This window comes from Rouxiella chamberiensis, from assembly GCF_026967475.1.
Classification (GTDB): Bacteria; Pseudomonadota; Gammaproteobacteria; order Enterobacterales; family Enterobacteriaceae; genus Rouxiella; species Rouxiella chamberiensis.
Genome location: NZ_CP114058.1, coordinates 574334 through 632004, shown reverse-complemented (window position 1 = coordinate 632004; position 57671 = coordinate 574334). Strand labels below are relative to the sequence as shown.

47 protein-coding genes and 10 pseudogenes (2 of these 57 running past the window's edge) are annotated in these 57671 nt (G+C 54.0%); 31 read left to right on the top strand and 26 right to left on the bottom strand.

Annotation, left to right across the window (positions count from 1 at the left end; genetic code table 11):
* On the bottom strand, nt 1-62 hold the start of the coding sequence (locus O1V66_RS03045; protein WP_045047221.1) for a LamB/YcsF family protein. It extends 709 nt beyond the left edge of the window; only the first 62 of its 771 coding nucleotides appear in the window; its start codon is at nt 60-62; the stop codon falls past the left edge of the window.
* 190 nt (nt 63-252) lie between these two features.
* Between O1V66_RS03045 and pxpB the strand changes: the two genes are divergently transcribed.
* Nucleotides 253-912, top strand: a complete 660-nt coding sequence (pxpB, locus tag O1V66_RS03040; protein ID WP_269128074.1) for a 5-oxoprolinase subunit PxpB — start codon at nt 253-255, stop codon at nt 910-912.
* Nucleotides 913-1004: 92 nt separating this feature from the next.
* Nucleotides 1005-1943, top strand: coding sequence for a 5-oxoprolinase subunit C family protein (locus tag O1V66_RS03035; protein ID WP_269128073.1), 939 nt, complete (start codon nt 1005-1007; stop codon nt 1941-1943).
* Nucleotides 1944-2020: 77 nt separating this feature from the next.
* On the opposite strand, the gene tmaR is transcribed toward O1V66_RS03035, so the two are convergent.
* Entirely contained in the window at nt 2021-2353 is a 333-nt protein-coding gene (gene tmaR / locus O1V66_RS03030; RefSeq protein WP_045047224.1) for a PTS system regulator TmaR, read from the bottom strand.
* A 64-nt stretch (nt 2354-2417) separates the two neighbouring features.
* Nucleotides 2418-3509 carry an FUSC family protein gene (locus tag O1V66_RS03025; RefSeq protein ID WP_045047225.1) on the bottom strand — a complete coding sequence of 364 codons (1092 nt, stop codon included), beginning with the start codon at nt 3507-3509 and terminating at the stop codon, nt 2418-2420.
* A gap of 424 nt (nt 3510-3933) precedes the next feature.
* Between O1V66_RS03025 and O1V66_RS03020 the strand changes: the two genes are divergently transcribed.
* On the top strand, nt 3934-4122 hold the full coding sequence (locus tag O1V66_RS03020; protein WP_045047226.1) for a hypothetical protein: 189 nt from the start codon (nt 3934-3936) through the stop codon (nt 4120-4122).
* A gap of 197 nt (nt 4123-4319) precedes the next feature.
* On the opposite strand, the gene O1V66_RS03015 is transcribed toward O1V66_RS03020, so the two are convergent.
* On the bottom strand, nt 4320-4574 hold the full coding sequence (locus tag O1V66_RS03015) for a hypothetical protein (RefSeq protein WP_269128072.1): 255 nt from the start codon (nt 4572-4574) through the stop codon (nt 4320-4322).
* Between the two features lie 399 nt (nt 4575-4973).
* On the opposite strand from O1V66_RS03015, the gene O1V66_RS03010 reads away from it, so the two are divergent.
* Nucleotides 4974-5717: a MerR family transcriptional regulator gene (locus O1V66_RS03010; RefSeq protein WP_072045060.1), complete on the top strand. Its 744-nt coding sequence runs from the start codon at nt 4974-4976 to the stop codon at nt 5715-5717.
* Nucleotides 5718-6049: 332 nt separating this feature from the next.
* On the opposite strand, the gene O1V66_RS03005 is transcribed toward O1V66_RS03010, so the two are convergent.
* From O1V66_RS03005 to O1V66_RS02995, 3 genes and pseudogenes are all read right to left on the bottom strand, one after another.
* Nucleotides 6050-6805, bottom strand: coding sequence for an alpha/beta hydrolase (locus tag O1V66_RS03005; protein WP_045047589.1), 756 nt, complete (start codon nt 6803-6805; stop codon nt 6050-6052).
* 76 nt (nt 6806-6881) lie between these two features.
* A pseudogene (locus O1V66_RS03000) lies at nt 6882-7560 on the bottom strand (type 1 glutamine amidotransferase domain-containing protein).
* 134 nt (nt 7561-7694) lie between these two features.
* Nucleotides 7695-8300, bottom strand: a complete 606-nt coding sequence (locus tag O1V66_RS02995) for a TetR/AcrR family transcriptional regulator (protein ID WP_045047230.1) — start codon at nt 8298-8300, stop codon at nt 7695-7697.
* A 172-nt stretch (nt 8301-8472) separates the two neighbouring features.
* Between O1V66_RS02995 and O1V66_RS02990 the strand changes: the two genes are divergently transcribed.
* Nucleotides 8473-8748, top strand: coding sequence for a TetR/AcrR family transcriptional regulator (locus O1V66_RS02990; RefSeq protein ID WP_269128324.1), 276 nt, complete (start codon nt 8473-8475; stop codon nt 8746-8748).
* A gap of 149 nt (nt 8749-8897) precedes the next feature.
* Here the strand turns inward: O1V66_RS02990 and O1V66_RS02985 are convergent, their stop codons facing one another.
* Nucleotides 8898-9608, bottom strand: a complete 711-nt coding sequence (locus O1V66_RS02985; protein ID WP_045047232.1) for an SDR family oxidoreductase — start codon at nt 9606-9608, stop codon at nt 8898-8900.
* A gap of 111 nt (nt 9609-9719) precedes the next feature.
* Here O1V66_RS02985 and O1V66_RS02980 point away from each other — a divergent pair, with 111 nt between their 5' ends.
* Nucleotides 9720-10361: a TetR/AcrR family transcriptional regulator gene (locus tag O1V66_RS02980; RefSeq protein WP_045047233.1), complete on the top strand. Its 642-nt coding sequence runs from the start codon at nt 9720-9722 to the stop codon at nt 10359-10361.
* A gap of 122 nt (nt 10362-10483) precedes the next feature.
* On the opposite strand, the gene O1V66_RS02975 is transcribed toward O1V66_RS02980, so the two are convergent.
* Both O1V66_RS02975 and O1V66_RS02970 read right to left on the bottom strand, forming a co-directional pair.
* Nucleotides 10484-11545, bottom strand: coding sequence for a peroxidase family protein (locus O1V66_RS02975; RefSeq protein WP_269128071.1), 1062 nt, complete (start codon nt 11543-11545; stop codon nt 10484-10486).
* Nucleotides 11536-12663, bottom strand: a complete 1128-nt coding sequence (locus tag O1V66_RS02970) for a peroxidase family protein (protein WP_269128070.1) — start codon at nt 12661-12663, stop codon at nt 11536-11538. Before O1V66_RS02970 ends, O1V66_RS02975 begins: the two co-directional genes overlap by 10 nt.
* 419 nt (nt 12664-13082) lie before the next feature.
* Between O1V66_RS02970 and fhuE the strand changes: the two genes are divergently transcribed.
* From fhuE to shiA, 4 genes and pseudogenes are all read left to right on the top strand, one after another.
* On the top strand, nt 13083-15290 hold the full coding sequence (gene fhuE, locus O1V66_RS02965; RefSeq protein ID WP_045047234.1) for a ferric-rhodotorulic acid/ferric-coprogen receptor FhuE: 2208 nt from the start codon (nt 13083-13085) through the stop codon (nt 15288-15290).
* A 256-nt stretch (nt 15291-15546) separates the two neighbouring features.
* Entirely contained in the window at nt 15547-16035 is a 489-nt protein-coding gene (locus O1V66_RS02960) for a DUF4174 domain-containing protein (RefSeq protein WP_052673391.1), read from the top strand.
* A 95-nt stretch (nt 16036-16130) separates the two neighbouring features.
* Complete coding sequence (locus tag O1V66_RS02955; RefSeq protein WP_045047235.1) at nt 16131-16829, top strand: RluA family pseudouridine synthase; 699 nt, start codon at nt 16131-16133, stop codon at nt 16827-16829.
* A gap of 266 nt (nt 16830-17095) precedes the next feature.
* Nucleotides 17096-18413 (top strand): annotated as a pseudogene (gene shiA, locus O1V66_RS02950) (shikimate transporter).
* A gap of 351 nt (nt 18414-18764) precedes the next feature.
* Here the strand turns inward: shiA and O1V66_RS02945 are convergent.
* The 3 genes from O1V66_RS02945 to O1V66_RS21840 are packed head-to-tail and all read right to left on the bottom strand — an operon-like array spanning nt 18765 to nt 19540.
* Nucleotides 18765-18950, bottom strand: coding sequence for a hypothetical protein (locus O1V66_RS02945; protein WP_045047237.1), 186 nt, complete (start codon nt 18948-18950; stop codon nt 18765-18767).
* On the bottom strand, nt 18934-19392 hold the full coding sequence (locus tag O1V66_RS02940; RefSeq protein WP_045047238.1) for a hypothetical protein: 459 nt from the start codon (nt 19390-19392) through the stop codon (nt 18934-18936). The genes O1V66_RS02945 and O1V66_RS02940 overlap by 17 nt, the downstream gene beginning before the upstream one ends.
* Nucleotides 19334-19540 carry a phage holin family protein gene (locus O1V66_RS21840; RefSeq protein WP_414058467.1) on the bottom strand — a complete coding sequence of 69 codons (207 nt, stop codon included), beginning with the start codon at nt 19538-19540 and terminating at the stop codon, nt 19334-19336. The genes O1V66_RS02940 and O1V66_RS21840 overlap by 59 nt, the downstream gene beginning before the upstream one ends.
* A gap of 669 nt (nt 19541-20209) precedes the next feature.
* On the opposite strand from O1V66_RS21840, the gene O1V66_RS02935 reads away from it, so the two are divergent.
* Complete coding sequence (locus tag O1V66_RS02935) at nt 20210-20512, top strand: hypothetical protein (RefSeq protein WP_045047240.1); 303 nt, start codon at nt 20210-20212, stop codon at nt 20510-20512.
* Nucleotides 20513-20721: 209 nt separating this feature from the next.
* On the opposite strand, the gene O1V66_RS21835 is transcribed toward O1V66_RS02935, so the two are convergent.
* Nucleotides 20722-20961 (bottom strand): Arm DNA-binding domain-containing protein, encoded by a 240-nt coding sequence (locus tag O1V66_RS21835; RefSeq protein ID WP_414058466.1) that lies wholly within the window; start codon nt 20959-20961, stop codon nt 20722-20724.
* 206 nt (nt 20962-21167) lie between these two features.
* Between O1V66_RS21835 and sbcB the strand changes: the two genes are divergently transcribed.
* Nucleotides 21168-22598 (top strand): exodeoxyribonuclease I, encoded by a 1431-nt coding sequence (gene sbcB, locus O1V66_RS02930; RefSeq protein ID WP_045047242.1) that lies wholly within the window; start codon nt 21168-21170, stop codon nt 22596-22598.
* 78 nt (nt 22599-22676) lie between these two features.
* Here the strand turns inward: sbcB and O1V66_RS02925 are convergent, their stop codons facing one another.
* Complete coding sequence (locus O1V66_RS02925) at nt 22677-24050, bottom strand: APC family permease (RefSeq protein ID WP_045047243.1); 1374 nt, start codon at nt 24048-24050, stop codon at nt 22677-22679.
* A gap of 499 nt (nt 24051-24549) precedes the next feature.
* Nucleotides 24550-25983 (bottom strand): glutamine synthetase family protein, encoded by a 1434-nt coding sequence (locus tag O1V66_RS02920; RefSeq protein ID WP_045047244.1) that lies wholly within the window; start codon nt 25981-25983, stop codon nt 24550-24552.
* A gap of 388 nt (nt 25984-26371) precedes the next feature.
* Here O1V66_RS02920 and puuD point away from each other — a divergent pair, with 388 nt between their 5' ends.
* The 5 genes and pseudogenes from puuD to O1V66_RS02895 all read left to right on the top strand — a co-directional run bounded on the left by puuD (nt 26372) and on the right by O1V66_RS02895 (nt 31910).
* Complete coding sequence (gene puuD / locus O1V66_RS02915; protein WP_082050978.1) at nt 26372-27211, top strand: gamma-glutamyl-gamma-aminobutyrate hydrolase; 840 nt, start codon at nt 26372-26374, stop codon at nt 27209-27211.
* Nucleotides 27211-27766: pseudogene (gene puuR / locus O1V66_RS02910) on the top strand (HTH-type transcriptional regulator PuuR). Before puuD ends, puuR begins: the two are co-directional and overlap by 1 nt.
* Nucleotides 27767-27824: 58 nt before the next feature.
* Nucleotides 27825-29141: an NAD(P)/FAD-dependent oxidoreductase gene (locus tag O1V66_RS02905; protein WP_045047246.1), complete on the top strand. Its 1317-nt coding sequence runs from the start codon at nt 27825-27827 to the stop codon at nt 29139-29141.
* Between the two features lie 296 nt (nt 29142-29437).
* Nucleotides 29438-30919 (top strand): sugar ABC transporter ATP-binding protein, encoded by a 1482-nt coding sequence (locus O1V66_RS02900; RefSeq protein WP_045047247.1) that lies wholly within the window; start codon nt 29438-29440, stop codon nt 30917-30919.
* 7 nt (nt 30920-30926) lie between these two features.
* Nucleotides 30927-31910: an ABC transporter permease gene (locus O1V66_RS02895; RefSeq protein WP_152623592.1), complete on the top strand. Its 984-nt coding sequence runs from the start codon at nt 30927-30929 to the stop codon at nt 31908-31910.
* A gap of 81 nt (nt 31911-31991) precedes the next feature.
* Here the strand turns inward: O1V66_RS02895 and O1V66_RS02890 are convergent, their stop codons facing one another.
* The 4 genes and pseudogenes from O1V66_RS02890 to yieE form a co-directional block, all read right to left on the bottom strand.
* Nucleotides 31992-32816 (bottom strand): ABC transporter ATP-binding protein, encoded by an 825-nt coding sequence (locus O1V66_RS02890; RefSeq protein WP_045047249.1) that lies wholly within the window; start codon nt 32814-32816, stop codon nt 31992-31994.
* On the bottom strand, nt 32813-33910 hold the full coding sequence (locus O1V66_RS02885; RefSeq protein WP_045047250.1) for a FecCD family ABC transporter permease: 1098 nt from the start codon (nt 33908-33910) through the stop codon (nt 32813-32815). Before O1V66_RS02885 ends, O1V66_RS02890 begins: the two co-directional genes overlap by 4 nt.
* A 246-nt stretch (nt 33911-34156) precedes the next feature.
* A complete protein-coding gene (locus O1V66_RS02880) occupies nt 34157-35629 on the bottom strand; it encodes an amino acid permease (RefSeq protein ID WP_045047251.1) in 1473 nt (490 codons plus the stop codon).
* Nucleotides 35630-35864: 235 nt separating this feature from the next.
* A pseudogene (gene yieE, locus O1V66_RS02875) lies at nt 35865-36738 on the bottom strand (DNA-binding transcriptional regulator YeiE).
* 337 nt (nt 36739-37075) lie between these two features.
* On the opposite strand from yieE, the gene O1V66_RS02870 reads away from it, so the two are divergent.
* Both O1V66_RS02870 and nfo read left to right on the top strand, forming a co-directional pair.
* Entirely contained in the window at nt 37076-38122 is a 1047-nt protein-coding gene (locus O1V66_RS02870; protein ID WP_045047593.1) for a YeiH family protein, read from the top strand.
* A gap of 122 nt (nt 38123-38244) precedes the next feature.
* Nucleotides 38245-39108, top strand: a complete 864-nt coding sequence (gene nfo, locus O1V66_RS02865; protein WP_045047253.1) for a deoxyribonuclease IV — start codon at nt 38245-38247, stop codon at nt 39106-39108.
* Nucleotides 39109-39173: 65 nt separating this feature from the next.
* Here nfo and fruA read toward each other — a convergent pair.
* The 4 genes and pseudogenes from fruA to O1V66_RS02845 all read right to left on the bottom strand — a co-directional run bounded on the left by fruA (nt 39174) and on the right by O1V66_RS02845 (nt 43590).
* Nucleotides 39174-40885, bottom strand: a pseudogene (gene fruA, locus O1V66_RS02860) (PTS fructose transporter subunit IIBC).
* Between the two features lie 16 nt (nt 40886-40901).
* On the bottom strand, nt 40902-41840 hold the full coding sequence (gene fruK / locus O1V66_RS02855; protein ID WP_045047255.1) for a 1-phosphofructokinase: 939 nt from the start codon (nt 41838-41840) through the stop codon (nt 40902-40904).
* Nucleotides 41841-41847: 7 nt separating this feature from the next.
* A pseudogene (gene fruB / locus O1V66_RS02850) lies at nt 41848-42966 on the bottom strand (fused PTS fructose transporter subunit IIA/HPr protein); the annotation flags it as partial.
* A 369-nt stretch (nt 42967-43335) separates the two neighbouring features.
* The gene (locus O1V66_RS02845; RefSeq protein ID WP_045047257.1) at nt 43336-43590 is read right to left on the bottom strand and encodes a YkgJ family cysteine cluster protein; all 255 of its coding nucleotides are present in this window, start codon (nt 43588-43590) and stop codon (nt 43336-43338) included.
* A 218-nt stretch (nt 43591-43808) separates the two neighbouring features.
* Between O1V66_RS02845 and yeiP the strand changes: the two genes are divergently transcribed.
* Both yeiP and O1V66_RS02835 read left to right on the top strand, forming a co-directional pair.
* The gene (gene yeiP / locus O1V66_RS02840) at nt 43809-44378 is read left to right on the top strand and encodes an elongation factor P-like protein YeiP (RefSeq protein ID WP_045047258.1); all 570 of its coding nucleotides are present in this window, start codon (nt 43809-43811) and stop codon (nt 44376-44378) included.
* 281 nt (nt 44379-44659) lie between these two features.
* A pseudogene (locus O1V66_RS02835) lies at nt 44660-46135 on the top strand (mannitol dehydrogenase family protein).
* Between the two features lie 12 nt (nt 46136-46147).
* Here the strand turns inward: O1V66_RS02835 and O1V66_RS02830 are convergent.
* Nucleotides 46148-46879 (bottom strand): GntR family transcriptional regulator, encoded by a 732-nt coding sequence (locus tag O1V66_RS02830; RefSeq protein ID WP_045047260.1) that lies wholly within the window; start codon nt 46877-46879, stop codon nt 46148-46150.
* Between the two features lie 40 nt (nt 46880-46919).
* On the opposite strand from O1V66_RS02830, the gene O1V66_RS02825 reads away from it, so the two are divergent.
* The 8 genes and pseudogenes from O1V66_RS02825 (at nt 46920) to yejF (ending at nt 55869) form a co-directional block, all read left to right on the top strand.
* Nucleotides 46920-47060, top strand: a complete 141-nt coding sequence (locus O1V66_RS02825; RefSeq protein WP_160292249.1) for a hypothetical protein — start codon at nt 46920-46922, stop codon at nt 47058-47060.
* A gap of 91 nt (nt 47061-47151) precedes the next feature.
* Nucleotides 47152-48126 carry a CobW family GTP-binding protein gene (locus tag O1V66_RS02820; RefSeq protein WP_045047261.1) on the top strand — a complete coding sequence of 325 codons (975 nt, stop codon included), beginning with the start codon at nt 47152-47154 and terminating at the stop codon, nt 48124-48126.
* Between the two features lie 59 nt (nt 48127-48185).
* On the top strand, nt 48186-48887 hold the full coding sequence (locus O1V66_RS02815) for a phosphatase PAP2 family protein (protein WP_045047262.1): 702 nt from the start codon (nt 48186-48188) through the stop codon (nt 48885-48887).
* 576 nt (nt 48888-49463) lie between these two features.
* A complete protein-coding gene (mepS, locus tag O1V66_RS02810) occupies nt 49464-50084 on the top strand; it encodes a bifunctional murein DD-endopeptidase/murein LD-carboxypeptidase (RefSeq protein ID WP_045047263.1) in 621 nt (206 codons plus the stop codon).
* Between the two features lie 234 nt (nt 50085-50318).
* Nucleotides 50319-52127 carry an extracellular solute-binding protein gene (locus tag O1V66_RS02805; protein WP_045047264.1) on the top strand — a complete coding sequence of 603 codons (1809 nt, stop codon included), beginning with the start codon at nt 50319-50321 and terminating at the stop codon, nt 52125-52127.
* Nucleotides 52128-52137: 10 nt separating this feature from the next.
* Nucleotides 52138-53231: pseudogene (locus O1V66_RS02800) on the top strand (microcin C ABC transporter permease YejB).
* Complete coding sequence (locus O1V66_RS02795; RefSeq protein WP_045047266.1) at nt 53231-54253, top strand: ABC transporter permease; 1023 nt, start codon at nt 53231-53233, stop codon at nt 54251-54253. The pseudogene O1V66_RS02800 and the gene O1V66_RS02795 overlap by 1 nt, the downstream one beginning before the upstream one ends.
* Before the next feature lie 11 nt (nt 54254-54264).
* A complete protein-coding gene (gene yejF, locus O1V66_RS02790) occupies nt 54265-55869 on the top strand; it encodes a microcin C ABC transporter ATP-binding protein YejF (protein ID WP_045047267.1) in 1605 nt (534 codons plus the stop codon).
* A 19-nt stretch (nt 55870-55888) separates the two neighbouring features.
* Here the strand turns inward: yejF and O1V66_RS02785 are convergent.
* A pseudogene (locus O1V66_RS02785) lies at nt 55889-56240 on the bottom strand (YejG family protein).
* Nucleotides 56241-56896: 656 nt separating this feature from the next.
* On the opposite strand from O1V66_RS02785, the gene O1V66_RS02780 reads away from it, so the two are divergent.
* Both O1V66_RS02780 and O1V66_RS02775 read left to right on the top strand, forming a co-directional pair.
* On the top strand, nt 56897-57514 hold the full coding sequence (locus O1V66_RS02780) for a sorbitol dehydrogenase family protein (RefSeq protein WP_045047269.1): 618 nt from the start codon (nt 56897-56899) through the stop codon (nt 57512-57514).
* Nucleotides 57514-57671 (top strand): annotated as a pseudogene (locus tag O1V66_RS02775) (GMC family oxidoreductase); it runs 1495 nt beyond the window's last position. Before O1V66_RS02780 ends, O1V66_RS02775 begins: the two are co-directional and overlap by 1 nt.

Below are 57671 nucleotides of genomic sequence, written 5' to 3'. Positions count from 1 at the left end.
TCTTCACCCATTTTCCAGGCACCAAAGCTTTCACCCATATCGCTGTTTAAATCTATAAGCATCCTCTCTCCCGTTGTGCGCGCAATTGGCACCTTTTTTGCGTTATCTCAAGCGGCTCTTACCGTTGTCTGCTTATAAGCCATGCAAGACTGCGGCCAGAATTGTTTGGTGTGTTGACAGCACACCTTTGGTATGCCAAAAGTATTCCATATTGAATCTGATTAAAATAGCGGCTGTAGAGAGGATCCTGTTTTGACTGAACACGTAATACCGTGGCGGATTTTGCCCATCGCCGATCAGGCGGTTTATGTCGATTTTGGCGAGGTGATTGATGAAGCAGTCAACGCCCGCGTCACGGCGCTGGCGGCCCGGGTGCGCCATGCGGGCGTAAAAGGCGTGACTTCGCTGGTGCCCACTTACCGCGCATTGACCGTAGGGTATGACTCTACGCAGACTCGCCAGCACGCGCTGATTGCAACGCTGCACTATCTTCTATCTCAACCCGACGGCGAAGCCGATCCCGTCCGTCTGTGGGAAATTCCCGTCAATTACGGCGGCGATAATGGCGTCGACCTTGACTGGCTCGCGCAGTTTCACCACCTCTCTACCGAAGAGGTGATCGCGCGACACAGTGCGGTGGCGTATCGCGTCTACATGATAGGTTTCATGCCGGGCTTCGCCTATCTCGGCGGGCTGGATCCGCTGCTGCACACCTCCCGCCGCGAATCGCCGCGCCTGAAGGTGCCCGCGGGCAGTATCAGCATCGGCGGCATGCAGACCGCCGTAGGTTCGGTCGAAGCGCCGAGCGGCTGGCATTTGATAGGACGAACCGCCGGTACGCAGTTTTGCCCCCGAACGCGACAGCCCTTTTTTGTTTCGCGCAGGCGATCGCGTGCGTTTCAGCGCGATTGACCTCGAAGCGTATCAGGATCTCTCCTCCCAGACTGACTATTTACCCACGTGGACATGGCAATGAACAACGGTTTCGAGGTGCTTTCCCCGGCTTGTACACGACCTTGCAGGATCTCGGCCGCTTTGGTTTTGAAGACTGCGGCGTGCCTCCTTCGGGCGCGATGGATGAGATGAGTTTTGCCCTGGCCAATGCGCTGGTCGGCAATGAAGCCAATACCGGTGCACTGGAATTTACGCTGACCGGGGCGAGGCTGCGCCTGACGGGCGCGCGTCCCTGCACGGTCGCCATTACCGGCGATATGGCGCTGACGGTCGATGACCAGGTTCAGATGCCCTTCCGTCGCTTTACCCTGTTTCCGGGCAGCATTATTAACATCACTCGCGCACTGAGCGGCGCGCGCGGTTATCTTGCCGTGGCCGGTGGGTTTGACGTGCAACCGGTCATGGGCAGTGTGTCGACGTTAATGCGTGCCAGACTCGGCGGTTTTGCCGGCCGACCGCTGCAAAAAGGCGATGTCTTGCCGCTTGCCGATCGATTGCCTGCGTCCCGGGGCGAACACGGCATGCCGGAACAGCGCCTGATGCCGCAACGTGAAAGGCGACCGATTCGCGTCATTGCAGGCCCGCAGGACGACCATTTTGATGCATCGGCGCTTCGCCAGTTTGTCGACAACGTTTATCGGGTGAGCGAGCAAAGCGACCGTATGGGGTATCGCCTCACCGGCAACCCGTTGGCTCACACCAAGGGTTTTAACATCGTGTCCGATGCCATCGCGCGCGGCAGTATTCAGATCCCCGGCAGCGGGCAGCCTATCGTGGCCATGAACGATCGCCAGACGACCGGCGGTTACCCGAAAATAGCCACTGTCATCCGCGCGGATCTCGCTCGTCTGGGTCAGGCCAAACCCGGTGATTTTTTACGTTTCGAAATCGTGGATGTGGAAAAGGCCGAAAGTCTGTGGGCGGGACGTCAGGCGTTACTTGATGACTGGTTGAATAAAGTCCGCAAGGCGGCGCAGGCGGAGGCCTAGAAAGGGAAGTGCGGAAAGAGTGTGATAAAGCAGAAAGCGGACAGTTCCCCCACGCAGAGGTGGGGGAAAGACAACAGTTACTTACTTTCGTTGGCTTTGATTTCGCCCATCGCTTTCAACGTTTTGGACATCTCGCGACGTTCTTTCGACAGGTCGGCGTTTTTGATGATGTAGTCATCAACGCGGTCTTCATAGTCGCCACGCATGTTGGCGATGATGGCCTGAACGTCATCGATGCTCATGCCGGGTTTGATGTAATCGCTCAGGTTGTCGAGCAGCAGAACACGTTTCTGGTTATCGCGGATTTTCTTTTCGTTATCGACAATTTCACGCTGAAGTTTGTTTTTACGACGAAAAATACGTACAAACTCCAGGACGTCCTGGAAACTCGGCTTAGTAATATTATCCATTTTTACACCTTCGATTAAGTTACACAGATTCATTTACTGACTGCCCGCAATAGCAGACAGACTATCAGGATTCAGCCTTCGCGACCACAACCGGCTCCTGCTTATCCATTGCCATTGTGAGCAAATCCCCCAATGACTTAAGCTGATCGGTAACCTGCATACTGAGCCAGACGTAGCCATAGATTTGTGCTTCATTATTCTTGCCACGGTTCATCGACTGCATCAGTTCCTGAAGCTCCAGCGCCGATTCATTCAATTGAATACTGATTTGCAGCTCATCGCCCATCGAGCCGTTACGCAACATAAAACTCAGCTTTTGCAGCGCTTCCAGAATCGAGCGTTGGGTGTGGCGCAAAGTGCGGGCATTGAGCATGATAAAATGGCTTTCGCGCGAGCTCCAGTAGGCATCGGCCAGCAGTTCGAGCGTACACAGCAGATTGCGGCACAGCGTTTGCGAGGCATCGAACACTTCACGCGGAATGTGCGATTCCTTACTCGATGCGGCATGAAGCGCACGCATCTTTATCATCTGCGCCATCGCCTGCTTGAGTTTCTTCTGTAATCGCGGACGCTCCAGCATATTCGGCGACAGCCAGGCACTGTGCAGTTTGTTCAGCGACATCAGGTAATCGGACATCTGCATGCGCCAGTGAATAAAGGCGCGCTGCGGATAGATACTCGAGAAAAGCAGGGCCAGCAACGAACCAATCAGCACATCACCGCTTCGCCACAGGGCGGTTTCCATATCGCCCGGACCGGCACCAATAATGACGGCCAGCGTCACACCAAGCAGCAGACCCGCGTAGGCGCGCTTTCCTAGAGCAAGATACCCGCTGGCGAAGACCACCAGCCCGCACCACATCAGCATCAGCGGTAAAGAATAGAGTTCCAGCCACAGCGCCGCCATGCCCGCGATGGACCCGCCGACAGTTCCGATAATCCTTTCCGAAACGCGTTGCACCACGTTTCCCCAAAAAGAGATAGGCCCCATGACGACCACCAGCGTAATCATCGGCCACGTGGCTTCCGGTAATTGCGTCATGCGGACTATCAGGAAGGTCAGCACAAAAGCCAACCCCATTCGCAACCCGTGGGTCACGCGATAATTGGAGTAAATGAGATTATCGAGCGAAGAAATTTTCTTGTCTAAGCGCACAACCGGTACCGCCTGGATGAACCCGGATAATAATATTCTTATATGTTATCCGAGTTGTATCGGGCAATCACTCGGCATTTACAGTAAAAATTCTCATTTGTCGGAATAATCCGTCTAAAAAGCGCTGCGTAATCAGATTATTGACGCGACTTTGCGGAAAAACGTGCCTATCCTGCCGCGATTTTATCGCTCGACAACAACATTTTAGCTGCCTCCTCTCACGATAGATGGTCTTTAGGAAAGTGTCGAAAAATGCCATTGTTAACAGAAATAAAGTCTGCTTGTTTCATATGTTAAGTTTTGTGTTACTTTTGCAGGTGTTTTTTGGAAACTCGAGTACTCTTTTTAGAGTTTCACTCTCGATCCCGGCCTGTCAGGTTGCACGGATCGCACATTGAATACTACATTCAGCCGAGGTGGACTTATGAAATTTGACAACGACGACGCTTTCAAACTGGCATCAAAGTATATGGATCACAACGTCGAGCACATGAGCGAAATCAACTATTTCGTAAAATTCCTGGAAGCCTATCTTAAATTCGACGAATGGCTCAGTTCCGAAGAGCCTATCGAGGCAGCAAAAGGCGCCAAGAAGACGGCTAAATTCGTTTAACCCAAACAGCGAGTCATGACGAAAAAAACCCGCCTGAGCGGGTTTTCTGCTTTCTATAAGGGTGCTGAATGCGGCACATGCCTGTCAGTTTTTGGACACCGGCTTGCAGTCGGTATAGATGTAACCTTCCTTGGAATTTCGCATGACATAGCTGTCCGAGAATTTCGCGAACATCATGCCGTCAAGCGCCTTGGCGGTCATGATTTGTCCACCGTCTGGCGTTTTAATCGCTTTAAGCGCAGGGCTGGTTTTTCCCCAAGACCGGCGGGATTGATAGTGAAAGTGTCGCCGTTATCGGTTAACGGTGAGCTGGCCGTGATACGTTCAGATTGCACCACGCCACTTTCGCTCTCGGTGCTGTGGGTCACGCTACAGGAGTAGATTTGCGCTGCGGACGCGGCTAGCGGCATCGAAAGTAGTATAGCGATTGATATTAATGATTTTTTTAACATGCCACCCCCTCATGAATTATTGGTTCAGAGAATACCATTGGCAATGCGCAACAGAAAACCCCTTCGCGAGTTTTTCACGTAACCTGTTATGTCGCGACGCTGCAACGCTGCTCATGCGCCGGCCGATGTGTTGGTTCCCCAGCCTTTGCTTCATCCCTTCGCGAGATAACGCTCCCGCCACCAGTCGCCGTCGTTCAGAGCCGGACCGCTGATTTATCTCCTGGTCCAGACGCATAAACGAAGTTTGAACCTTGTCACTTCTCTGCCTTTTTTATCGAATGACTGTACGAAATGCCGGTCTACGACTACCACTCCGGCGTCAAGTTTTGCTAACGTCCGTTTCGTCCCGTTCGCGCAGCAAACTCGTAACAATATAAAAAATATAAAAAAGGTGACTATTTGCACTCTCTAACACTTGATGTTGTCTGCGACATTCTTGGCGTTTTACCCAACACACTTCATCATTGGACCCGTGCAGGTCTACTTGCCCCACTTGATACGCAGACCGGCTACACCTATCCCCAATTGGCGCAGGCCTACCGAATACTGGATTTAACCAATAAAGGTCTGACGCTCGACGAGACAAAAAATTATCTCGACGACACGACTCTGCCTCAGATTAGTCGATGGCAGGAGCATACGGATGCCCTGTTTTATCTTCTGCAAAAAGGGACGGACGAACAGATAAACCAGCGAATCAAGCACCTGTCGGAAACCTTTTCGGGCGATGCCTTCGTCAACAGCTATTTGCGTCCGGTCTACGGCAAGGTTATCAATAATAAAGAGCCAAATGCTGCCTATACCTTGACGCGATTTCATCAGGCTATTGTTGATTATGCACAGCAGACTATGGCCGAAGCCTATGCGCGAGAAGCAACGCCCCTTTTTCTGGAAGCCGCCAGCACGCTGGACGCCACCGAAATCTGGCTGGAAGCCATACGCCTCTCGGGTCAGGGATTTTGTGTAGAGTTGTGCGATACCGCAACCGATATACCGGCCACCGCCATTCGCGCCTATGTTCATCATCTTATCTGGTGTGGCGATGGTATCAGCCCTCTGATGCACTGGTTTTACAGACACAGCCTGAATCTCGGCAATCCCATCCTGCTCTGCGGCCCTGACCAAAAAATTCGCTATATTTAACATCTAATCGATGCACTGGAACCCCACTCGAGCCGCAACCTGGTGCCGGAGCCAATCACCATTAGCGGGATAACTACGCGACAAGGCTTAGGCATTGGACATTCAGGCAAGGGAAAAATGTCTGGAGTTTCTGCCTGCCATACCAGGTCAGCGGTTGCCTGCCAACCTGCTACAAATAAGAAAAAAACTAATTGATTACAATCAGGATTTTCCTGCTCATCGTGGGGTGGGAAGTCCCGCAGATTAAAATCCGAAAGTGTTAACTCCCTTATTCAGCAGACAAAAAAAGCCCGTGGCGAAATACACACGGGCCGATGAATTTCAGACATCAGTTATTTGGACAAACTCTGGGCGGCGGTTTCAATCACTCTGGCTACTTTTTCGGGCTGGGAAATATAAATCGCATGACTGCCTTTAAGCTCGGTCACGGTGCTGCCGGCACGTTTGGCCATGAATCGTTCCAGTTGAGGATTGATGGCGCGGTCTTGCGTGGCGACCACTGCCCAGCTTGGTTTTGACTTCCACGCCGGTTCAACTGCGGCTGTGCCAAAAGCGGCGGCGGCAGGCATAACTTGAGATTGCGCCATCAAATCGGCCTGTTTTTTGGGAATATCGGCAGCGAAATCGGCGTGAAAGAAGTCGGGTTTTAGATAGAGGAAATGATCGGCTGTTTCAACAATGGATTGGCTGGCCGGCGGGTATTTTTTGGCCAGACTCAGCAACGAATCGCCCGCCTCCGGCTCCATCGCCGCGATGTAAACCAGTCCGGCTACGGAAGGCGAATTCCCGGCGTCGCTGATAATCATTCCGCCATAACTATGCCCAACCAGCAACGTTTTACCCTGTTGCAGGGCGATGATACGTCGAGTGGCGGCCACATCATCGGCCAGCGAGGTTTGAGGTTCCTGCACAATGGACACGCTGTAGCCCGCCTTTTCGAGGAGGAGCGCCACGGGGTTCCAACCCGAGCCATCGGCAAACGCGCCATGAACCAAAACAATATTTTTGACCGGTTCAGCCATCGAGGCCTGAGCATAAACGGACACAACCAGGCCTAACGCCATTGCAGTCAGTGTTTTCTTCAGCATCATCTTCTCTCCATTGCGCGAATCAGGATGGGCATGGATGACAGCATATGAACTGTCATCCCTGCCCGTTGGCCCGTTACTCGGCCAGTTGTTTAATCAGTTGCTGGGCAGTCGCCGCAGACGAAGTCGGATTCTGACCGGTAATCAGCAAGCCATCGGTGACGACATAAGAACTCCAGTCCACCCCTTGGAATACAGACCGCCTTTGGCAATCAACTCGTCTTCGACCAGGAAAGGCACGACGTGGGTCAGGCCGACCGCTTCTTCTTCCGTGTTGGTAAAGCCGGTCACTTTTTTCCTTCCACCAGCGGTTTGCCTGCTGGCGTTTTCACATGACGCAGAACGCCCGGCGCATGACAAACCAGCGCGACGGGCTTGTTGGCCGCCAGAAATGCTTCGATAAGTGCGATGGAGTGCGGGTCTTCCGCCAGATCCCACAGCGGCCCGTGCCCGCCCGGATAAAACACGGTGTCGTAATCGGCTTGTGACACGCTGTCCAGACGGACGGTCGAGGCCAGTTGCGCCATTGCCTCGACGTCGGCTTCGAAGCGGTGAGTCTGCTCGGTTTGGAAATCAGGTTCGTTGCTTTTTGGATCCAGCGGTGGGTTGCCGCCTTTTGGAGAGGCCAGCGTAATGTCCGCCCCGGCGTCTTTGAAGGCGTAGTAAGGGGCTGCCAGTTCTTCCAGCCAGAAACCTGTCTTGCGGCCTGTGTTACCCAGTTGATCGTGTGAGGTCAAAACCATAAGAATTTTCATTTTACTGTCCTTTATCGTGAGTAGGAAAACATTGATTAGACCAGTCGTCTATACCGTAGCTAAATCAAAATAGACCAGTCGTATAGTGCTTGGGTATAAAAAAAGCGCGTACGTGTCGAGCTTGCTATCTCCCGTTAACGGGAGATATGAATAATGTGTCTGGTCATCTGCATGGCAGAATCAAAGGGTTCCGTGTTGCGCACTATCTTGACCATCACGCTGGCACCGACCCAAAGCTGGTAAAGGCTTTCCGCGACTTTGCCGGGTTGGTCATCCAGCGTCAGTGAGCCTTCTTCGATACCGATTTCCAGCGCCTCTGCCAGTCTGGAGATAATACCCGACGTGCCGGACTTGAGCGCAAGGCGCATGCTGTCCGAGAGGTCGGCAACTTCCGCGCCCAGTTTCACCGCCAGACATTTGCCCTGACATTCGGAGAAAGACTGTGTCTCTCGCCACAACTGCCAGTAGTTCATCAGACGCTGCGCCATCGTGATGCCAGGCTGGGCCAATGTGCTATCAAGCTCAGCCAGATAATCGTCGAAGTAACGGGTGAGCAAATCCACACCGAAGGCTTCCTTCGAGGCAAAGTAGTGATAAAACGATCCTTTCGGTACGCCTGCGTCCTTGAGGATTTCGTTTAATCCGACAGCCGAGAACCCTTTACCCGCCATAATACGCTGGCCAGTTTCGAGAATATGTTCGCGGATATCGCTGTTATGAGTTTGGGTTGCAGTAGTCATGTGCTTACGTTATCACCAACTAGACCAGTCGTCTAGAAGTAATTTTAAATACTTTTAAACTTTTTGAGGACGTAAATTTCCCGATAAGTCTGCAATAGTAAAGCGATCGGTTTACTTTTATTGTATGAATAAACGTCAGGATATTTTACCGGCGGCATAAAAAGTTTTTTATATTCATGATCTTAACGCCACCAGCATGGACCCTCTCTGTGCCGAAGCGCGCGTCTCTACCCGCACGTTTTACCGGTATTTCCCGTCTTGTGAAAAGCTCACCCTGTGCGTTATGGAGGCACGGCAACAGCGGTTTTTTGGCGAACTTTATCCGCCCCATCCCCCGCAGGCCATCAGCCACCTGTTCAAGGTCCATGAACAGTGGCTACTTAGGGTGTTTTGGGTTTCCGTGCAGGAGAAAGTCACGGCAAATGCCTCGAGCAGCGCGAAGAATTGATGGCCGTAAGAATGTTCATCGCCGAGGGAAAACATGAGCACAGTTAATGACGCATGTTACCGTTGCGGCATCCCGTGCAAAGGCGCAATAGCCATTATGCCGCGGCGCTTTATAGCCTAATGCCCGCGGCCGTGTTTGCCTGGCTGCGACTAGACCAGCCTTGCGCCGCAATCGACGTGAATCGTCTCGCCCGTAATCGCGCTGTTTTGCATCAGCAATAATACCGCCTGCGCCACCTCATCCGCGGTGACCAGCCGTGGAACCGGGTTTTTCTGTACTGTCTCGCCAAGGAGTCGAACGCCATTGTCCGGAAAAATCGTATTCCACATGGGAGTGTCCGTGTAACCCGGCGCGACAGCATTGAAACGCAGCGGCGCAAGCTCCAATGCCAGCACGCGCGCAAGCTGTTCCGTGGCCATCGTCGCAATGCCCGACACCCACGCGCCCTTTACGGGACGGTCCGACGACAATCCGCCGGTAAAGGTAAAGGATCCCGTTGCCCGCATCTTGTCCTGCGCGGCGCGAACGACGTCAACGGAGCCCCAGAGTCGCTCATCAAACTTGTGTTTGAAGTTATCGAGTTCGGGGTCGAGCGGGCTGCCCATCTTGGTGCTGCCTGCTGCAATATAGGTGTGGTCGATGGCATCCAGTCCTGAGAACACGGCCCTGAGCGAGGCGGGATCGTTGATATCGGCGACCGCAACCTCCAAACCTTCGACGACCCTTTGCGCCGCCTCCAGTTTTTCGGCGGTTCTTCCCACCGACAGAACGCGTGCACCCAAGGCCCGCGCCGCTTTAGCGACCGCAAGGCCTATCCCTTCCGATCCGCCAATAATGACCACCTGCTGTTCGTGCATCATGAAGTCGAGTTCCTTGTGTAATGTTCAGTGAGCTGGGATGATTTCTTATTCTTTAATGACCACTAAACTTTAAACGCTTGCGCCCTTCTGTCAAGCTCATATAATGACAGCATGACAACACCGACCTCCCAATGCGCCGCGCCGAAGTCGCGCGGACGCAAATCCACCTTCGATCGTGACGCTGCCCTCAAAACGGCGCTGGATCTTTTCTGGCGACACGGCTTTGAAAGCGTGTCGATAGCTGACCTTTGTCTGGCTATCGGTATTGCGGCACCGAGTCTCTACCATGCGTTCGGCAGCAAAACCGACCTCTATCGCGAGGTTTTGCGTCTTTATGCCGCCGGGAATCTTACAGGTGAAGAGATAGCCGCCACCCCTTGCGCCTACTCGGCGGTTAAACTGATGCTTGAGCGCGGAATCGCCATTGTGACCCAACCCGACAAGCCGGTAGGCTGCATGATTTCAAGCGGCATGCTGATGGTCGGGGTTGAAAACGCGGAGATGGCGGCAGAATTGCGCAAAATGAGGGCAGAGTTTAGAGAGATGCTGGAGCTTCGTATCGCACGTGATGTCAAGGCAGGCGTTTTGCCGCAGACAACGGATTCGGCCTCGCTGGCGCGTTTTTATGCCACCGTTTTGCAGGGATTGTCAGTGGCGGCCGTGGACGGCGCTACACGAGGCGATTTGCACTCGGTGATGCTCGCCGCGCTGCAAGCCTGGCCGGTCGCGAAGGGGAAGCTGCCAAAGCAGTAACGCTCAAGGCATCAGGCGACGCTTTCAAGTGAAATAGTGGCAAAACTTAGGAAGAAAATGCCCCAAACATCGGCGAAAAAACCTAATCGGAGAGAAATCTCCTCCGATTAGGCCGGTTTGCTTTAGATATCGAACCGGTCAAGGTTCATGACTTTGGTCCAGGCTGCAACGAAGTCTTTTACAAACTTCTCTTTCGCATCGGCGCTGGCATAGACCTCTGCCACCGCGCGTAATACAGAGTTGGAGCCAAACACCAGATCGGCGCGCGTCGCGGTAAACTTCACTTCTCCGCTCTGGCGATCGCGACCTTCGAAGACCTCGCCGGAGGCATCAACGGCTTTCCATTCGTTGCGCATATCCAGCAGATTCACGAAGAAATCGGTGTTTAATTCGCCGACCTTGTCGCTGAAGATACCATGATGATTGCCGTCATAATTCGCTCCCAGCGCTCTGAGTCCGCCTACCAGCACGGTGAGTTCCGGTACCGTCAGGGTCAGTTGCTGAGCTTTGTCGATCAGCAGGTTTTCCGTGGCCGTGCCGTTGTAATCTCCGCGATAGTTACGGAAACCTTCCGCTTTTGGCTTTAGCAAATCGAATAATTCGATGTCTGTCTGATCCTGTCGCGCATCGACGCGACCGGGCAGGAACGGAACCTCGACGGACACGTTGGCGGCACGGGCTGCCTGCTCCACGCCGACGACCCCGGCCAGCACGATGATATCGGCCAGCGAGGCTTTACCCTCGGTTTTTTGAATCGTTTCCAGCGTTGGCAATACGCGCGCGGCAATGGCGTTAACCTGCCACTCTCTTTGCGGTAACAGGGCGAGTCGCGCGCCGTTCGCGCCGCCACGTTTGTCCCCACCCCGGAAGGTTGAGGCCGACGCCCAGGCCACTGAAATCAATTCGCTCACCGTCAGACCGGATTCGGCAATCTTCTCTTTGAGGAAGGCGATATCTTCACCGGTCGGCGTGTAAGTCTGCGCCGGTAAAGGGTCCTGCCAAATCAAGTCTTCCTTGGGCACTTCCGGTCCGATATAGCGTGCCTTAGGCCCCATATCGCGGTGAGTCAGCTTGTACCAGGCTCGGGCGAAGGCCTCGTTGAAGGTCTGGGGATCGTTTAGGAAACGACGCGAGATTTTTTCAAACTCGGGATCAAAACGCAGCGTCAAATCCGTCACCAGCATGGTGGGTTTGCGTTTTTATTCGGATCAAAGGGATCGGGGATGATTTCTTCGGCATCGACGGCTTCGAACTGGATTGCGCCTGCCGGACTGCGCGTCTGCACCCACTCGTATTTGAACAGGTTTTCGAAGAAATAATTGCTCCACTGCGTCGGCGTTTGCGACCAGGCGACCTCAAGACCGGAGGTGATGGCATCCGCACCTGCCCCGGAACCATACTGACTAATCCAGCCCAGCCCCTGAGCTTCAATCGGCGCGGCTTCGGGTTCCACCCCTACCTGATCGGCAGGACCGGCACCATGGGTTTTACCCAGCGTATGACCTCCGGCTATCAGCGCGACGGTCTCTTCATCGTTCATGCCCATGTTGCCGAAGGTCGCGCGGATTGCCGCAGCGGCGGATGTTGGTTCACCGCTATGCTCAGGCCCTTCGGGGTTGACGTAGATAAGTCCCATTTCCGTGGCGCCCAACGGTTCCTGCGCCAGCGATTCGGGATGACGATGCTCGAGCCAGTTGATTTCGTTACCCCAGTTGATGTCCTGATCGGGTTCCCAGACGTCGGCACGCCCTGCACCAAAACCAAAGGTTCGAAAACCCGAGTTTTCCAGCGCGACGTTGCCCGCAAGGATATAGAGATCGGCCCAGGAAATTTTCTGCCCGTACTTTTGCTTCACCGGCCAGAGTAGACGACGCGCCTTGTCCAGACTGACGTTGTCGGGCCAGGAGTTCAGGGGGCGAATCGCTGCTGACCCCGGCCGGAACCGCCACGGCCATCGATAGAACCGGTAGGTGCCGGCGCTATGCCACGCCATGCGGATGAAGAGTCCGATGTAACTTCCCCAGTCGGCGGGCCACCAGGATTGGGAATCCGTCAGCAAGGCGCGTAAATCGGCCTTGAGTGCATAGTAGTCGAGCTTGGCGAATTCATTACGGTATTGGAACTCCTCATCAAGAGGATTTGAACGAGAGGAGTGTTGATTCAACAAATCGACCCTTAACTGCTTGGGCCACCAGTCTTTATTATTTGTTCCACCGCCTGCGGCTTCTTTGTCGATACCTTTATGGAAAGGACATTTGCCGCCGGACTCATGGTTTTCGGTTTCTATGATGTTGTTGCTCACTTTGCATTCCTTTTTTTGATGTTCCAGAAATAAGATATACAAGTTGATTACTACGTCATACATCGTTACACCAATGGATGTGATAGCCATTGAACCACGTTTTTCGCGTGGGTTTAATCCTTACCTTTCTGCCTCCCCCGCCTTTCATTTTTTATTGTTCTTCCCGTTGAAAAGCCCGCCAAAGCGTAATTCGTTATTTATAATTCATTGATTTTTATAAAGTAAATAAATAATTACATTTTTACCGAAACCTTTTTTGAATTATTAAAGCAAATGATTATCATTGGCTTTCTCAATCAATGTGCTTCTTCACTTTTTAGCCTCGTAATATTGGGCTTTTTCGCACAATGACGAGTCGACTTTTATAACAACAGAAGTGCCGGGACAGCCGCTCACATTTATTTTTGACAGGAAATAGTATGTCTTTGAATCGCAGGGAATCTCGCGCTAGTTCAAGCGCGTCGGGCATCAGTAAAACCTTTAGAGTATCGTTAATGGCTTTGGCCGTTCACAGCCTTCTCAATCCCGTCATGGCCCTCGCGGCAGACAACACCAAAAAAGAGGATGTGCTGGTCGTCGATGCCACGCCTTCCGATAATGGCGGTGAACAGGCATCACAGGATTATCAGGTAAAAACGACGCGAGCCGGCACCAAATTACTGCTGACTCCGCGCGACGTGCCGCAGTCCATGAGTGTCATCACCCAGCAGCGCATGCAGGACCAGCAACTGCAAACCATTGACGACGTGCTGAACAATACTACCGGCCTAAGTGGCGATCATGTGGATAGTGAACGCACCGAATACTATTCCCGTGGTTTCAAGCTGACGAACTTCACGTTCGACGGCATCCCGACCTCAATGGGCGATGCATGGAACTTCGGCGACGCCGCCTCCGACACCGCGATTTACGACCGCATCGAAGTCGTGCGCGGCGCAACCGGTCTGATGACGGGCGCGGGCAGCCCGGCGGCTTCCGTCAATATGGTGCGCAAACACGCCGACAGCAAAACCTTGACCGGGAACCTGAGCGCCAGCTATGGCAGCTGGAACAAGCAGCGCTATGTTGTGGATGTCACGACCCCTCTCAATGAATCGGGATCGGTGCGTGGCCGCGTAATAGCGGGCTATCAGGATCAGGACAGCTGGCTTGATCGCTACCATAAAAATACCAAATTCATTTATGGCGTGATTGACGCTGACCTCACCGATAACACCACAGTGTCGCTGGGATACGATTATCAGGATGCCGACACGCGCGATCCTTCCTGGGGAGGATTGCCCGTCTTTTACAGCAATGGTTCCCTGACGCACTACAATCGCAGCCTGAACTCTTCCGCCGATTGGACCTATTACCATACGACCGCGCGCAAGGTGTATGTCGACCTGGACCATAACTTTGACAATGGCTGGAATTTCCATCTCAATGGCACGCACGCCGAAAATACGTTCAGCGATAAGTTGCTGTATCTGGGTTATACCTCCGCGCCGGATGAAGCGACCGGTGAAGGCGCGGATGGTTATGGCAGCATGGACCGCGGCAAGCGTGAACTGACCTCAGTGGATGGATACGCCAGCGGACCCTTCTCGTTGCTGGGACGCCAGCATCAGCTCATGATGGGCGTGAGCTACAGCCGTCAGCACAACGTTACCGAGAGTCAGGACGGGGTGACCGATCTGGACAATTATGACATCGCGACCGGGGATATCGGGGTGTTCAATAACAACTGGAACGGCAAGGTCGTCGACCCGCAGTGGCAGGGTTGGTATGACAACGCCAACGACGTAGTGCGCCAAAAATCGGCTTATACCGCAGCCCGTTTTTCGCTCGCCGATCCATTGTCGTTGATTGTCGGCGCGCGCTATACGCAGTACAGCACCAACGGCAGCAGCGGCAATATGGACAAGAACAACCTGACGCCATACGCGGGTCTGGTGTATGACATCAACGATACCTGGTCTGCCTATGCCAGTTATACCTCAATCTTCCAGCCGCAAACCTATCGCGACAGTTCGGGGCATTATCTCTCGCCGGTCACCGGGAAAAGCTATGAAACCGGTCTGAAATCCGCCTGGTTCGATGGCAGTCTGACCGCTACGCTTGCGGTGTTCCGTATTGAGCAGAATAACGTCGGCACGGAAGAGAACGGCGTTTACGTCAATAACAGCAGCGAACAAGCCTACACGCCCACCAAGGGTGCGCGCAGTAAAGGCGCCGAATTCGAGTTAAACGGTGCCGTTACCGACAACTTGCAGATGACCTTCGGGGCAACGCGTTATGTCGCACGTGATTCCGAAGGCCGCTATAACGCCTTCCAGCCGCAGACCGTGTTCAAGCTTTTCACCCGTTATCAACTGCCGATGCTGCGTGACCTGACGATTGGCGGCGGGATCAACTGGCAAAACCGCGTGTTTGAAGATGTCAGCGCGCCGGATGGCAGCACTCAGCGTGTGTACCAGAGCAGCTATCCGCTGGCCAGCCTGTTTGCCCGTTACCAGATAAACAAGCAGGTCGCGGTGCAGGCCAACGTCGACAATCTGTTCGACCGCACCTACTACACTTACATGAACAGCTATGTTTATGGCGAACCGCGTAATTACTCCGTCAGCGTGTCTTACCAGTTCTAAGCCAACAAGGACGCTCCGGCGGTTCGGGGCGTCCTGCTTTATCAATCCGTACGCAACAGCATGATTCAGCTACCTTGGGCAGTGAGACAACACTGCCCGCTTTACGCATTCCGTTTTGAAAATCATGGGTAAATATCCGTCAACAGGCGGTCGGACCCATAATCTTCCGCTAGTCTTGATAGAGCATCTTCATTGTCGTCGTGTGATAACGGTTCATTTCAATCACACTGCCTGTTCAAGCGAAGGGAGAAACGCCATGCTGCGCATTCGATCCATTCTGTCTGCAAAAAACGAGAACACGCGTCATTTTTCTCAGGGTGTGTCGCTGACGTCACGCCTGTTCTTCGTCGCCCTCGCGCTGCTGTCCAGCTGTACCACGCAGGCCGCAGAAGACGGGTTGTTTCGTTCACTCGCGCCTGAAACCGCTAATCTTGAGCCTTATCAATGGCATAATCGCCCTCTCGTCATATTCGCGCCCTCCGACAAAGACCCGCACTACGTTCAGCAGATAGCGATGCTGCAAAAGGCCCAAGCCGACCTTGCCGAGCGCGATATCATTGTACTGAGCGATACCTCGCCCGCTGCAAACGGCCATCTGCGCGCCCAGCTCAAACCCAAAGACTTTGAAGTGGTGCTGGTCGGTAAAGACGGCGGAATGAAACTGCGGGAACAACGGCCGATAAGCACGAAAGCGCTGCTCTCGACCATCGACAGAATGCCGATGCGCAAAGCCAATCTCGATTGATAACCTGCATGACGGGAGAGTCGGATTACGGCCAGAGTCGCCACCCGGCCTGAAATTCGTTATCATCCGCTCCCCCTATTCATTCGTGAAGCCTGATGTCCAAGATAATCGACACCTTTATCGCTCCGCCCTGTCATGACGAGATAGAGATCCTCTATCAGGACTCTCATCTGGTGCTCGTCAACAAACCTGCCGGACTGCTCAGCCTCTCCGGGAAAAATCCGCAAAATCTTGATTCAGTGCATCACCGCCTGGTCAAAGTATTTCCAGGCTGCACGCTGGTTCATCGCCTGGATTTCGGGACTTCCGGGCTGATGGTTATCGCGCGCAACAAACCTGTCAATGCCGCGCTGTGTCAACAGTTCAGCCAGCGCACCGTGACCAAAGTGTACAGCGCGCTACTTTGCGGGCATCTCGAGAACAACGAAGGAACGATCGACGCCCCGATAGCCAAAGATCCTGCGCTGTTTCCGCTGATGTCTCTCTGCGCTATCCACGGAAAGCCCGCGCGCTCCCGTTATCGCGTGATAGAACGCTGTTTTCATACGCCGGGAGACGGCACGCCGCTGCCGGTGACGCGGGTTGAACTCACTCCGGAAACCGGACGCACGCACCAACTTCGTATCCACAGTCAGCAACTCGGCCACCCTATTTTAGGCTGTGACCTGTATGGCGGCCTGCTGCTGCCCGGTACCGAACAGACGTCACGACTCATGCTTCACGCCAGCGAGTTGCATTTTGTTCATCCCGTCACCCATGAAGTGATCAAAGCGCTCTGTGCCAGTCCGTTTTAGAGTCCGGAATAATGTGCAAACTGAATGTTTTTACAGCGTTTGAGGGGGTGAAATCACCGCATTGCGGAGGGACGCTTTTAGGGTCGATATAACCTTAATCCTTGTATGCCAATGCATTTATCAGGATTTTATGGCAATTTTTTGTCAAATTTATGTTTCCTCGCACCTGATGTCAGGGTAGTCTCATGTGCCGTCTTGAATGTCGGCCCGATGAATCAGTGACCCTCAACGAATATTAGAAAAAAATCAGTGTAAACAGGACAAGTATGGACTCCACCCTCATTTCAAATACCCCCGGTAAGGAGACGTCTTCACTCAACCGTGCCCGCCGAGCTGCCTGGGGTAGTTTCGCCGGCGCTGTAGTAGACTGGTATGACTTCCTGCTCTATGGCATCACTGCTGCGCTCGTGTTCAACCGCGAATTTTTCCCGCAGATTAGTCCGGCGATGGGCACCATTGCTGCGTTGGCAACGTTTGGCGTCGGATTTCTATTCCGGCCCCTAGGCGGGATCATTTTCGGCCATTTTGGCGACCGTCTTGGCCGCAAACGCATGCTGATGATGACCGTGTGGATTATGGGGCTGGCGACCGCGCTGATAGGCCTGCTACCGACCTTTGACATGATTGGCTGGTGGGCGCCCGTGCTTTTGGTGACGCTGCGTGCCATTCAGGGCTTTGCCGTGGGCGGCGAATGGGGCGGCGCGGCCGTGCTTTCCGTCGAATGCGCACCTGAAAAGAAAAAAGCGTTCTACAGCAGTGGCGTGCAGATTGGTTATGGTGTGGGGCTTTTGCTTTCAACCGGATTAGTGTCATTAATCAGTAACCTGACTACCGATGAACAGTTTCTTGGCTGGGGCTGGCGCATTCCTTTCCTGTTCAGCACCCTGTTGGTGCTGGCGGCGTTGTGGGTCCGCAACGGCATTATCGAGTCCGCCGAATTTGAACAGCAGGCTCAGCAGAAACAGCAGGTAGAAACGAAAGCGCGTCTGCCGGTTATCGAGGCATTGTTACGTCATCCGGGCGCGTTTCTGAAGATTATCGCCCTGCGTCTGTGTGAATTGCTGACCATGTATATTGTGACCACCTTCGCGCTGAGCTACTCCACCCAGAATCTTGGCCTGCCCCGCGAACTGTTTCTCAACATCGGTTTGCTGGTGGGCGGACTAAGCTGCCTGACCATTCCCTTGTTTGCCTACCTGGCCGACCGCTTTGGTCGCCGACGCATTTATATCACCGGTGCGCTGGTCGGCATGCTCAGCGCCTTCCCGGTTCTTTATGGCGATGGAAGCGCACTCGATGTTCTGGATAATCTTCTTTGCGATTATGCTGGCGAATGTTGCCCATGACATGGTGGTCTGCGTGCAGCAGCCGATGTTTACGGAAATGTTTGGCGCGAGCTACCGCTACAGCGGCGCAGGGGTCGGGTATCAGGTCGCCAGTGTGGTTGGCGGTGGATTTACGCCGCTGATTGCCGCCTCGCTGGTCACCTTTTTCGGCGGCGACTGGCACAGCGTGGCTATCTATCTGCTGGCCGGCTGTCTGCTCTCCGCCGGTACGGCACTGACCATGAAAGCAGCCCGCTAAACGAAAAGCCCGTTTCACCCTGTGTTACGGGCTTTTTTGCATGAAATTTAAAAGCGGCACCTATGACCTGCTCCCCGTTTGCAGTACCGGGTTGCACGCGCCGTTTTCCGCGGTTGTTCACGCTATTATGTAACGCCAGGGGACATTCGATGTGCGCGCTACAGTCATGCCCTGACAACGCAATCGGCTTCAAGCGGGGCTATTTCTCATCTACTTCCCAACTGCCAATGGATATACAAGCAATAATCTTTATATCCTTATGTTTTATAGAGTATTTATAACCAATTAAGGCCGTTATCTGCAATGCAATAAAAAAGGCCGCCTAAGCGACCCATATTCCATTCGAACTAACTAGTAACCTTCGAAACTTCCATGCTCACGTTGATACATTACAAACATCAGCATTAGATTCTCAACGAGCGCCTTCTCAATTGGATCTGGCGTCTTATCCGCTATCGCACGGATTTTTTCGATGATGTCATCAGGCACCGGGCGGATATCCGCTAACTTGCTTGCCTTATCAAGGTTCTTCCACATCGTTATCTTCCAGCCATTTCAGAATCGGTGGGTAAATGCGTGCCCGCTCTACTTTTTCACCGGCCAGATAGAGGGAAAATGACTCGGCAAACACTTCGCGGTGGTTCTTACCAGCATAGAAGCTCAGAGCAAGCCCCCAGCCGCGATCGTAAGCCTCGAGAGAGAGCTTATCAAGCACGTCAAAGTTCTGATAGTAAACGTGATGCCCTGACTCATGTGCAACTGTGCCGCGAATGGTTTGCACTGCTGAATATGGCAGAGAGTCGATACCCGTTAATATCGGTGTGATAGCCGCTGAATCGGTCACGCTGGCTGCCGCTTTTAATGCACCTGACCTGTAGTCCTTTTGCAAAGAGTCCTGCTGAATTGCTTGCCAAGTCTGCTCATTGAGGCTGATAGGCGGGAATGTCCAGCCCAATATGGCGCAGAGTGGGTTGAGCAAAGAAACAAAGAATTCCGCACATGGTCGCACCGGTCATTCGGTCTCTCCAGATAGTCTTCATGTTTCTTGAAGTGGCTAACATCGACATAGCGAACGCCAGAATGGAGTAACCAGCCTCATTACGATGATTTGCCAGCCAGGCGATCATAGCCGCCCATGTGTCGGATCTTTCTGGCATATGTTTCATCCGAATACCTCGCAAAGGGGAGGCTGTAAACTTTGGGGTTAGCGCCAGTGTCTGGGGAGACACAGGGTCAATTGAGATTGCTTGCTCGGCGCTAAATTTGGGCTTAAAAATGAGCCATCGAAGCTGTCCTTAATCATTTGATATCTTAGCGTTTTTGGTGAGGTAATGCTTACCTAAGCATATAGGTGATCCTATAATCATTGCATCAGCAATACGCTGAAACGAAAAGGCCCCTACCGAAGCAGAGGCCAACATGAGGAAAGGGTTTTGATGAAGTTAAACATCATTCTGCTTATTCTCTTAGTCGTAAGTTTCGCAGCTTACCAAGAACCAGAAGAGAGGAGAGAATCCCCTTCCACACTAACCTCAGTAATTCAGGATTTTTTATGGCTAAGTCAATTTCTGAGATTCAGCAATAAAGTGACGAGAAACGCGGTGTTCGCTCCAAAGGCTATAAGTTGCCTGTAGAGACAATCGAATTAATCGAAGCTTTATCTAAAGAGGCTGGTATAGCTCAATCGGCAATAATTACACGCGCTGTGCAGTTGCTGGCTGAAAACTTGGAGAATTAGTGCCGCTTATCTGGTTTGGCAAATGGAATTGCCTGCAATACCTTAATTTGGCTACATAATGCCTCATACGTTGGAGCAAGAAATCCAATCCGCCAAGGCTGCAAAACAGCAAGATATTTACGACAAAGTTCAGGTTATTTGCGATGAAATGGAATCTTCGGAAGTAATAGTTGCACTTAAACGCGCTTTCCAGACCGCTTACAAGATGACCACAGGGATGAAGTTGCAGCAAAACGTTCAAGCTATTCATCAGGTCACCGTAAGAGCGCCAACGAGATGCGTTGAGATTATCGATGCTGGCCTTATCCCGGCGGAGTTTGTCGAGTACGAGACAAACATTAAGCCAGACAAGCTGGCTTGAATGAACATCATGCAAACACATATTGACCTTCTTTCTCCTGAGCACCGAAAAGCTGATCCAGTCTTTCACTGAAATTGAGCTTACCGATCGACCTTTGAACACATCTTTCATGTTCTTGATTACAAAGGCATCGTACAGATTGACAGTGTTTGTACGCAACTGAGTGCGTACATAACATTCCATCCAATGCTCCAGGTATTCGCCTACAGTCAGTTCAGAGGATGTGTGTTTACATCAAAGTGTATCAGGGGATTATTTCCCTTGTCATAGAGTTGGCAGAGTTTGCCAAAAAGGGCTCGGCATCTTTTAGTCCCATTGGGGGGATATTTCCCAAGAGATATGCGCTGAACTTTGCCCTCCCAGCGGTAACGAAATTGGAAGGTCATTGCGCCGAGAGATGATATCCTTACACCTAGCTCATCACCCTCAGAAAGCTCTGGGCTCCCTATGTATGGCTTGCGATGAAGTGAACGTAATCAAAGCCAAGATATATTCTGTACACAGGGAAAAGTTAATTTTGTACCCAATGTGTACCATTGAACAACTTGACTAGCTTAGTTTTATTTATGATTCATAAGAAGGGATAAGACGAAGAATGTAGTTAACTTGTTGGTTTGAATGGAACAATACACACAAATACAGGCGCAATAAAGCAATGTCAGACAAACCCGTACAACCTACTTTCTACTTCCACGATTATGAGACATTCGGAAAGCACCCTGCGCTTGACCGTCCTGCGCAGTTTGCGGGTGTGCGCACCGATGCTGATTTCAATATCATTGAAGAACCTCTGGTCATCTACTGCCGCCCTTCGGATGACTATTTACCGCAGCCCGAAGCCGTGATGATAACCGGTATCACGCCGCAACTGGCGCTGTCGAAAGGATTGTGCGAAAACGAGTTCGCCGCCAAAATCCACGACGCCTTCAGCGTGCCCGGCACCTGCATTGTGGGCTACAACAACATCCGTTTCGATGACGAAGTCAGCCGCAATATCTTTTATCGTAACTTCTTTGATCCCTACGCCTACAGCTGGCAAAACGGCAATTCCCGCTGGGATCTGCTGGATGTTATGCGTGCCTGCTATGCGCTGCGTCCCGAGGGCATCAACTGGCCGGAAAACGAGGAAGGCTTTCCGAGCTTCCGCCTTGAGCATTTGACTCAGGCGAACGGTATCGCGCACGAAAACGCGCACGACGCGATGTCTGACGTTTATGCCACTATCGCGATGGCAAAGCAGGTGAAACAGGCGCAACCGCGACTGTTTGATTATTTGCTCAGCCATCGTGGCAAAAACAAGATTAATACGCTTATCGATATTCCCGCCATGTCGCCGCTGGTGCACGTCTCCGGCATGTTTGGCGCAGCGCGTGGCAATACCAGTTGGGTCGCGCCTCTGGCGTGGCATCCGGACAATAAAAACGCGGTCATCATGTGTGATTTGGCGGGAGATATGACCCCACTGCTGGAACTGGATGCCGACCAGATGCGCGAGCGCCTCTATAGCCGTCGCGACTCTCTCGCGCCCGGCGAGTCACCGCTGCCGATTAAGCTGGTTCATATCAACAAATGCCCGATACTGGCCCCGGCCAAAACGCTGCTGCCCGAAAACGCCGAGCGGCTGGACATTGACCGCGCGCGCTGTCTGGAAAATTTGCAAATCCTGCGCCAAAACACGCAGATTCGTGAAAAAGTGGTCGCGCTGTTTGCCGAAGCGGAGCCTTTCGTCGCCTCGCAGAACGTGGATGCGCGCCTGTACGACGGCTTTTTTGGCGATGCGGATCGCGCCACCATGCGCATCATCCAGCAAACCGCGCCGGAAAACCTCGCCGCGCTGGACCTGCGTTTCCAGGACTCGCGTCTTGAAGAACTGCTTTTCCGCTTCCGCGCGCGCAACTATCCGCAAACGTTGACTGACGCAGAGCAGCAGCGCTGGCGGGTGCATCGTCAGGAATCTTTGACTACGGAGCAGGTGCAGGATTACGTATTGCAGCTTGAATCGCTCTATAACCTGCATGAAGAAGACGCCGAAAAAACTGCCTTGCTCAAGGCGCTGTTTGATTACGGCAAGAAACTGGTCGGCTGATAGCGACACGTTATCGCGGCGTATAAAAGCAAAAAGGGACTCGATTGAGTCCCTTTTTGTACCAGATCAGCAGAGAATCTAGTCTACGTCTTCGTTCATCTGCGGCGGAGCCTGACGGAACAGACGCGTGATATACGCCAGATAGGCCAGACCAATCGCGCCCCACACCAGACCCAGCGTCATTGAGCTGGCTTCGAGATTCAGCCACAACGCGCCCACGGTCAACGCACCGATGACCGGCAGGATCAGATAATGAATATGATCACTGACGGTACGGTTGCGTTTCTCGCGGATGTAGAACTGCGAGATAACGGCCAGGTTGACGAAGGTAAAGGCAACCAGCGCACCAAAGTTGATAAGCGCCGTTGCGGTAACCAGATCAAAGCTGATGGCAGACATCGCAACGACACCGACCAGCACTACGTTGAACGCCGGGGTACGCCAGGTGGGATGCACGAAACCGAAGATTTTCTCCGGGAATACGCCATCGCGTCCCATCACGTACAGCAGACGTGAAACGCCCGCATGCGCAGCCATTCCGGATGCCAGAACGGTCACACAGGAGAAGCACAGAATGATGAACTGGAACAGCTTACCGCCCACGAACAGCATGATTTCCGGCTGTGACGCGTCCGGATCGTGGAAGCGCGCGATAGTCGGGAAATACAGTTGCAGGAAGTAGGACACCACAACAAAGATAATGCCGCCAATCAGCGCAGTCAGGAAAATCGCGCGTGGAATGACTTTATCCGCATTCGGCGTCTCTTCCGACAGTGAACTGATGCCGTCGAAGCCCAGGAACGAGAAGCACAATATTGTGGCCCCCGTAATCATCGGCACGGTATGGGCGTTCTCGGACCAGAATGGCTTGGAGCTCACCAGCGTACCCGTGCCTTCACCGTGATAGACACCGTAAATCAGCAGGCCGACGATCAGGGCCATAATGGCAACCTGCACCACGACCACCACGCTGTTCATGTTGGCGACGAGCTTGATGCCGCGCAGGTTGAAGGCGGTCATCAGGCCGACCAGCGCCACCACCCAGATCCACGACGGGAAGCCCGGGAAAATGGCTTCAAGGTAGATTTTGGCCAGCAGGATGTTGATCATCGGCATAAACAGATAATCAAGCAGGGACGACCAACCCACCATAAAGCCGACGTGCGGGCTGATGGCTTTTTGAGCGTAGGTGTAGGCAGAACCCGCAGACGGGAAGCGTTTAACCAGCTTGCCGTAGCTCACGGCAGTAAACAGCACGGCAACCAGCGCGAACAGATAGGCGGTGGCGACATGGCCGTCGGTCAGACCGGTCACGATGCCGAAGGTATCGAAAATGGTCATCGGTTGCAGATAGGCAAGGCCCATCATCACTACCTGAACCAGCGTCAGGGTACGACGAAGTTTGATGCGCGGTGGCGCAGCAGCAATGGTGGCAGAGTGATTATGCGACATGATTCAGGCTCCCCTTACCGGCTACATTCTGATTAAGCAAGCTGGCAGGTGATGACCTTCGCGTAGCGCGACTCGATGATAAAAATGGGGGATTGATCTTCACGTCGTGGATGAGTGACGCAAAGGTGGCCGGGAGTGGCGCACAAGTGAAAGCAACACCGGAAGGGTCCGGTATAGGTGTGAAAAATTGCCCCATCTTACATTTCCTCATAGTGTCGACCGTTATTTATTTGGGGTCGAACACGAAATCTGGTTATCTATCCGGATCTAGGTCCGGCCTCTGTTGAATTAGTGTAAAAAACCATGCAAAAAAATAACCGGCGCGTTTAGGCGTCGGTTATTTTGCATGGGCGCTATTTTGCACCAAGTTGAAGCCATATGACAAGATATAGCGGCATAAACTCGATAATTTATTTCTATCGCTTCGATAGACACTACGCTTAATAAAGAGTCGATGCGCAAGGCCATTATCGTGAAATTATAAACTAAACCTTATAAATCAGGCGTTTCTTAGCATCCAGTCAATTTCGGTTTCGGTTACGCGACGTTCAAACTGCAATAGTTCATCGGATTTACAACTGTGATAAACGCGGCTGAACCGTCGGCCCAGATATTTTTGCAGATCGTTTTGCTGTTCAAATTCATATAACGCATCGCTTTGACGAATCGGTAACGGGATCCCTTCCTGTTCGAGACCATTGCCGGTAACGGGTTCCGGCAGCGGCAAAATATTGTCCAGCCCGTGCAATACGCCCGCCAATACGGCCGCGACGACTAAATAAGGATTGGCATCGGCACCGGCCACGCGGTATTCGACGCGATGATTTTTGGCATCGCTGCACGGCACACGCAGCGCAACCGTCCGGTTGTTGTGACCCCAGGATGCCTGTACCGGCACGTACATGCCCGGCTGGAAGCGGCGATAGGCGTTGATGTTCGGCGCGAGCACCGCCATCGAGGCAGGCATCAGCGCAATCATTCCGGCCAGTGCGCGTTTCATCAGCGCGGAGTCTTCGCCCTGTGCATTGGAAAACAGGTTCTTGCCGTTGTCGTCGAGCATGCTGACGTGAATGTGCATGCCGCTTCCGGCGTATTCATCATACGGTTTCGCCATGAACGTGGCGTCCATGTCGTGATTTTCGGCCACCAGCCGGACCAGGCGTTTTAACGTCAACGCATGGTCGCAGGCGGCAAGAATGTTGTCTGTGTGATGCAGATTGATTTCAAATTGACCGGGCGAAGATTCCGCCACCGCGCCGTCGGCGGGCAGTCCCTGAATGTGGGCCAGTCGGTCAATATCGCTGAGAACGTCAGCAAAATGGTCGAGATTGTCGAGTGAATAGCATTGATTTTGAATATTGCGTTCCTGCGTACCCGGCGTGCAGGGAGGTTGCAATGCGCCATCGGCGTCACGCTGCCTGTCGAGCAGATAAAACTCCAACTCTACCGCTACCACCGGGAATAATCCTCGCTGGCGCAATGTTTGCCAGATGTGATTCAGCACATTGCGGGGTTCAACGTCAAAGGGAGTACCATCTTCGTCAAGCATGGTCAACAGAAGTTGCCCGATATGTTCAGGGTCGGCGGCAGAGGGAGTCAAGGTGCCGGGAACGGGAAGACAGATGCGATCGGGTTCGCCCAACTCCTGACCCAGACCGGCTTCTTCGACGACATTGCCGAGAATATCCATGGCAAACACGGAGGCCGGGAAATAACAGCCTTTTTCGATTTTGCGAAGTGCCGAGAGAGGAATGCGTTTACCGCGGAAACTGCCGTTTAAATCGGTGAGAAGGACATCTACGTGCTGCGTTAAAGGTTGACGCTCCAGGTACTGAGTAACTTCATCCTGGAACGCGCTACTTCGCGTTTCTTCGCCGGGGATGGCGAAGCTGTCAACTTCGAGATCTTGAGTAATCAGGTCGATTGCTTGCATAGGATTTCCGCCGTTTGCGTGTTACTGGCGTCTGTCGCATTACCCTTATGGTAATGCACGCCAAGGTTAATTCGCTCTATTCAATTGCTTAATTCCCGTCATTAAAGGTGCCTGAATGAAAGTAAAAAGAGTGTCTCGCTTCTCTGCCTACCTGTAAAAACACTATAAATATAGACCTTTTATCGTTCATTAAATAGCCCACACTGAAAACCATAGCGTTATCACAAACGCTTTGCAATAGTCACAAACCATTTACATACGTGTTTGAAAAATCACCGACGCCCTGTTAGATTGATAAAATATTGAACACGCGAGGTCACTTTTATTGAACCAACGCGGTGCAATGGGAGGGCTGTGAACATTTTAATCAACTCAAAGAGGCGGTAAAATGGACAATATTTCTTCCACAATCGACACCGCAGATCCCATCGCGGAACCCCTTCACTCACTCTACGTCAGCGACTCGGCCTATCGGCCCATTATCGGCGTGGTGATGTGCGAAAACACAATCGACCAGAATCCGGCGCTGACCGTGCACGAGAAATATCTCGATGCCATTTTCAACGCCAACGGGTTACCAGTCGCCCTGCCCCACGAACTTGCTTCGCGGGAAGGCGCTATCGAAAGCGTGCTGTCGCGCCTTGACGGCATCTTTCTTACCGGCAGTCCGAGCAATATCGAACCGCATCATTATGGCGAAGACGGCATTGAAGAGCTGGCCGATCCCGGTCGCGACAAACTCAGTCTCGCGCTTATCAACGCCACGCTCGAGAAAGGGATCCCCCTGTTTGCTGCCTGCCGCGGAATGCAGGAACTCGTGGTTGCCACCGGCGGCGCGCTTTATCGCAAAGTGCAGGATCAACCGGGTTATATGGATCACCGCGAAGACACGTCGCTGCCGCACGACAATCAATACGATTTGGTGCATCCGGTCGAGATTGCGCCCGGCGGTCTGCTTGCCGAACTGCTGCCCGAATACCGGAATTTTCAGGTCAATTCGCTGCACGGTCAGGGCGCAAAACGTCTGGGGCCGACGCTCACGGTCGAAGCCGTGGCCCCCGATAATCTGGTCGAGGCGGTCAGCGTACGTAATCACCCCTTTGCCCTGGGCGTGCAGTGGCACCCCGAATGGCACAGCCTGACCGATCCGGTTTCCAAACAGCTGTTCGACGCCTTTATCAGCGCCTGTCGAACGCGCCACGAAATTTTCCACGGAGGTGAAAGTTAATGAGCACGGCGGAGTTGGCGCCGGGGCGCAGACTGTCGGCCATTCGCCAGCATCTCGGCATGTCGCAGCGCAAGGCCGCCGAGCTTTCCGGTCTGACTCATAGCGCCATCAGCACTATCGAACCAGGACAAGGTCAGTCCTGCGGTGAGCACCTTGCAGAAACTTTTACGTGTCTATGGCCTGTCGCTTTCCGAATTCTTTACCGAAAAAGAGGCGGAAAGCGAGCCGCGCATCGTGTTCAACGCCGATCATCTGCTGGAAATTGGCAAAAGCGGCGTGTCCATGAAGATGTTAAGCCACGACACGCCGCAAAATTCCACGGTGATGCTGCTGGAAGCCTATCAGCCCGGCAGCCGCATCAGTGAAAAGATGAAGCACCAGTGCAAGGAGGTGGGCACCCTGCTCGAAGGGGAAATCGTGTTAACAATCGATGGCCAGCGCTATCCGCTGCGGGCAGGCCAGAGTTACATCATAAATTCGGCAGTTCCGCACAGCTTCAGCAATCAGTCTACGCGGGTCTGCCGCATCGTCAGCGCACACAGTCCAACCCTTTAATCTCTTCTTTTCGTGTCGACCGATTGACAGGAACGGGGGCCTGAAGAAGGAAGTCATCATGGATGCTCACACGCGAAGCATTTTTGCTGTTGATGGTCTTGCACACGTTGAAAGTTACTATGCCGACACGGCAAATACGGTTGAACCCTGGCCGCAACTCACCGAATCTATCGACTGCGATGTCTGTATCGTCGGCGCGGGATTTACCGGCCTCTCCTCCGCGCTGTTTTTAACCGAAGCGGGCTATGATGTTGTAGTGCTGGAGGCCAACCGCGTGGGTTGGGGTGCCAGCGGCAGAAACGGCGGTCAGGTTGTCAACTCCTACAGCCGAGACATCGATGTCATTGAAGAGCGCTACGGCACACGCACCGCCGACATGCTCGGCAGCATGATGTTCGAAGGCGCCTCTATCATTCGCCAGCGCATCGAACAGTACGCCATAGACTGCGATTATCGTCCCGGCTGCGTTTTTGCCGCACTGAGCCAGCGGCAGCTTGGCAAACTGCGCGAACAGCGATTACTGTGGAACCGTTACGGGCACACCGATTTGCAATTGCTCGACCAGCAGGAGATCCAGCAGGAAATCGCCACACGGCGCTATGTCGGCGGACTGCTTGACCGCAACGGCGGCCACATTCATCCTCTCAATCTTGCCCTTGGCGAAGCCGAAGCCATTCGTCATCACGGCGGCAGAATCTTCGAACACTCGATAGTGACGCAAATCGATCACGGCAATCCTGCCCGCGTGCATACCAGTAAAGGTCAGGTGCGCGCCCGCTACGTGATTCTCGCCGGCAATGCCTATTTAGGCCACAAGCTAATGCCGCGCCTGAGCCGGTTAAGCATGCCCTGCGGATCGCAAATCGTCGCCACCGCACCGCTTGAAGAGCAGGCTGCCCGCGAGCTCATCGCCAACAACTACTGCGTTGAAGACTGCAATTACCTGCTGGATTACTTTCGGCTCACTGCCGATAACCGCCTGCTGTACGGTGGCGGTGTAAACTATGGCGGCAAGAATCCCTTGAGCATCGATGCCGTTATCCTGCCGAAACTCTATCGGACCTTCCCGCAGTTAAAAGGTATCAAGATTGATTACCGCTGGAGTGGCAACTTCCTGCTGACGCTCTCCCGCATGCCGCAGTTCGGCCGTCTGGAGGACAACATCTATTACATGCAGGGTGACAGCGGCCACGGGGTCACGCTCACGCATCTCGGCGGCAAGCTGATTACCGAAATGCTGCGCGGAGACGCCGAGCGGTTCGATGCTTTCGCCAGTCTGCCCCATATGCCGTTCCTCGGCGGCAGAAACTTCCAGGTTCCCTTTACTGCGCTTGGTGCGGCGTACTATTCGCTGCGGGATCGTTTAGGGGTATGACTTTACTGCGTCTGTAATGTTCCCTGTGTTACTCCCGACAGCCTGTGCTCACTGAGGCCTTGAGTGACGTACAGGCTGTCGCAGGAGAAGCTAAAGGGTGAGGCCCTCCCCTCTTATGCATTTTCGTTCCACCTTATAATTTATAAGCGTTTTCCTAAGCTTGCGCCTTGTGATACAAAATTCTGCCTAATTTTTTCAGTCATGATTACGTGGCTGAATTATTCACTTCTTGATGCTTTTTTAAAACCTAAGGGTCCGTCACCGTGAGTTCTCAGCCGCCTCGTTCGCGCCTGGAGATGCGTAATATCTCTATCTCTTTCGGTGGATTTTCTGCGTTGCATCAGGTCGACTTCACCCTCGAGGGCGGAGCCGTACATGCGCTGGTCGGTGCCAACGGAGCCGGTAAATCAACGCTGATGGCGGTGCTGTCGGGCGCGTATGATCACTACAGCGGCCAGATAGCAATCGATGGCAAAACCGCTCCTATCAGCCAGCCGCATCACGCGCGGGAACACGGGATCCATCTTGTGCAGCAGGAAGTCGACGTGGCGCTTATCCCGACGCTGAACGTCGCCGAAAATATCATGCTCGACGCCCTTTCAGAACCCGGACATCTGCTCGACTGGTCGAAGATTTATTCCAGGGCGCAGGCGCTTACCGAGCAGCTGGGGCTTAATATCAATCTGCGGCAGCGCATCGAAAACTGCACCCTCGCCGAAAAACAGCTGATCCTGCTGGCGCGCGCCCTGTCGCACAAATGCCGCTTTCTTATCCTCGATGAACCTACCGCCCCGCTCGACCATGCGGAAAGCGAGCGCCTGTTTGCGCTGGTCCGTCGCCTGCGTGATGAAGGCATGGCTGTAGTGTTTATTTCGCATCGTATTCACGAGTTGCGCGATATCTGCGATCGCATGACCGTGCTGCGCGATGGCCGTCTGGTCAGCGATGACAGCATGCAGGGGCTGACCAGCGAACACATCATCGAAAAGATGATTGGTCATCAGATAAATGATATCTATCCGCCCCGCCGTCCGCCGCACAGCACTGAAACGTTGCTGGAAATTCAGGGACTGCATGACAAGGACAAACTGCGGGACATCAGCCTTCGCCTACATCGCGGCGAGATTTTAGGCATTGCCGGGCTGGCGGGCGCGGGCAAGACGGAGCTTTGCAAGGCGCTGTTCGGCGCGTCGCCCAGTCAGGTTGCGCGGGGTTCGCTGTACGGCAAGCCCTGGAAACCGCGTGAACCGCATCTTTCCGTGGAACAAGGCTTGGCTTTGGTGCCCGAAGAGCGGCGCAAAGAGGGGATTTTCATCGAGGAAGATATCCCGATGAACCTCAGCGTCGCGGCGGACAACAGCTTCTCGACCTTGAGCATCTTTAATCGCCGGGCTTCGCTGAACTGGGCAAGGGAGATCATTGCCCGCCTTGGCATTCGTGCCTCCGGGCCGCTGCAAAAACTGGCGCGCTTGTCCGGCGGCAATCAGCAGAAGGTCGCCATCGGTAAATGGCTGCGCAGCGAAAGTCGGGTACTGATTTTCGATGAACCGACCAAAGGCGTGGATATTCGGGCAAAACAGGACGTTTTCCGGCTGATTGACGGACTGGCGCAGCAGGGAAAAGGCATTATTTACGCCTCGGGCGAGTTTGCCGAACTGGTCGGATTGTGTGACCGCATTTTGGTGCTGTGGGATGGTCGCATTGTCGCCGAGCTTGACGCCGCCGATATCGACGAGCAGACCCTTTTAGATTATTCAACCGGAGGAACCCCCGCGTGAGCAAAGAATTACCCCTGAACGCCCCCAACCCTGGCGTCATCATGTTTTTGAATTTCTCTATAAATGGGGGATGTTGCTCACCGTGGTGGCGCTTATCGCGCTCTTTGGTCTGGCGTCCGACAATTTCCTCGAGATGTCGAACATTATCAACATCATGCGCTCGATTGCCATTGTGACCGTTATCGCCATCGGCGTGTCGCTGTCGCTGTCCGTCGGGGGCTTTGATCTTTCTGTTGGATCCACGGCGTCGCTTGCCAATGCGCTGGTTATTTCGATGTTTGTCTGGCACGGTTTTGGCACGGTCGAGGCAATTGCCATCACGCTGGCGCTTTGCCTGCTGGTCGGCCTGTTCAACGCCTTCCTGATTGTTATCCTGAAAATCCCCGATATGCTGGCGACGCTCGCCAGCCTGTTCGTGATTCAGGGCGCGGCGATGACTTACAGCTACGGCGGCTCCATTACCGAAAACATGCTGTTGCCGAGCGGTGACATGGCCGAAGGCACGGTGCCGCCGGTATTTAGCCTGCTTGGGCAAGTGCCGGTCATCGTGATTGTCATGCTGGTGGTCACCGTCGCGGTGCAGCTGTTTATGTCGCTCACCAAGCACGGTCGCCGAATGTACGCGATTGGCGGCAACCCGCTCGCCGCGCGTCTGGCCGGGATCCGCACGGCGCGTTATCGCGTGATGGCGTATCTGATGTCATCCGTGCTGGCCGGTGCGGGCGGTATCCTGCTCGCCTCGAGGATCGGTTCTTCGCAGGTCAATGCGGGTGGCGGTTACCTGATGGACGCCGTCGCGGCGGCCTATATCGGCTTTTCTCTGGCAGGTTCTGGCAAGCCGAATGCCCTCGGAACGCTGCTGGGCGCGGTGATTCTCGGCGTGCTGCAAAATGGTCTGGTGATGTTGTCGGTGCCGTATTACGCGATGGATATCATCAAGGGATTGGTGTTGGCCATCGCGCTGGCGCTGACCTATATTCAGAAGAGATAGCCAGAAAAGATAGCCAGAAACCACTGTTATCAACAAGTCTGATAAAAAGGCCGTCACCTGCAACAGGGACGGCCTTTTGCCTTATAGCGTAGGCGTATTCACCAGGCCATCGATTAAAATCTGCGGCGTGCCGAGCGAACAGCGCTCGATGCGCCCTTTCACTCCGTACACCTGCGCCAGACTTTCGGCGGTGATCACCTGCTCGGGCCTGCCGTCGGCAATCAGTTTGCCGTCTTTGAGCATCAACACGTTGTCGCCGTGGCGCAGCGCGATATTGATATCGTGTACCACCACGACGGTGATGATATTTCGTTTACGCGTTTCACGACGCACCAGATCCATCACGTGGAACTGATAGTTGAGGTCAAGCGCGCTAAGCGGTTCGTCGAGCAGTAACAGCGAAGGTTGGCGAATCAGTGACTGCGCCAGACCGACCAGCTGTTTCTGCCCGCCTGAAAGTTGATCCAGATAGCTTAGCGCCAAATGCTCAATGCCGAGCAGTTGCAGCAATGACATGACCTGTGCCGTCGTGTGCGCCTGACTCGCCGCCCCGCCCGATGCCCGCTGCGCCACAATAATGGATTCCAGCACGTGCAGATGCACGCCCGCGGGCAGCGACTGCGGCAGATACACCACCTGCTCGGCGCGTTTGGCAAACGGCATGGTCATCAGGTCCAGGCCGTCGAGGATCATCTCCCCTTTTGCCTTGTTCAGCCCTGCCATCGCCCGCAGCAGAGTGGATTTGCCGCTGCCGTTCGGGCCAAGCAGCACGGTGATTTCGCCGCGCGGCAGTTTTGGCACCTGCAAATCGCGAATCACGGCGCGTTTGGGGTAGCCGGCCGTAAAGTTGCGAATCTGCAACCCCTGCCCTGCATTGACTGCGGGTGGCTCTTTCGTGAGGCTCATACGGTCCCCCTGTGGCGTAAAATAATGCTCAGGAAGAATGGCACGCCAACCAGCGAAGTCACGATCCCAACCGGAATGATGACGCCCGGAACCAGGTTTTTCGAGGCCACAGAAGCCAGAGAGAGCACCAGCGCGCCAATCAGGGCGCTGGCAGGCAGATAGAAGCGGTGGTCTTCACCAAACATCATCCGCGCAATATGGGGCGCGACCAGCCCGATAAAACCGATCGGGCCGACAAAGGCGACCGCCAGTGCCGAGAGAATACTGATACGCAGCAGCGTGCCAAGACGTAAACGGCGCACGTCGATGCCAAAACTCACGGCGCGATCTTCGCCGAGGCGCAGTGCCGTCAGTTTCCACGCGCTTTTCATGGATAACGGCAGCAGCAGCACGAAAGCCGTGGCCATCACGCCGAGTTTGGTCCAGTCGGCGCGCGCCAGACTGCCCATCGTCCAGAATACCAGCCCCTGCAACGTGTCTTCGGAGGCGATAAACTGCATCAATGACACCAGCGCGTTAAAGGTAAAGACCAGCGCGATACCAAACAGCACCACACCCGAGCTTGCCACCTGCGTCCAGCGGGTTATGCCGTCGAGCATCAGTGCAGCCAGCAGCGCAAAGATAAAGGCGTTGGCCGAGATAAACCATTGGTCGGGAATGCCGGGAATGCCGATATTCAACACGATGGCCAACGCGGCACCAAACGCGGCGGCAGACGACACGCCGAGCGTAAACGGGCTTGCCAGCGGATTGTTGAGGATGGTCTGCATCTCAGCGCCCGCCAGACCCAGCGACATGCCGACCACCACCGCCATCAGCGCATAGGGCATGCGAATATCCCAGACGATGACGCGCGTACCGGCATCGGCCGCCTGCGCGTGGAACAGCGTTTGCCACAGCGTGTCCAGCGACAGCCCTGCGGGACCCATCACGAAATCGAGGATAAGCGAACCAAAAATGGCGATAACCAGAATCAGCATGATGGACAGGCGGCGACGTAAAATGGACTGATAACGCCCCATTACGCTGCCGTCGATGCCATTTTCAGCAGGCTGACTGGCTGATTGGACAAGGGGATCGGATGAAACACTCATGTTTAGACTTATTTCTCGCTGGCGGCTACCTGACTAAAAACAGCGGCGCAGGTTTTAAAGGGGGATTACAGTAATATAAACGATAACGATTATCAATCCAGTATAAATCTTGTACGCCGCTCTAGGTATCAACAAAGGGTAAACGACTTGCCTCGCACGTAACAAGACATGACCGTTTTGCAAAATACCGATAAAAAAATGGCGGAGTCCGCGACTCCGCCATGAAAAGTGAATACGCCGTTGAAATCAGGCTTCGCTTTCCGGGAATTCCATATCGCGATACTTCACGAACTTGCTTCCCTTGACCAGCTTGTAACCAAACCAGATAGCCAGGAACAGCGGAATGCCGATGTAGGTCGCCGCCACGCCGTACCAGTCAATCTTGTCTGCCAGAAACGCCTGATAGTTCTGACCCAGAGTGATGATCAGACAGAGCACAAAGGCAAAAATCGGCCCCAGCGGGAACAGTTTGGACTTATAAGGCAGGATGGATAAATCTCGTCCCTGCGCCACATAGCCGCGACGGAAACGATAATGGCTGATGGCAATCCCCAACCAGGCGATGAAACCGGTCATGCCCGAGGTATTCAGCAACCACAGATACACCGACTGATTGCCGTACATCGAGCTCAGGAAGCACAGCGCCGCCACAAGTGTCGTGGCATACAGCGCATTGCGCGGCACGCCGCCCTTCGAAAGCCTGGCAAAGAAACGTGGTGCCTTGCCTTCACTCGCCAGGTTGTAGAGCATGCGCGTCGAGGCATACATCCCCGAGTTACCCGCCGACAGCACCGCCGTCAGGATAACCGCATTCATTACCGCCGCCGCAGAAAGCAAACCGGCATTGCGGAAGACCAGCGTAAACGGACTCACGCCGATGTCTTTCACGTCATTGCGCAGCAGGCTGGGATCGGTGTACGGAATGATAAGGCTGATGACCAGAATCGCCAGCACGTAGAACAGCAGAATACGCCAGAACACCTGACGTACCGCGCGCGGAATGTTTTTGCCCGGGTTTTCGGACTCGCCCGCCGCAACGCCGATGAGTTCAGTGCCCTGAAAGGAGAAACCGGCAATCATTGCCACGCCTATCATCGACGCAAATCCGCCTTCGAACGGCGCATCGCCGAGGGTCCAGTTATGCCAGCCCGCGGACTCGCCACCCTTCATGATTCCGAAGATCATCATCACGCCGACGGCGATAAAGACGATAACAGTCAGGACTTTAATCAGGGAGAACCAGTATTCTGCCTCACCAAAGCCGCGCACGGAAATATAGTTGAGCAGGAAGATAATGCCGAGGAACAAGGCGCTCCAGATCCAGCCGGGCGTATCGGGGAACCAGTAGTTCATCACCAGCTGCGAGGCAACCAGTTCGACGGCGATGGTCACCGCCCAGTTATACCAGTAGTTCCAGCCAAGGGCGAAACCAAAGCCTTCTTCGACGTATTTGGCGCCATAGGTCGAGAAGGAACCGGCGACCGGCATAAAAGCGGCCAGCTCGCCAAGGCTTGTCATCAGGAAGTAGACCATCAGGCCGATAAGCGCGTAGGAAAGCAGCGCTCCACCGGGTCCGGCTTGAGAAACGGTCGCGCCGGAAGCCACAAACAGACCGGTTCCGATTGAGCCACCAATGGCAATCATGGTTAAGTGACGGGCCTTCAGCTCTCGACGCAGTGTGGGAGCCACCTGCTGATTTTTTGTGTTTTGTTGAGCCATATTTGCCCTATTTATACTCGTTATGACAATTTTTAGCCGCGGATTGTAGCAAAAACTGCTGGGCTGAGTAGTGCGAACGCGATGACATAAGAAGGGTTCATGATCGGCTGCCAATTATTAGCGTACCCAATATCATTCACGGCATGGCGCGCTGAAAACGGCGTGCCCCGACGCTGTACAGGTCAGGACGGGTAGCCAATGGGGAAAGGACGAAAGGTGACGACCGGCGCGGAGATTACACCAGTTCCTTGCAGTAGGTCAGGAAGCGGGACAACGCGTTGGAAATATGTTTTTGACGATGATGGATAAGATAGAGTTTTCGCACCAGCGGCGGCAGGGGCAGGTTTATTTCCACAAGCGATCCGCTGTCTAGCTGCTCGGCAATGACGCGGCGTGAAAGACAGCTGATACCGATACCATGCCGAGCCGGCATGTTTAATCGCCTCGGAATTGCCTAATTCCATCACCAGATTGAAATCGGGAAGCTGTGACAGCAGGAGGTGATCCAGCACTTCCCGCGTACCGGAACCGCGCTCGCGCAGGATCCAGGGCGCATCGGCCAGCATTTGCAGGCTGAGCGTCTTGCCTGCCAGCGGATTTCCGGGGGCGGCGAACACCACCAGCTCATCGTCGAGCCAGGACTGAGTAATCAGCTCCGGCATACGGCACGGGCCTTCTATCAATCCGAGGTCGACCCGAAAATCGGCGACGGCATTAATCACGTCATCCGTATTCCCGACATTGAGTTCCAGCGGTGTTTGTGGAAAATCGAGGCGATAGCCTGCAATCATTGCGGGCAGCATATAGTTGCCGATAGTGCTGCTGGCACCGATTTTCAGCGATCCGCTGTCGTGGCTGAAGAGCCGTTCTATCTCTCCGGCCTGTTCGAGCAGTGCCAGTGCCTTGGGATACAACAAACGTCCGTGCTCATTGATAACCAAACGCTTACCCACGCGGTCAAACAGTTTTACTCCAAGCTGGCCTTCAATATCCGCCAGAGCGGCGCTGACTGCCGATTGCGATAAAGACAGGACAACAGAGGCCTGAGTGGTCGAGCCACTTTTGAGTACCTCGGAGAAAACTTCAAGCTGACGCAGTGTTATATGCATAGAGTCTCGTTATCGATTACCCGACTCACATACCGTCGAATAGATGATTGATTCAAAGTTGAAAAGTGCCTGGTAAAACCTCTGCACCCCTGGCCGAATCTCGCTCCTCCCACTTAAGAGTATAGCGCTATCCACACCGTCCATGTGCGCGCGGCCCTCTTTCATTCTATACCAGTTTTATAGATTGGTTATAGGATTACAATCAATTTCATTTTTATATGGAAGGAGAATAGTCTGTATTCAGGCAACGTCATGCAGGACTTTATCTATGAGCCACATCATTCCCGAAGAGCATCAATCCCACCGTACAGGCAGTGAAAAACACTCCCCGGTTAAAATGTCCTATCCCTTTGGACGCGTTTTACCAGGTTTAGTTCTGACAACCGTGATTTCGGGGCTGGCTTTGTGGTTAGGCGAACTGCCGCTGTTGAACACGTTTGGATTAAGCGCACTGACGCTGGCGATAGCTTTGGGCATGGTTGTCGCCAATACGTTGTATCCGCTCGTCCGTCCGCATTGCCAGCAAGGCGTGAATGTCGCCAAACAGAAACTGCTTCGCCTCGGCATTATTCTTTATGGTTTCAAACTGACGTTTGCGCAGATTGCCGATGTGGGCGCATCGGGGATGATTATCGACCTGATGACACTCGGTTCCACCTTTCTCCTCGCCTGCTGGTTAGGCCGGAAAGTCTTTGCTCTCGACGAACAGACAACCTTTCTGATTGGCGCAGGCAGCAGCATCTGCGGTGCGGCGGCGATAATGGCTACCGCGCCGGTTATCCGGGCGGAAGGCGAAAAAGTCACCGTTGCCGTCGCGACCGTGGTGATTTTCGGCACTCTGGCTATCTTTCTGTATCCCTGGCTGTGGCAGTTTCTTGTCACCCACCCCGCACTTTCAGTGACCGATGCGCAGTTCGGCCTCTATAGCGGCTCGACCATTCACGAAGTGGCGCAGGTGGTGGCTGCCGGTCATGCCGTAACCCCCGAGGCCGAAAATACGGCGGTAATCGCCAAGATGATCCGCGTAATGATGCTGGCTCCCTTTTTACTGTTGCTGGGCGGGTGGCGCGCCCGCAAGGGAGCCGTGGGTGCGCAGGTAGGCCGTGCTTTCCTCTCGAATATCACCGTGCCCTGGTTTGCTGCAGGATTTATCATTGTCGCGGCGTTTAACAGCCTTGCGCTGCTGCCGGCAAGCTGGGTCGACGTGCTGCTCAGGCTGGACAACATCCTGCTGGCCATGGCGATGGCGGCACTCGGATTAACCACGCATTTCAGTGCATTACGTCAGGCCGGGATCAAACCTTTGCTGATGGCGGGCGTGCTGTTTATCTGGCTCATCGTCGGCGGCGCAGGAATAAACCTGCTGATTTCGTCCCTGGTTTGAAACCGGTCAACGGGACCATTCATAAGACTTTTAACATTTATAGACTGCCCCGCTGCCCGCAAAGCAGTTATGATTCCGGGCAACATGACTGGAATACTTCATAAAAGCCAACAGGGGGTAAAATGAAATTTGTAGGGCCACACGTCAGTGCCGCGGGCGGAGTCGATCAGGCCGTCTTGCGCGCCCATGAGCTTGAAGCCACGGCATTTGCGCTATTTACCAAGAACCAAAGACAGTGGCGCGCGGCTCCCCTGGCAGAGGATGTCATTCAGCGTTTTAAAGCCGCCTGCGAACAGTACGGTTATAGCAGCAACCAGATCCTGCCGCACGACAGCTACCTTATCAATCTGGGGCATCCGGTTGAAGAAGCGCTGGAAAAATCCCGCGAGGCGTTTATCGATGAACTGCAGCGCTGCGAACAGCTGGGGCTTTCCCTGTTGAACTTCCACCCCGGCAGCCATCTGATGCAGGTTGACGAAGACACATGTCTGGCGACGATCGCCGAGTCCATCAACATTGCGCTTGATAAAACCCGTGGCGTGACGGCCGTTATCGAAAACACGGCGGGTCAGGGCAGCAATCTGGGGTTTCGTTTCGAACACCTGGCCGCCATCATTGACGGCGTTGAAGATAAAAGCCGTGTCGGCGTCTGCATTGATACCTGTCACGCCTTTGCCGCAGGCTACGACCTGCGCACGCAAGAGACCTGCGAGCAGACATTCAAACACTTTGCCGAGGTGGTCGGGTTCGAGTATCTGCGCGGCATGCACCTCAACGACGCCAAAAGCGCCTTCAATAGCCGCGTTGACCGCCACCACAGTCTTGGTGAAGGCAATATCGGCAACACAGCCTTCAGCTATATCATGCGCGACCCGCGTTTCGACAACATCCCGATGATTCTCGAAACCGTGAATCCGGATATCTGGAGAGACGAAATCGCCTGGCTCAAGGCTGAGCAGCAAGGCTGCGGTGACGACGCGGCATAATGACCCCGATTGATAATAAAAAAACGCCCGAGATTTTCGGGCGTTTTTAGTGGGTTAAGGCGTTATTAGCTGTTTGCAACCACTTTGGCGGCAATGGCGGCGTCGGAGCGCTTGAGGATGGCGTAAGACACGCCCGCCAGCAAGGTACCGGCAATAATCGCCACCAGGTACAGCAGCACCGGCGTAATCGCACCCGGAATAAGCAGGACGAACAGGCCGCCGTGCGGTGCCATCAGTTTCGCGCCAAATGCCATCGACAGGGCACCGGTTAACGCGCCACCGGCGATACAGCATGGCAGAACGCGCATCGGGTCACGGGCGGCGAAAGGAATCGCACCTTCGGAGATAAAGCACAGGCCCAGAACCAGCGCGGCCTTGCCCCCTTCACGTTCACTCTGTTCAAACTTGTGACGCGCCAGCAGCGTAGCCACACCCATTGCCAGCGGTGGCACCATACCTGCGGCCATAATCGCCGCCATCGGTGCATAGACAGAAGAACTCAACAGGGCGACACCAAAGGCGTAGGCCGCTTTGTTGACCGGACCGCCCATGTCGGTACACATCATCGCACCGACGATAGCACCCAGCAGAATCGCATTGGTCGTCCCCAGAGATTGCAGCCATGACGTCAGACCTGCCATGATTTTCGCAACCGGCGTACCGACGACATAGATCATCACCAATCCGGTAATCAGGCTGGCAACCAGCGGAATGATCAGTATAGGTTTGAGCGCTTCCATACTCTGCGGCAGGCGCAGCTTGTTGCTGATGAATTTCGCGACATAACCTGCGAGGAAACCGGCAATGATACCGCCGATAAAGCCCGCGCCCGTACTTACCGCCAGCATACCGCCAATCAGACCCGGCGTCAGACCCGGACGGTCAGCGATGGAGAAGGCGATAAAGCCGGCCAATACCGGCACCATCAGCGCAAAGGCCGACGCGCCACCAATCTGCATCAGTGCGGCAGCCAGCGTGCCTTTCACCTCAAATGCCTTGATGCCGAAGATAAAGGACAGCGCGATACACAGACCGCCCGCCACCACCATTGGCAGCATGTAGGACACGCCGGTCAACAGGTGACGATAAGGGCCGGTACCCGTTTCCTTCTTCTTGCCCGCGCCTGTCTGCCCCTGTTTTTTAGGTTCGTACAGTTCGGCTTCAACCAGCGCCTTGTCCAGTTCCTGTCGGGTCTTTTTCAAGGCCAGACCGGTAGAAGTACGGTACATCGGCTTACCGGCAAACTTCTCGAGATCCACTTCGATATCGGCGGCGACAATCACCAGATCGGCGGCCGCGACTTCTTCAGGCGTGATGGCATTGCCTGCCCCCACGGATCCGCGTGTCTCGACCTTGACCCACCAGCCGCGTTTTTTGCTTCACTCTCAATGGCTTCAGCCGCCATAAAGGTGTGGGCGACGCCGGTTGGACAGGCGGTAATCGCGACAATGCGTTTCGGACCGGCACTCGCCGGTGCGGAGGTCGCCGCAACAGGCGCGACGGCCGGAGCCTGATAAACGGTGGCTTCGGCTGCGCCGCGCTGGATGAATTCGTCCGGCGCACGTACAGACTCGGCCAGTGAACCCAGGTAGACCTTTTTACCGTTGACCTGCGCATCCGCAGGTACGGCGTCGCCTACGGCCAGAACCAGTTCGGCTTCGGCCGCAGTGGAAACCACCTGATGACCTGCTTTCTGTGCAGCCGCCGCCAGCATATTTTTCGCCAGTTGCGCGCTTGCCTGTCCAATCGATTTATCTACTATCAGCAGCGTTTTCATTCTGTCTCTCCTGCTGTCAATTAAAGGGTTTCAGATCAACACGGGCCATCATCGCCGCCAACTGGGGACGATCGGTGATACCCACATTGCTTTGGCTTACTGCAAGCGCGGCGACGGCGGTAGCCAGACGCAGCGTATGTTCGCTTGATTCTCTCATCAGCAAACCGTAGATCAGGCCGCCGACCATTGAATCACCGGCACCCACGGTGCTGACCACTTCGCAGGCGGGCGGTTTGGCTATCCATGCGCCCGAAGCATTGACCCACAACGCGCCTTCTGCTCCGAGAGAGATAACAACGTGCGCAATACCCTGATCGCGCAGCGCATGAGCGGCTTCGACAACGTCGCTCAAATCATTGAATTTACGACCGGCCCAGATTTCCAGCTCGCGGCGGTTTGGCTTGACCAGCCACGGCGCGGCTTTCAGGCCGGCCACCAGCGCTTCACGGCTGCTGTCGAAGATGATGCACGGACATTGGCTGCGCAGGCGGGTCATCCAGTCGGTAAAAGCTTGCGGGTCGACACCGGCGGGCAGACTGCCGCAAACGGCGACCATATCGAACTGGCCGAGCCAGCTCAGTGAATCGTTGACGAAACGCTCCCAGTCCTGCGGCGTCACTTCAAAGCCGGAGAAGTTGAAATCGCTGACTTCGCCGTCTTTTTCGGTGAGTTTCACATTGATGCGGGTGCGGCCTTCAACCACCTGAAAACGATTGGCAATGCCGAGGCTGCTGAACAGATGCTGGAAGCCGTCCTGATTCTCTTTGCCCAGGAAGCCGCCCACGGTCACGTCGATGCCGAGATCTTTCAGCACTTTGGCAACGTTGATGCCTTTACCTGCCGCGTGCAGACCGGCGGTTTGAACCAGATTGACTTCACCGCGCTCGATTTCGGGGCAAAAGCCCACTAAATCGTAAGCGGGATTCAAGGTAATAGTGGCGACTCGACGGCTCATGCGCCCTCCCCAGACCTTCGGCAATGGCTTCGCCGATGGATTTCAGTGCCAGTTCGGCATCTTCACCGCTCGCGGTAAAGCGCAGGTGGTGACCTTTTTTCACGCCCAGCGCGACGACTTTCATCAGGCTGCGACCGTTGGCAGGCTTACCGCTGCCGTCAAGATTGGTGACCGTGATATCGCTGTTGAATTTCTTGATGCAGTTCACGAGCGCCGTGCCCGGACGCGCATGCAGGCCGTGCTCGTTGCGGATAACGTATTCGGCGCTCAGGACTTCGCTTTGTTCTTCGACTTCGCTGGTCAGCAAGGCCAGCACGCCCACAGCATCGGCATTCAGCAAACGTTCGGCCTTGCCGGCACGCAGCAGATCACCGAGATAGTTGAGGAGATCCAGAGACTTGTCGTCGGCGGCGGCCAGTGTCAGCAGCAGCGCCACTTTTTCGCCTTCATGTTCGAAAGCGGTTTTTGGACGACTTACGGCGGCCGCGCTCGCCAGATTGCCGGAGACGCTGTCACTCAGCCAAATCCCCTGCCCGAGACTCAGCGGTGTACGGCTGATAACTTCGCTCACAAAGGAGGTATCGACCGCGCCAATCTGCTGTAGTCGACCCGCATTCAGCGCTTGCAGGGTAATCAGGTTATCGGCTGCAACATCGACCGAAATAAGCTGGGTATCGAAACGGAATTCGGCGGCGGTTTTTTCGCCCATCAGCAGGCTGCGCAGCTCTTCGGGAGAGTCGGTTTTAGCCAGTTGGTCAGCCACGCTGTCGTCGCTGAGCACGTGGGTCAGCTGACGTAGCAACGCCAGGTGTTCGTCGGATTTAGCCGCAATGCCGATAACGACAAACGCTTTCTGCCCTTCGCCCCATTCGATTCCCTGGGGAAACTGAAATACCTGCACACCGGTATTCAGCACCAGATCCCGGGTATCGGTCGTGCCGTGCGGAATGGCGATGCCGTTACCCAGATAGGTGGACGTTTGCAGCTCGCGGGCCAGCATGCCGTCGACATAGCCTTCACTCACCCGACCGGCTTCGGTCAGGGCGGCGGCAACCTGGCGAATAGCGTCCTGCTTGGTACCGGCCGCTGCGCCCAAATGGATATCTTGCTGTGACAACTGGAACATAATTCTCCTCTCGTGCCGAATTTGAATCGTTTCAGCTTTGGTGAGAAAAAAGGAGCGCCACGGGATTAAATTCAATAATCGAATGACGCTGAAACGTTTCAATGAGTCTCATTCTGCGCCGCTTAATTTGCAAGCATTGCGTGTTTTGGCGTTGCATTTTTATGATGCTACGCACATTTTTCATTTTTAACCTTTAGCCCCATAAAAAGGCTCGGAAAAAAGCTGAAGTATAGCTGACGATTTTTGTCATGGCGGCTGAAGTCGCTGACAGGGATGCTTTACCCATGAACGCGTCGAATGAGCGGCATAACCCTTCATCACACTGGACAGGTTAAGCTGAAGTGAGTTTTTTAAACAGAGAAAGGCAGACTAGGGAGCGGTATCACGCTCGAGTTGCAGGAGATAGGTGAAGGCCTCGTCGCGGTGGGTATGGCACATATCGCGCCGAGCCTGGAGCGCACCACAGACGGCGGGACGAAGCGGTGAGGTAAAAATCTTGCAGCGCATGGACTCGTCGAGTTGCACGCAGCGGGTATTGGCAGGTTTGCCGTTGGGCATGCCGGGGATCGGGCTGGATATTGAAGGCGCGATACAACATGCGCCGCAGTCTGTACGACAGTCCATCGGTAGCTCCCTCCGGGCTGCAGATTGAGTGCAAAAGGGGTCAATGCCCCGTAAGCGGCAGACAATAGCAGTACGGCGAAAATCCCACCAGCAAATTCGCTGCCATCTCGCCAGAGACAGGCTGTCGAGCACTCTTTTTTGCAAGCTACTTGCCTGAAATCCCGCTCGCGAGTAACGTGTCGGCCATTATCCAAAACTTTTTGCAAACAGGTTATGTTATGGCACGTGCTAACGAAATTAAACGCGGCTTCGTTGTGAATTACGACGGTAAATTGCTGCTGGTAAAAGATATCGATGTTCAGAGTCCAAGCGCCCGCGGCGCAAGCACGCTGTACAAGATGCGTTTCTCCGACGTGCGCACCGGCATGAAGGTTGAAGAGCGTTTCAAGGGTGACGACATTCTAGATACCGTCACGCTGACTCGCCGCAAGGTCAACTTCTCCTACATTGACGGCGACGAGTACATCTTTATGGATGACGAAGACTTCACGCCTTATACCTTCAACAAATCCCAGATTGAAGAAGAACTGCTGTTCATTCCTGAAGGCGGTTTGGCGGGCATGCAGGTGCTGACTCTGGACAGCCAGCTGTTGGCGCTGGAAATGCCGCAGACGGTCGAACTCGAAATCGTTGAAACGGCACCGGGCATCAAAGGCGCTTCCGCCAGCGCCCGCAACAAACCGGCCACCCTGAGCACCGGTCTGGTTATTCAGGTGCCGGAATACCTGAGCACCGGCGACAGGATTCAAATCCACATTGCCGAACACCGCTATATGGGTCGTGCCTAAGCTTATCCACGTGACTCCTGCGCCCTAAACCGCGTTTGTGAAGTGGAAGGTAATAATCAGAGAGCGCTGCGGCGCTCTTTTTTCGCCCCGATGAAGCCATTATCCTCTTGAACTTATGATCCGCTTCACAAACCCTGTCAAAATTTGGCCTTACCAATTTTCATTCACCTTCCCTCTCCTTATAGTGAAACCACACCTAAAGCGCGTTTATGTCGCCATTTACGCCCTGACCTTCTATTTTGGCCTGACCAATTTACTCACCAGACTGTGATGGAGTTTCAATGCGCAAAATTTCTACCCACCCGTTACCGCCTGCGGTTCAACTACCTGCCTATGACCGTCAACAGCTAAAGACGCGCATTGTTCACATCGGCTTTGGGGCATTTCACCGTGCGCATCAGGCTTTGATGACCGACCGCGTACTTAACCGGCTTGGGGGAGATTGGGGGATTTGCGAAGTCTCGCTCTTTGGTCGCGATACGCTTGTCAGGGCGCTGCGTGAACAGGATCATCTCTTTTCCGTGCTGGAAAAGGGCGCGCAGGGTCATCAGTCGATTATTGTCGGGGCGGTGCGCGAATCGATGCACGGTAGAATAGAGGGCATTGAAGCTATCGTCGAGAAACTGGCCGAACCACAGGTGGCCATCGTTTCCCTGACCATTACAGAAAAAGGCTATTGCATTGAACCAGTTAGTGGAAAACTGGACATGCGGCATCCAGATATTCAGCGGGATCTGCAAGGCGATGCCCCCCTGCGACCGCACCCGGTCTGCTGGTCGCCGCGCTAAGTCTGCGCCACCAGCGCGGATTGCCCGGATTCAGTGTGCTCTCCTGCGACAATATTCCGGAAAACGGTCACGTCGTGAAAAACGCGATTATCGGGCTGGCCGACGCCAAGGATCCTGCCCTCGCCCGCTGGATAGACCACGCCGTGACCTTCCCGAGTACCATGGTCGACCGCATTGTTCCGGCCTTGACGCCCGAATTCGAAAGCGAGATCCGCGCGTCACTCGGCGGCATTGACGATCCCTGCGGCATTGCGGCCGAGCCTTTCCTGCAATGGGTTATCGAAGACAACTTTGTGGCAGGTCGTCCCGCCTGGGAGCAAGTGGGCGCCCAATTGGTCAATGACGTGCTGCCTTTTGAACAGATGAAGTTGCGCATGCTCAACGGCAGTCACTCGTTTCTGGCCTATCTGGGTTATCTGGCGGGCTATGAATTTATCAATAGCTGCATGGAAGACGAGAATTATCGCCGCGCCGCCTATCAACTGATGCTCGACGAACCAGGCGCCGACCCTGAGCGTGACCGGCATTAACCTTACCCACTATGCCGACAGCCTGATTGACCGTTACCGTAACCCGGCGCTCAAGCATCGGACCTGGCAGATTGCGATGGACGGCACGCAAAAGCTGCCGCAACGCCTGCTGGATTCACTGCGCTGGCATGGGCTTCACGGCGGCGATTATCGCTGGCTTGCGCTCGCCGTGGCCGCATGGATGCGCTACATCGGAGGTGTGGATGACCGCGGTCAACCTATCGAGATAAAGGATCCGATGGCGGAGAAGCTTGGGGAAATCGTTGAAAACACGGCGGACGGCGAAGAGAGAGTGCGGGCATTGCTCGGACTGAAAAGCGTATTTGGCGAGACGTTACCCGCCAATACCGCTGTCGTCGAGGCTATATTGCGCGCCTATCACAGTCTGCAACGCGACGGCGCAAAAGCTACGGTTGCCGGGACATTAACCTCTCGCTAACTCACCTGCCCGCTAGTCGTTGAGGCTGGCGGGCACCGATTCAAACAGAAAGCCGTCAAAGGCGGGATCTTCGGCATCCGAAATCTCAAGCAACTTGCTTTTCACATTTTCGAGATGTTGCCACATCGCCTGTTTTGCCGCTTTCGGCTCCCGACGCATCACTGCGCGCAGGATCTGCTGATGATCGTCTAGCCACAACTCGCTGTAATTCCGTTCACCGACATGCTGATGTAATCCCTGCCACATACGGCTATGTTTGCGCACCTGCCACAACTCATACACGACGTTGGCCAGCACGCTGTTCTGCGAAGCCTGCGCCAGAAGCGTATGAAAGAGTTCATCGGCACTTTCGTCGATAATACCCTGCGCGACAAAGCCTTTCTCAAGCTCGATGGCCTCGCGCATCTTGAGAATGTCCGATTTTGTGGCCTGCATGGCGGCAAAGGCCGCGACCTCGCTTTCAACCAGTTGACGCGCCTGCAACAGCTCGAAAGGCCCGTAACCGCTGTCGGCGCAAGGCTCAGCGGCATCGGTGACGGGTTCAAGTACGTAAACGCCCGAGCCTTTGCGCACTTCGACCACCTTTTCCAGCTCGAGCATAATCAGCGCTTCGCGGACTACGCTGCGGCTGACGGCAAATCGTTCAGCCAGATCGCGTTCAGGAGGAAGGCGATCGCCTGGTTGATGCTGACCCGCAACGATGGCCTGTCGCAGTTGGTTACCAATTTCCTGATACAGCCGCATACGCTGCGTCTCCGCCGAATGGACAAAGAAAAAGTATACCATGCAAGACGTTGGGCGCACCTGGTTCAGCGGTTTTGGCCGGACCAAAAGGTCGGATTTGCGATCCTTCTCGCCGATTTTGGCGATAAAGAGCGATTACTGGAATACGTCACGTATTTCACTAGATTTTCTGGTGGCGTAACGGCATCTTATTAGCGAAAATTTTACTTATCATCAGGATGACATTGCCCGGCGAGGGTCGAATGCCGTTTTAGCGACAGCAAGGAAAAAGCATGACACAAACCAATCTGATCACCGGTTTTCTCGGCAGCGGAAAAACCACCACCATTCGCCATCTGCTGAGTCAGAAACCGGAAAACGAAAAATGGGCGGTGCTGGTGAATGAATTCGGCGAAGTGGGCATCGACGGGGCGCTGCTTGCCGACTCGGGAGCCGTACTAAAGGAGATCCCTGGCGGCTGCATGTGTTGTGTCAACGGGTTGCCGATGCAGGTCGGGTTGAACATGCTGCTGCAACAGGCCAAGCCGGACCGATTGCTGATTGAGCCGACCGGTCTTGGTCATCCTAAACAGATTCTGGCGTTGCTGAACTCGGAAGTGTATCGCTCCTGGCTGACGCTCAATGCCTCGCTCTGCCTGCTGGATGCCCGTCAACTCGCCGATCCGCGCGTTGTGGCCAACGAAAACTTCCGCGACCAGCTTGCCGCCGCAGATATCGTGATCGTCAATAAAATAGATGCCTATAATGAAGACGACAAAAACAGATTGGCGGAATGGCGCGCTGCACAGGATGCCAGTTTACGTATCGAACAGGTTGAACACGGGCAGATTGATTGTGCCCTGCTGAATGAACCGCGCAAGAATCAACGCGAATTGCCGGACGGTAAGCATCATCATGCGCATGGCGCGAAACAGGGTCTGGCGGCGTTGAGTTTGCCGGGGCATCAACGGTGGCGTCGAGCATTGAATGAAGCCGGTGAATATTCCAGTTGCGGCTGGATTTTCGATGCCGATACGCAGTTCGATACCGCCGGTTTTCTCGACTGGGCGCGGCTGGCTCCGGTTGACCGAGTCAAAGCGGTGATACGTATAAAGGAAGGGACACTTCGAGTGAACCGTCAGGGCGACGACTTGCATATCGAAACCCTGCCTTCTGCGCCGGTTGATAGTCGACTCGAGCTAATTTCGCGCAGTAACAGTGACTGGAATGCCCTGCAAGCACAACTGTTGAAGATTCGTTTAACTTAGCGGGCTTACCGTATTCGGCAATTTGACTATCTCCCATTTCTTTATATAGGTTTGAATCTATGCTTCGCCGCAATCTTCCCGCGATACTGCTGCTCAACGTGCTCGGCATTGCGCTGTTTTTATCGTATTTCCTGCCCGCTCACCACGGTTTTTGGGCACCTATCGATGCGTCGGTGTTTTTCTACTTCAATCGTCACCTCGTGACCAATGAAACATTCTTGCACGTGGTCGCGATTACCAACAACCGCGCATTCGACCTGTGCTCGCTGGTGGCGATGGGCCTGCTCTATCTCTCCTATTATCTCAAGAGAGAGAGTCACGGCCGTCGTGAAATGATTATTATCGGCGTGGTGATGCTGCTGAGCGCCGTGGTGCTGAATCAGCTGGGCCACCTGCTGCCGGAATCCCACAAGAGCCCGTCTCTGAGCTTCCCGCATGTCAATCGTGTAAGCGAATTGACCGGTATTCCGACAAAAGACTCCTCGGGTGACAGCTTCCCGGGCGACCACGGTATGATGCTGATGGTGTTTACGGTCTTTATGCTGCGCTACCTAGGCAAACGCGCCTTTGCCATTGCCCTGCTGATTACGGTTATCTTCTCGATGCCGCGTCTGATGATTGGCGCGCACTGGTTTACGGATATTATGGTCGGCTCGCTTTCGGTCGTACTGGTAGGAGCAAGCTGGTTGCTGATGACCCCCGCGAGCGACAAAGTGGTCGGTTGGCTCGACAGAAAACTGCCGAAAATATCGAGTAAGTGAATTTCCTTCAATAAAAAATTCTTTTTGACAATATCGTTTTTAATTATGGCTCGAACAACATTTCCCTGTTTTCGAGCCATTTTATTTTGCTCGATTGTAAATAGGACAAACGGAAAAAATGCTCGCAACCCGCATTCTGCTGCGCTTTTAGGCCAAATAAGCACAAATCTCAATCAACCTTTTTTACATGAGTAGTTACACTGACTTACATCATTATTTCTTATTAAAAAAACGTTAAAACCTCTCGCATTCCCCTAATCATTACGGTAATCTCGACCTCGTTGCACAGAAATGTGGCATTAATGGCTTGATTCCAATAAAAAGTGTGTGGTACTACACAATTTCCTGGCTAAGCCTTTGCTCAAGCTGATTGCGACAGGTAGTCTCGCTTGGTTTCGGCACTCAACCCTGCCCAAAATAGTTAATTTTCAGAGCCCGGCAGCAATGAGTGATTCCCAAAAAACTTTTTTCAGAAGAGTTGTTTTGGATGAACGTACAGCGCAATGCCCCCTGAGGTTTAACTATGCAAGGCAAAACGATTTATATCGTTAAGGACAGCAAGGGAATATAACATCAATGGTCAAGTCTCAACCGTTTCTGAGATATTTATGGCGGGCGATACCCGCGATTGGCGCGGCAATCCTTCTCTCCGCATGTAGTGGTACACATTCTTCGAACACAGAAAGCGCACAAACTGAGATGCATGCAGTTAAGGACAAAAACGGTCTTTTACTTCAAGCCTCTCAGGATGAATTCGAAGCAATGGTTCGCAACGTCGATATTAAATCCAAAATCATGGATCAATATGCAGACTGGAAAGGCGTTCGTTATCGGTTAGGCGGCGACAGCAAGCGTGGTATTGATTGCTCGGCCTTCGTACAGTTAACATTCCGCGAACAATTTGGCCTGAACCTGCCCCGCTCGACCTACGAGCAGGAAGATACAGGCAGAAAGATCCAGCGTAACAAGCTGCGTCCCGGTGATTTAGTGTTGTTCGGTGCAGGCTCGACAGGGCGTCACGTAGGCATCTATCTGGGTAACGATCAGTTCGTCCATGCTTCTACCAGCAATGGCGTGATGATTTCGAACCTGACGGAAAGCTACTGGACCAAACGCTATCGTGAAGGTAGACGCGTACTCTCCGGCTCACATGCCAGCAGCAGTACCGGGAGTCTGGCGACTGCCATGCTGCAATAGCAGCGAAATCGGCGTCACCTCTTGCTGTCCAAGCCAAGCGAATAAAAAAGGACCCTTTATACAGGGTCTTTTTTTATTTCCCGCTATCGCCATCAAATTCTTTCCCTTCTCCCGTCCGCACTTTGAAACTCTCCCTTGACGGTAGTACAACACCTAAAATGGTTATTTAAAGATATTCAATCTATTATTGAGTCATTCAGCATCGGCGGCATGTAGACAGGAGTGGTTTCCAGGATGTTTCTTCGCGTAATGACAGCTCTGTTACTGTCGCTTTCCGGATTCTTCGTCCATGCCGAATCCATTGAAGACGGCTACGCCTTCGCCATTCTTGGTGAACCGAAATATATTTCCAACTTTACCCATTTCGATTATGTGAATCCTGCTGCGCCCAAAGGTGGCAGTATCACGCTTTCGGCCATTGGGACTTTCGACAACTTCAACCGCTACGCCTCGCGCGGCAATGCGGCGATCCGCAGTGATACCCTTTATGACAGCCTGTTTACGCCTTCAAGCGACGAAATCGGTAGTTATTATCCTTTGATTGCCGATTCGGCGCGCTACGACAGCGATTTCAAATGGGTTGAGGTCGAAATAAACCCTCACGCCGTCTTTCAGGATGGCAGCCCGATTACCGCCAACGACGTCGCCTTTACTTTTCAGAAATTCATGACCGAAGGCGTGCCACAGTTTCGCGTGGTCTATAAAGGCGTTGTGGTGAAAGCCATTTCACGGCTGACGGTACGTTTCGAATTCCCGACCCCCAGCAAAGAGCAGATGCTCGGGTTGCTGGGCCTGCCGGTTATTCCGCAAAAGTTCTGGGAAAAGCACAAGTTCAATCAACCGCTTTCAACGCCACCTCTGGGCAGCGGGCCTTATCGCATCAGCGATTACAAGCTGGGCCAATATGTGACCTACTCCCGAATCACCCACTACTGGGCCGCCAATCTGCCGGTAAACCGCGGGCGCTTTAATTTCGACACCATTCGTTATGACTATTATCTGGATGACAATGTCGCACTCGAGGCTTTCAAATCCGGCGCTTTTGACTTTCGCATGGAGCCGTCGCCAAAAAACTGGGCGACGCAGTATCAGGGCAGCAATTTCAGCCGCCACCTGATAGTCAGGCAGGACGACGTGAACAAGGCCGCGCAGGATACGCGCTGGTTGGCATTTAATATTCAACGGCCGATTTTCAAGGATAGACGCGTCAGGGAAGCGCTGACGCTGGCTTTCGATTTCGACTGGATGAACAAGGCGCTGTATTACGGTGCCTACCGCCGCGCAGACAGCTATTTCCAGAATACCGACTATGCGGCCAGCAAATATCCCGATGCCGCCGAACTCGCCTGGCTCGCGCCGTTAAAAGGCAAGGTGCCGGACGAAGTCTTCAGTGAGCTCTACCAGCCGCCGCGCACCAACGGCAGCGGCAACGACCGTGCCAATCTCCTCAAGGCAACCCGCTTACTGAAAGAGGCGGGTTGGACAATCAACAATCAGAAACTCGTCAACCAGCAAACCGGCAAGCCCTTCGCTTTCGAGCTGCTGCTGCCAAGTGGCGGCAACGCGCAGTACGTGCTGCCTTTTCAGCACAACTTGCAGCGGCTCGGCATCGACATGAGTATTCGTCAGGTAGATAACTCACAATTTATCAGCCGCTTACGCAGCCGAGACTACGATATGATCCCGACCGTTTACCGGGCGGTGCCTTACCCCGGCACCGATTTGCAGATTATGTGGAATTCGAAATACCTCAATTCGACCTACAACACGCCGGGCGTCAGCGATCCGGCCATCGATCAGCTCACCAACCAGATCGTGGCGCATCAGGGCCAGCCTGAAGCGCTGCTGTCGCTGGGCCATGCGCTAGACCGCGTGCTCACCTGGCACCGCTACATGATCCCGATGTGGTACTCCAATCGCGACCGCTATGCCTACTGGGATAAATTCTCGATGCCTGCCGTGCGACCGCCCTTCTCGCTCGAACTGGACACCTGGTGGTATGACATGAACAAGGCTGCGCGCCTGCAAGCGGCCAGAAAGTGAGGAGACGACCGTGACTGCCTATCTGTTTCGCCGCCTTCTGCTGGTTATCCCTACGCTTTGGGCAATTATCACCCTCAACTTTTTTATTGTGCAGATTGCCCCCGGCGGGCCTGTCGATCAGGCTATTGCCGCCATCGAGATGGGTCAGAGCAGCGGACTGCCGGGCGGCAATAGCGGCAGCGGGACCGGCCACGCCAGCGCCGGACTGGGTCAGGTTGGAGACAGCCAGTATCGCGGCTCGCGCGGCCTTGACCCCGAGGTAATTGCCGAAATTACCCATCGTTTCGGTTTCGACAAGCCGCTGCACGAGCGCTATTTCACCCTGCTTTGGCAATACGCCCGCTTCGATTTCGGCGATAGCCTGTTTCAGGGCGCATCGGTAATGCAACTGATAAAAGCCAGCCTGCCGGTTTCCGTCAGTCTGGGTTTGTGGAGCACGCTGATTATCTATCTGGTGTCGATACCGCTCGGGATCCGCAAGGCGGTGAAAAACGGCAGCGCTTTCGACACCTGGAGCAGTTCGGTTATCATCATCGGCTATGCCGTGCCGTCGTTTCTGTTCGCCATTCTGCTGATAGTCTTCTTTACCGGCGGCAATTATCTGGACTGGTTCCCCCTGCGTGGGCTGACTTCGGCCAATTTCGACTCTCTGCCGTGGTACGGCAAGATAACGGATTATCTGTGGCATATTACGCTACCCGTTCTGGCGACGGTAATTGGTGGCTTCGCGACGCTGACCATGTTGACCAAAAACTCGTTTCTCGACGAAGTGCAGAAGCAGTATGTGGTAACCGCGCGCGCCAAAGGACTGGACGAGAAAAAATCCTCTATCGGCATGTGTTTCGCAACGCCATGCTGCTGGTCATTGCCGGATTTCCGGCCACCTTTATCAGCATGTTCTTTACTGGTTCACTGTTGATTGAAGTCATGTTTTCCCTGCACGGTCTCGGCCTGCTGGGTTACGACGCCACCCTGCAACGCGACTTTCCGGTGATGTTCGGTACGCTCTACATCTTTACCCTGATTGGTTTGCTGCTTAATATCGTCAGCGACATTACCTATACGCTGGTTGACCCGCGCATTGACTTCGAGGGCCGACACTGATGCCGCTCAATCCCGTCAATCAGGCGCGATGGGCGCGTTTTCGCAGTAATCGTCGCGGTTTCTGGTCGCTGTGGATATTTTTGGTCCTGCTGATTCTGGCGCTGCTTTCCAACGTGCTGGCCAACGAGAAACCGCTGCTGGTGCGTTATCAGGGGCATCTCTATGTGCCGTTCATGACAAACTACAGTGAATCGACGTTTGGCGGCGAATTGCAAACCGCTACCGATTACCAGGACCCTTTTGTGGTCAACCAGCTGGAAACGCATGGCTGGGTGATATGGGCACCGCTTCGGCAGAGTTACAACGCGATCAACTTTTCGACCTCTCGGCCGTTTCCCTCACCGCCTTCACGGCAGAACCTGCTCGGCACCGACAGCAACGGGCACGACGTGCTGGCCGAAATACTCTATGGCCTGCGTATCTCGCTGCTGTTCGGGCTGATGCTGACGTTGATGTCATCTCTCATCGGCATCGTGATAGGTGCGACCCAGGGTTATTACGGCGGCAGGGTCGACCTGTGGGGTCAGCGCTTTATTGAAGTATGGTCCGGCATGCCCACGCTCTTTCTGATCATCATGCTGTCTAGCGTGGTCCAGCCAAATTTCTGGTGGCTGCTGCTGATTACCGTGCTCTCGGGCTGGATGGTGCTGGTCGGCGTGGTCAGGGCCGAATTTCTGCGCACCCGCAATTTTGACTACATTCGCGCGGCGCAGGCGATGGGCGTCGGCGATGGCACCATTATGCTGCGCCACATGTTGCCCAACGCGATGGTAGCGACCCTGACCTATCTGCCGTTTATTCTCTGCGGCTCGATAACCACCCTCGCCTCGCTGGATTTTCTTGGCTTTGGTCTTCCCATCGGATCCCCTTCGCTCGGCTCGCTGCTCCTTGAAGGCAAGAACAATATTCAGGCACCGTGGCTCGGTATCAGCGCATTCGTGGTGCTCGCGATGTTACTGTCACTGCTGATTTTTATCGGCGAAGCGGTGCGCGATGCCTTTGACCCCAGCCAGACACGTTAGGAAGCCATGCCATGACCCCTTCGCCACTGCTCAGTATCGAACATCTGGATATCGCTTTCCGCCAGCAAGGGGCGTTGTCTACCGTTGTGCATGACCTTTCCCTGCAGATTTCACCGGGCGAGACGCTGGCGCTGGTCGGCGAATCCGGTTCGGGCAAGAGCGTCACGGCGCTGTCGGTGCTGCGGCTGCTGCGTTCGCAGTCGGTTGTCTATCCACGCGGCGACATTCTCTTTGAGGGGCAGAGTCTGCTGCACGCCAGCGAGCCTGCGCTGCGTAAAATCCGTGGCGATCGCATTGCGATGATTTTTCAGGAACCCATGGTGTCGCTCAACCCGCTGCATACTCTCGAAAAACAGCTGGCAGAAGTGTTGGCGTTGCATCGGGGCATGCGGCGCGAGGCGGCGCGGGGCGAAATCATCAGTTGTCTCGACCGGGTAGGCATTGCCCAGGCGGCGTCGCGCCTTGGTGATTTCCCGCATCAACTCTCCGGTGGCGAGCGGCAGCGGGTCATGATTGCCATGGCTATTCTGACGCAGCCCAAACTGCTGATTGCCGATGAACCGACAACGGCGCTCGATGTCTCCGTGCAGGCGCAAATACTGGCGCTGTTGCAGGAGCTGAAAGACGAGCTGGGCATGGCGATGCTGTTTATCACCCATAACCTGCGCATCGTACGCGCCATTGCCGATAATGTGGCGGTCATGAAAGCAGGGCGTTGTGTCGAGTTCAATCGGCGGGAAGCGCTGTTCACCGCACCGCAACACGCGTATACCCGCCAGCTGCTGCTGGCCGAACCGCGGGGAAATCCGCGGCCGGTAAAAGCCGACAGCCCCGTCTTGCTGCGCGTTGAAAATCTCGCCGTGGGTTTTCCGGTGCGTCGCGGCCTGCTGCGCCGTACCGTCAGCATTAAACAGGCGCTACAGCCTCTGAGTTTTACCCTGCGGCGTGGCGAAAGTCTCGGGCTGGTGGGCGAATCAGGGTCCGGGAAAAGCACCACGGGGCTTGCACTGCTACGTCTGCTGCGCTCGGAAGGTTCAATCGAATTCGACGGCCAGCCGCTGCACCAATTTTCCCGCCGTGAAATGCTGCCTTTTCGCAGCAGGATTCAGGTGGTGTTTCAGGACCCCTATTCCGCGCTTAATCCACGACTTAACGTGATGCAGATTATTGCCGAAGGTCTCAAGGTGCATAAAAAACTGAACGAAAAGCAGCGCGAAGAACAGGTCATCAAGGCGATGGAGGAAGTGGGGCTGGATCCCCTGACCCGACATCGCTATCCCACCGAGTTTTCGGGCGGTCAGCGCCAACGCATCGCTATCGCCCGCGCCCTTATCCTGCAACCGGAACTGGTTATTCTTGACGAGCCGACGTCTTCTCTCGATAAATCGGTACAGGCGCAGATCCTCGACATTCTGCATCGTTTACAGCAGCGTCACGGCCTGTCCTATCTGTTTATCAGCCATGATTTACAGGTGGTGCGCAGCCTTTGTCATCAGTTGATTGTGTTGCAAGGCGGTAAAGTGGTCGAGCAGGGAGAGTGTGAAACGCTTTTCACGCGGCCTGAACAGGCTTACACGCGAAAATTGCTGGCATTGGCGGAAGGCAACAACGGTTAGCGTGATTAGCCAACCGTCATCAGAAAGGATAGATAGCGGAAACGGAAACCGATTCGGCAATGGCCGTGCCGATATTCTTGAGGCGACACATGGTTGCGCTTTCGTCGTCACGTTTGACGAACCAGGCAAAGCTCGCCGTCACATTCGACGATGCTGCTCTCAACCTGAATTTCCCGCAGCGAAAGATTCAGACTTTGCAGGACCTGCCGCGCGGTATCACCTTCCGGGCTGAGCAGCTTCAGACCAATCAGGTTGCTGTCCTCTTCATCGGCAGGCAGCGGAATGGCTTCCACCTTGATGCCCGCCAGTCCGGAAGACCAGCGATAGCTCAGTGGTAATCGATGTATCACGGAAAAATGATTGCTGTTCACAGTACACCCCAGAAAAATCCAACATAAATTTTACAAATTCGCAACGCATGAACCAAGTTATAACTCAGTTCTGCTCTTTTTGCCTGATAAATAGCTTAAGAACAACTAATATTTTACAAGCCATTAACCATTTAAGTACAGATACGGTGAGTTATGTCGTTTTTTTGACCGCTTAGCCGCAAATTTGGGATCCCGATCTCACTTCGGCTCATTTGTAACCCTTTCAGAGTCATTTCTCAACCAATTTCATGCATAGCCGTTACCTTTTAGATGCCTTAATGCTACAAAAAATAAACAACACGCCTGTGAAAAAAAATTTATATCTCTAATAATCATAACGTTATAACTGAAACATTTGGTTAATATAAAATGAACCATAAGGTTCGTAACATTTTGGACATTTCGCCTTTTATGGACTACCCCGCGTTATAAATTTGTTAACCCAGACCAAAATGAAAACAGAATGTTATTTTTTTAGCACGATTTGTTAGCGCATTTTTACATTTCTGCGATTATCATCCCCACCGTTTTTACTGACTTACCCTATTCATGAAGCAAAGGCTTTCTGTAAGCGCTTCGTTTCTCAGTAACTTCAAAACAATAATAAAAACATATAGCGAGCCACTGGCTTACTCCCCGATCAAAAGAGAGTTGAGATGGACAACAATCGTTCACTTTTTAACGAAAACATCCGTGAAAATGGTACCGGTTTCAGTCGCCGTGACATGCTGAAAGGCGTGGGTTCGGCGATGGTGGCGGCGACCTTGCTCGGATTTCCGTTTTTAACCCAGGCTGAAAAAGATACCGCGACGGGCGACCCCGTGATATTTACCCAGTTTTTTCAGGTTTCCAAGGCTATCACTGAACATCAGGATCTCAGTCCGGGCATGTCTGCGCGCATATTCAATGCCTTTTATCAAGGTAGCCCGCAGTTCCCCGCCCAGGTTTCCAAACTGTTTGCCCTGTTGAAACCCGGCCTGCGAGCGAAAGATTTTCAAAATGCCGCACGTCAGAACGAGCTTGGCGATATCCTGACCGCCATCATTACCGGCTGGTATACAGGTACGGTTAAAAATGGTACCGATACCATTTTGATTGCCTATAAAGATGCGCTGATGTATCGCCCGGTTAGCGATGGGCTGATTGTGCCCACCTATTGCGGCAATGGACCTCTGTGGTTCACCGCCCCTCCTCCGGCTGCCCCGATGCCGGACTCCATGAAAGAAGAGCGCTTGAAAGCGACGCCAGACAGTGTAAAAACGAGCAAAGCCTAATGAAAAAACCCCTTTTTACCGCAGACGGCGACGTCTCGGCCGATGTGATTGTTGTTGGTTCAGGAATTGTTGGCGGCATGATTGCCGATCAAATGGTGAGTCTGGGCCACTCCGTATTGGTACTGGAAGCCGGTTTGCGCATTGAGCGCGCGCAGGC

What these genes read in the sequence shown, in the direction of transcription:
- tmaR (WP_045047224.1), bottom strand. Translation starts at nt 2,353, where the DNA reads ATGGATAATATTACTAAGCCGAGTTTCCAGGACGTCCTGGAGTTTGTA.
- O1V66_RS03020 (WP_045047226.1), top strand. Translation starts at nt 3,934, where the DNA reads ATGAAATTTGACAACGACGACGCTTTCAAACTGGCATCAAAGTATATG.
- O1V66_RS03015 (WP_269128072.1), bottom strand. Translation starts at nt 4,574, where the DNA reads ATGTTAAAAAAATCATTAATATCAATCGCTATACTACTTTCGATGCCG.
- O1V66_RS03005 (WP_045047589.1), bottom strand. Translation starts at nt 6,805, where the DNA reads ATGCTGAAGAAAACACTGACTGCAATGGCGTTAGGCCTGGTTGTGTCC.
- O1V66_RS02995 (WP_045047230.1), bottom strand. Translation starts at nt 8,300, where the DNA reads ATGACTACTGCAACCCAAACTCATAACAGCGATATCCGCGAACATATT.
- O1V66_RS02985 (WP_045047232.1), bottom strand. Translation starts at nt 9,608, where the DNA reads ATGATGCACGAACAGCAGGTGGTCATTATTGGCGGATCGGAAGGGATA.
- O1V66_RS02980 (WP_045047233.1), top strand. Translation starts at nt 9,720, where the DNA reads ATGACAACACCGACCTCCCAATGCGCCGCGCCGAAGTCGCGCGGACGC.
- O1V66_RS02975 (WP_269128071.1), bottom strand. Translation starts at nt 11,545, where the DNA reads ATGCTGGTGACGGATTTGACGCTGCGTTTTGATCCCGAGTTTGAAAAA.
- fhuE (WP_045047234.1), top strand. Translation starts at nt 13,083, where the DNA reads ATGTCTTTGAATCGCAGGGAATCTCGCGCTAGTTCAAGCGCGTCGGGC.
- O1V66_RS02960 (WP_052673391.1), top strand. Translation starts at nt 15,547, where the DNA reads ATGCTGCGCATTCGATCCATTCTGTCTGCAAAAAACGAGAACACGCGT.
- O1V66_RS02955 (WP_045047235.1), top strand. Translation starts at nt 16,131, where the DNA reads ATGTCCAAGATAATCGACACCTTTATCGCTCCGCCCTGTCATGACGAG.
- O1V66_RS02945 (WP_045047237.1), bottom strand. Translation starts at nt 18,950, where the DNA reads ATGTGGAAGAACCTTGATAAGGCAAGCAAGTTAGCGGATATCCGCCCG.
- O1V66_RS21840 (WP_414058467.1), bottom strand. Translation starts at nt 19,540, where the DNA reads ATGATCGCCTGGCTGGCAAATCATCGTAATGAGGCTGGTTACTCCATT.
- O1V66_RS02935 (WP_045047240.1), top strand. Translation starts at nt 20,210, where the DNA reads ATGCCTCATACGTTGGAGCAAGAAATCCAATCCGCCAAGGCTGCAAAA.
- sbcB (WP_045047242.1), top strand. Translation starts at nt 21,168, where the DNA reads ATGTCAGACAAACCCGTACAACCTACTTTCTACTTCCACGATTATGAG.
- O1V66_RS02925 (WP_045047243.1), bottom strand. Translation starts at nt 24,050, where the DNA reads ATGTCGCATAATCACTCTGCCACCATTGCTGCTGCGCCACCGCGCATC.
- O1V66_RS02920 (WP_045047244.1), bottom strand. Translation starts at nt 25,983, where the DNA reads ATGCAAGCAATCGACCTGATTACTCAAGATCTCGAAGTTGACAGCTTC.
- puuD (WP_082050978.1), top strand. Translation starts at nt 26,372, where the DNA reads ATGGACAATATTTCTTCCACAATCGACACCGCAGATCCCATCGCGGAA.
- O1V66_RS02905 (WP_045047246.1), top strand. Translation starts at nt 27,825, where the DNA reads ATGGATGCTCACACGCGAAGCATTTTTGCTGTTGATGGTCTTGCACAC.
- O1V66_RS02900 (WP_045047247.1), top strand. Translation starts at nt 29,438, where the DNA reads ATGCGTAATATCTCTATCTCTTTCGGTGGATTTTCTGCGTTGCATCAG.
- O1V66_RS02890 (WP_045047249.1), bottom strand. Translation starts at nt 32,816, where the DNA reads ATGAGCCTCACGAAAGAGCCACCCGCAGTCAATGCAGGGCAGGGGTTG.
- O1V66_RS02885 (WP_045047250.1), bottom strand. Translation starts at nt 33,910, where the DNA reads ATGAGTGTTTCATCCGATCCCCTTGTCCAATCAGCCAGTCAGCCTGCT.
- O1V66_RS02880 (WP_045047251.1), bottom strand. Translation starts at nt 35,629, where the DNA reads ATGGCTCAACAAAACACAAAAAATCAGCAGGTGGCTCCCACACTGCGT.
- O1V66_RS02870 (WP_045047593.1), top strand. Translation starts at nt 37,076, where the DNA reads ATGTCCTATCCCTTTGGACGCGTTTTACCAGGTTTAGTTCTGACAACC.
- nfo (WP_045047253.1), top strand. Translation starts at nt 38,245, where the DNA reads ATGAAATTTGTAGGGCCACACGTCAGTGCCGCGGGCGGAGTCGATCAG.
- fruK (WP_045047255.1), bottom strand. Translation starts at nt 41,840, where the DNA reads ATGAGCCGTCGAGTCGCCACTATTACCTTGAATCCCGCTTACGATTTA.
- O1V66_RS02845 (WP_045047257.1), bottom strand. Translation starts at nt 43,590, where the DNA reads ATGGACTGTCGTACAGACTGCGGCGCATGTTGTATCGCGCCTTCAATA.
- yeiP (WP_045047258.1), top strand. Translation starts at nt 43,809, where the DNA reads ATGGCACGTGCTAACGAAATTAAACGCGGCTTCGTTGTGAATTACGAC.
- O1V66_RS02830 (WP_045047260.1), bottom strand. Translation starts at nt 46,879, where the DNA reads ATGCGGCTGTATCAGGAAATTGGTAACCAACTGCGACAGGCCATCGTT.
- O1V66_RS02825 (WP_160292249.1), top strand. Translation starts at nt 46,920, where the DNA reads ATGCAAGACGTTGGGCGCACCTGGTTCAGCGGTTTTGGCCGGACCAAA.
- O1V66_RS02820 (WP_045047261.1), top strand. Translation starts at nt 47,152, where the DNA reads ATGACACAAACCAATCTGATCACCGGTTTTCTCGGCAGCGGAAAAACC.
- O1V66_RS02815 (WP_045047262.1), top strand. Translation starts at nt 48,186, where the DNA reads ATGCTTCGCCGCAATCTTCCCGCGATACTGCTGCTCAACGTGCTCGGC.
- mepS (WP_045047263.1), top strand. Translation starts at nt 49,464, where the DNA reads ATGGTCAAGTCTCAACCGTTTCTGAGATATTTATGGCGGGCGATACCC.
- O1V66_RS02805 (WP_045047264.1), top strand. Translation starts at nt 50,319, where the DNA reads ATGTTTCTTCGCGTAATGACAGCTCTGTTACTGTCGCTTTCCGGATTC.
- O1V66_RS02795 (WP_045047266.1), top strand. Translation starts at nt 53,231, where the DNA reads ATGCCGCTCAATCCCGTCAATCAGGCGCGATGGGCGCGTTTTCGCAGT.
- yejF (WP_045047267.1), top strand. Translation starts at nt 54,265, where the DNA reads ATGACCCCTTCGCCACTGCTCAGTATCGAACATCTGGATATCGCTTTC.
- O1V66_RS02780 (WP_045047269.1), top strand. Translation starts at nt 56,897, where the DNA reads ATGGACAACAATCGTTCACTTTTTAACGAAAACATCCGTGAAAATGGT.